This window comes from Streptomyces sp. NPDC102279, from assembly GCF_044766365.1.
In the GTDB taxonomy this organism is placed as follows: Bacteria; Actinomycetota; Actinomycetes; order Streptomycetales; family Streptomycetaceae; genus Streptomyces.
Genome location: NZ_JBIWLU010000025.1, coordinates 1 through 55,617, shown reverse-complemented (window position 1 = coordinate 55,617; position 55,617 = coordinate 1). Strand labels below are relative to the sequence as shown.

The following is a 55,617-nucleotide window of genomic DNA, read 5'->3' as shown; positions in this document are numbered from 1 at the left end:
CGACGACCTCGATGTCGTCCTGCACCTCCAGGAAGGTGCGCAGGCCCCGGCGGACGACCTGGTGGTCGTCGACGAGCAGCACCTTGATTGCGTCAGCCACCAGGGACCTCCATCTCGATCGTGGTGCCCTTTCCGGGCGCCGATTCCACGGTGAGTGTGCCGCCGACGCCGCTCGCCCGGTCCCGCATCGACACCAGGCCGAGGTGGCGGCCGGCGTTGCGTGTCGCGGTGGGGTCGAAGCCGCTGCCGTCGTCGACGACGCACAGGACGGCTCCGGGGCCGCGCTTCTCCACCGTGACGTCGACCCGGGCGGCCCCGGAATGGCGCAGCGCGTTGTGCAGGGCTTCCTGGGCGACGCGCAGCATCGCCTCCTCCTGGGAGGCGGGCAGCGCCCGGACGCCGCGGCCGACGAAGGTGACGCGCGCGGAGTGGGCGCGGTCGAGGACCTGTATGTGGGTGCGCAGGGTGGCGACGAGGCCGTCCTCGTCGAGTGCGGCGGGGCGCAATTCGACGACGGCGGCGCGCAGTTCGTCCGCGGCTTCGGCGGCGAGGGCCGCCACGTGCTGGAGTTCGCCCTTGGCGCGGGAGGGGTCCCGGTCGACGAGGGTGGCGGCGGCCTGGGCGGTGAGGCGCAGGGAGAACAGCTTCTGGCTGACGGCGTCGTGCAGTTCGTGCGCGAGGCGGGAGCGCTCCTCGGCGATGGTCAGCTCGCGGCTGCGTTCGTAGAGGCGGGCGTTGGTGAGGGCGATCGCGGCGTGCTGGGCGAGGATGGTGAGGAGTTCCTCGTCGTCCTCGGTGAAGCCGCAGGTGTCCGCGCCGGAACGCGTGGAGTCGTCTCCCGTGGGCCGCTTGTTCGCGAGGAAGAGCGCGCCGATCGTCTCGTCGCCGTCGCGGATGGGCAGGCCGAGGAAGTCGGACATGTCGGGGTGGGCGGAGGGCCAGCCCTCGAAGCGGGGGTCCTTGCGCACGTCGGCGAGGCGCTCGGGGCGGGCCTCGCTCAGCATCGCGGCGAGGATGCCGTGCTGGCGCGGGAGCGGGCCGATGGCCTTCCACTGGGCGTCGCTGACGCCGTCGACGACGAACTGGGCGAAGCCCCCGTGGTCGTCGGGCACGCCGAGGGCCGCGTACTGCGCGTCGAGCAGCTCGCGGGCCGAGGCGACGATCGTCTTGAGGACGTCGCGCACTTCGAGGTGCCGGCTCATGGCCAGCAGCGCGGTGCTCACCGCGTACAGGCCCGACCGGGGTCCTTGGCTCATGACCCCAACGTACCGGCGGGCGGTGACACCGCGTATCGGGCCGGTGTCGGCGCCGACCTGGGTCGTTGGGCCTAGGACCGGTCCGGTCCCGCGGCCGCGCGGACCTAGGACGAAGGGACCCGGATCATTGCGGCCCGCGTACGAGGCGGCCGGGCGGGTCCCGTTCCTAGCGTGAGGGCATCCGCCGGAGGGCGGGTCATGGACGAGGGGACGGACGTCATGCCGGTAGCGATCATCACGGGGGCCTCGAAGGGACTGGGGCGGGCGCTGGGGGCGGCCCTGGCGGAGCGCGGCTGGGATCTGGTGCTGGACGCCAGAACGGCCGAGGTGCTGGAGGAGACCGCGGTGGCCCTGTCCGCGCACGGGACGCGGGTGGAGGCGCTGCCCGGGGACGTGACGGACGCCGGTCACCGTGCCGCTCTCGTCGCGGCGGCGGGGAAGCTGGGCGGGGTCGACCTGCTGGTGAACAACGCGAGCGCACTGGGTGCCGAGCCGCTGGTGCGTCTGGAGGAGCTGGGTCTGGACGGGCTGCGGCGGGCGCTGGAGGTCAACGTGGTCGCCGCGCTGGGCCTGGTCCAGGAGGCGCTGCCCCTGCTGCGGGCGGCGGAGGCGGGTGCGGTCGTCGCGGTCAGTTCGGACGCCGCGGCGGAGGCGTACGAGACCTGGGGCGGCTACGGCGCCTCGAAGGCGGCTCTCGACCAGCTGTCGGCGGTGCTCGGTGAGGAGGAGCCCGGGCTGCGGGTCTGGGCCGTGGACCCCGGGGACATGGGAACGGACCTCTACCGGGCGGCCGTGCCCGGGGACGAGGGTCCCCGGCCGGCGCCGGACCGGGTGGTCCCGGCGTTCCTGCGGCTGCTCGACGAACGGCCGGCCAGTGGGCGCTACGCCGCTCCGGCCCTGCTGGAGGAGCGATGACGACGGCGATGGGGGTGCCTCCGGTCGGGCGCGGCCGGTCGTGGGGGAAGGTTCCGCAGGAGCTGTCGGCGCGGGTGCCGGCCGAGCAGCGGGGCGCGGGGAGCGACCGGGATTCCGTACGGCTGCTGGTGTCGCGTGGCTGTGAGGTGTCGCATCACGCGTTCGTGGAGCTGCCGCGGCAGCTCGTGGCCGGGGACCTGCTGATCGTCAACACGTCGGCCACCCTGGCGGCGGCCGTGGACGGGCGGGCCGGGCACGCGCGCGTGGTGGTGCACTTCTCGACGCGCGGCGACGACGGGCGGTGGGCCGTCGAGCTGCGGGATCCCGACGGGGCGGGCACCACGCGTACGCGTGCGGGCGGGCCCGCGGGGACAGTGGTGCGGCTGCCCGGGGACGTACGCCTTGTCCTGGAGGAGCCGCTGAGCGCGCGCGGGCCGCGGCTGTGGTGGGCGCGGGTGCCGGGTGGCGTGGACGTCCTGTGGCTGCTGCGGCGGCACGGGCGGCCCATCCGCTACTCCTATACGGATCGGGACCAGCCGCTGTCCGCGTACCAGACGGTGTTCGCGCTGCCGTCGGACGACGGGGCGGGCAGCGCGGAGATGCCGAGCGCCGCGCGTCCCTTCACCGCGCGGATGGTGGCGGAGCTGGTGAGCCGGGGTGTGCAGTTCGCTCCGGTCACGCTGCACACGGGGGTGGCGTCGGCGGAGGCGCACGAGCCGCCGTATCCGGAGCCGTACGCCGTGCCGGAGGCGTCGGCGCGGCTGATCAACGCGGCACGGGCCGGTGGGGGCCGGATCGTGGCGGTCGGTACGACGGCCGTGCGGGCCGTCGAGTCCGCGACCGGGCCGGACGGGCTGGTGCGGGCGGCGCGGGGCTGGACGGACCTGGTGGTGACCCCGGAGCGGGGGGTACGGGTCGTCGACGGGCTGCTGACCGGGCTGCACGAGCCGGAGGCCTCGCATCTCCTGATGCTGGAGGCGGTCGCCGGGAGGGCTGCCGTGGACCGCAGCTACGAGGCCGCGCTGGCCGGGCTCTACCTCTGGCACGAGTTCGGCGACGTGCACCTCATCCTCCCGGAGGAGGCCCCTCACGGAGAGCGTTGCGCACGCAACTCTTGGTGAGATCGCAACGCCCCCGATGTGAGCCCGCACATAGGGTGCACATCACGTACGAACGGACATAGGAGACAAGCGGACCCTAGATGAGCGGGGCAGACGTGCCAGTCTGCCCCGTTTTGCCCTTTCCGTGTCCACTACCTGGCTTCGTACGTCACACCTTTGCCACAGCATTTTGCGACCGCTAAGAATTGCCCTCGTCGCTCAGCGCCTCGGGTTCTGCCCCAGGGCGTTCGTCCGGAAACGCAATGAAGCAATGTCCCCTCGGACCGCGAGCGACCTCCGCGCTATTCGAAGAGGTCATCAGTCATGCCCAAGAACATCACCACTCCTGGACATAGTCCGAAGCTGACCAAGCTCCACAAGCTTTCGATCGCCGGCGTGGCCACCCTCGGTGCCGCCACCCTCGCGTTCTCCCTGGTGCCGGACAACTCCCACACCACCACGAACGACGCCGCCGTCTCCACCGCGAAGGTCGCCTACAGCGACAAGCAGATCAAGGACGTCAAGGCCAGCGTCACCGACCAGCTGGCCGGCGCGGACCTGAAGGCTCAGGCCGTCGCCGCGAAGAAGAAGGCGGCCGACGCCGCCGCGGCGAAGAAGAAGGCCGCCGAGGCAGCCGCCGCGAAGAAGAAGGCAGCCGCGAAGAAGGCCGCCCAGGCGCGCTCCAAGGCCGCCGCGAGCCGCTCCTCCGAGCGGATCAAGGTCCAGCCCGTCGCCGCCAAGACGTACGCGAACAACCTCGACGGCTGGATCCGCGAGTCCCTGGACATCATGAAGTCGAAGGGCATCCCGGGCTCCTACAACGGGCTGCACCGCAACATCCTGCGTGAGTCCTCGGGCAACCCGAAGGCCATCAACGACTGGGACATCAACGCGATCAACGGCATCCCGTCGAAGGGCCTGCTGCAGGTCATCCCGCCGACCTTCACCGCGTACCACGTGGCCGGCACGTCGTGGAACATCTACGACCCGGTCGCCAACATCACCGCCGCCGCCAACTACGCGGCCGACAAGTACGGCTCGATGGACAACGTCAACAGCGCGTACTGAGGGCCGAGCGCGGAGCTCCCGTCACAGACGCCGAAGGGCGGCACCCCGAACGGGGTGCCGCCCTCGCGCTGTCCTCGGACGCGGAACCTACTTGCGCATGACCTCGGGCTCGTGGCGGCGCAGGAAGCGGGCCACGAGGAACCCACAGGCGATGCCGAGCGCGATCAGCGCGACCATGTCCAAGGCCCAGGCGCCCGCCGTGTGGTTCCACAGCGGGTCCGTGTTCGACGGATCGTCCTGGTTCGGGAAGATGTTGTTGAAGTCCAGCGTCGTGCCGGACGCGGCGACCGCCCAGCGGGCCGGCATCAGGTACGAGAACTGGTTGACACCCGGAGTGCCGTTCAGGATGAACAGGCAGCCGGTGAAGACGACCTGGACGATCGCGAACATGACCAGCAGCGGCATCGTCTTCTCGGCGGTCTTCACCAGCGAGGAGATGACCAGGCCGAACATCATCGACGCGAAGCCCAGCGCCATGATCGGGATGGTGAGTTCGACCTTGGGCAGGCTCTTGAGGATCAGGCCCTCGTCCGGGACCGTACGGCTGCCGAAGCCGATCGCGCCGACCAGGGCACCCTGCAGCAGCGTGACCACGCCGAGGACGATCACCTTCGACATCAGGTACGCGGACCGTGACAGACCGGTCGCCCGTTCCCGCTCGTAGATCACCCGTTCCTTGATCAGCTCGCGGACGGAGTTGGCCGCACCCGCGAAGCACGCGCCGACCGCGAGGATCAGCAGCACCGTCGTCGCCGTGCCGTTCGCGACATGGGCGCCCGAGGGCAGCACCTTGTCGTTGACCAGCAGGGTCTTGCCGCTGTCGATGAGCAGGCTCACCGAGCCCAGCACCGCCGGCAGGATCACCGTCAGCGCCAGGAAGCCCTTGTCGGACGCGATCACCGAGGCGTAGCGCCGGATCAGCGTCGTCAGCTGGGAGCCCCAGCTCTGCGGCTTCGGCGGCTTCATCGCCTGCGCCGACGGCATCTGCGTCGACTGCGGGGCGACGGCGTCGATGTCCGCGGCGTACATCTGGTAGTGCTGCGAGCCCTTCCAGCGGCCCGCCCAGTCGTAGTCGCGGTAGCTCTCGAACGCCGAGAAGACGTCGGCCCAGGTCTCGTAGCCGAAGAAGTTCAGCGCCTCCTCCGGCGGGCCGAAGTAGGCCACGGAGCCGCCCGGCGCCATCACGAGGAGTTTGTCGCAGATCGCCAGCTCGGCCACCGAGTGCGTGACGACCAGGACCGTACGGCCGTCGTCGGCGAGACCGCGCAGCAGCTGCATGACGTCGCGGTCCATGCCCGGGTCGAGACCGGAGGTCGGCTCGTCCAGGAAGATCAGCGACGGCTTGGTCAGCAGCTCCAGCGCCACCGACACACGCTTGCGCTGACCGCCGGAGAGGGAGGTGACCTTCTTCTCCTTGTGGACGTCCAGCTTCAGCTCGCGCAGCACCTCGTCTATCCGGGCCTCGCGCTCCTGACCCGTGGTGTCCGCGGGGAAGCGCAGCTTGGCCGCGTACTTGAGGGCCTTCTTGACGGTCAGTTCCTTGTGCAGGATGTCGTCCTGCGGAACCAGACCGATGCGCTGCCGCAGCTCGGCGAACTGCTTGTACAGGTTGCGGTTGTCGTAGAGGACGTCGCCCTGGTTGGCGGGGCGGTAGCCCGTGAGCGCCTTCAGGAGCGTCGACTTGCCGGAGCCCGACGGGCCGATCACCGCGACGAGCGACTTCTCGGGAACGCCGAAGGAGACGTCCTTGAGGATCTGCTTGCCGCCGTCGACGGTGACCGTCAGATGGCGGGCCGAGAAGGACACCTCACCGGTGTCGACGAACTCCTCGAGACGGTCCCCCACCAGTCGGAAGGTGGAGTGGCCGACGCCGACGATGTCGTTCGGGCCGAGCAGCGTCGAGCCGCCCTTGGCGATCGGCATGCCGTTGACGTAGGTGCCGTTGTGCGAACCGAGGTCGCGGATCTCGAAGCGGCCGTCCGGCGTCGCGTGGAACTCGGCGTGGTGCCGGGAGACCTGGAGGTCCGAGACCACCAGCTCGTTCTCCAGCGCACGGCCGATGCGCATCACGCGTCCCAGCGAGAACTGGTGGAACGTCGTCGGGCTGCGGTCCCCGTAGACCGGCGGCGCCCCCGCGCCCCCGCCGGGTCCCTGCTGCTGCGGGATGCCCGCCGCCTGCCGCGGCGGCTGCTGCCCGCCCTGGCCCGGAGCCTGCTGCGGCGTCGGCGGCTGGGCCCAGCCGGGGCCCGCGCCCTGCGCCGCGTACGGCTGCTGCTGCTGCGACTGCGCGACGGAGGCCGCCGTGCCGGACGCGCTCAGCCGCGGACCGTCGGTCGCGTTGCCGAGATGCACGGCCGAACCCGGGCCGATCTCCGTCTGGTGGACGCGCTGCCCCTGTACGAACGTGCCGTTGGTGCTCCCGTGGTCGTCGATGACCCAACTGCGGCCGTTCCAGCTGATCGTGGCGTGACGCCAGGACACCCTGGCGTCGTCGAGCACGATGTCCCCCTGCGGATCGCGTCCGAGGGCGTAGGACCTGGACGCATCGAGCGTCCAGGTCCGTCCATTCAATTCCAGTACGAGTTCCGGCACTCCAGCCCCACTGTGTTGTCCCCCGAGTTACCCCCAACACAGGGAGTCTAGGGATGTCGAACATCGTGGGGAACTATTTCAGTAGGAGCCCCCTGACCGAAAGTCGGGCCATGTGAACGATGGGTACGGGCGGGTTGCCCGTTTCCGTTGACGGGGTTGAAACCGGACCGGAGAGTGGTAATCCCCCGCGAGGGGGACATTCGCGGGATCACCGCGGCGCGGATCGGGGGGTCTGGCGATGAGCAACGGGACCGAGTGGCACGGCGGAGACACCGGGGGTGTGCCGTGGGGGGATGTGCTGCTGTCGGCGATCGCCTCCGTGAGCTGGGCGCTGATCGGCATGGCGGGCACCGCGGCGCTCGGTCTGCATCTGCTCGGAGCGGACACCGCGGGGTCGCTCGGCCCGATGACGGCTGCCGTCGTGGCTCTCGGGGCGAACGGTTCGGTGACCCCGTCCGGTGACGTGTCCGCCTTCGGCCTCCAGGGCGCGCAGGCCCACACCGCCATCCAGATCACACCGCTCGGCGTCGGACTCGTCGGCGCCCTCCTCATGGCGTGGTTCTTCCTACGGTCCCTGCGCGCGGCCGGAGTTGTGATCGCGCCCTCCGAACTCCTCGCCCGGGCGGGCTCGGTGATCGTCCTCTTCGTCGCCACCCTGGGCGGGCTCGCCTGGGCCGGCCACGACGTCATCACCATCGACGGCGGCAAGCTCGGGCTCGACAAGGTCACCGGCGGAGACGGCGGGCTCGGTGACATCACCGACAAACTGCCGGGCGGGCTGGGGGATCTCGGGGGGCTGCTGCCCGACAAGGTCGGCGACCTCGTGAAGGCCAAGGCGGCCGTCGGATTCTCCGTCGACACCGCGCCGACCCTCCTCGGCGGAGCCGCGTGGGCCGCCGGCGTCCTGCTGGTCGCCCTGCTCGCCTCCCGGCGTACGCCCCTGCCGCCCGGCTGGGACGCCGTGCACCGCGTCGTACGGCCGGCCGTCGCCTCCCTCGTCGCCGTCCTGCTCGTCGCGGTCCTCGCCGGGCTCGCGGCGGCGGCGTACGCGGCGGTCGGCGACGACCATCCGAAGCGGATCGCGGGGGCCGCGCTGCTCGGCGCGCCCAACGGGGTGTGGCTCGCCGTCCCGCTCGGGCTCTTCGTCCCCTGGGACGGCCGGGCCACCGGCGAACTCGCCAAGCTCCTGCCGGACCCGCTCGACCGGCTGCTCAGCACCGGCACCGACCGGCCCGTCACCCTGAGCCGTCTCGCCGAACTCGACGGCCGCGTCTGGCTGTTGGCCGTAGCGACCGCGCTCATGATGCTGTACGCGGGCGTTCTGACGGCCGTACGTACGCCATTCGTACGGGCCGGGGGTGCAGCCGTTGCGGGGGCACCGGGTGACACCTCTGCACGAGGCGGGGGTGCGCTGCGGTTCGCCGGTCTCTGCGCACTTCGGCTCGGCGTCGTGACCGCGTTGGCACTGCCGCTGCTCGCGTGGCTGACGGACGTGTCGGTGGACGCGTCACTGTCGGTCCTCGGGTTCGACGCGTTCGGAGCGGGGATCCGGCTGCACGGGCAACTGGGGATGGCGTTGGTCCTCGGTGCGCTGTGGGGGGCGGGGGCCGGGGGCGTGGGGGCGTTGCTGGCCTGTGCGAGTGGGGTGGCGGGGCGGAGGGTTGCTGCGTTGGGCGTGCTGGGGGGCGCGGGGGTCCCGGGGGGTGCGGGGGTCCCGGCGGGGGCCGGCCGGGGTGCCGGTGTGGGTGAAAGTGCTGGGCCGTATCGGCCTCGGGGGTCGTATCGGGCGCCCAATCCGGACACGAATCCGTATCTGAGGGTGCCGGAGGAGTTGCTGGGGCCGGAGCCGGAGGATCGGCGGCCGGGGCCCGGGGCGGGGCCTGGGGCGGGGCCCGGGGATGTGTATGGGGCGCCGACGGTGATGCGGCCGATGGGGCCGCTGCCGAAGCGGCGGCCGGACGGGCCCGACGGGGGGCCTCCCCCGCCCCCACCGCCACCGCCGCCCGCACCTCCGTCGGGAAGGCCCCGGCGCTGAGGCAGGCGGGCACTGATGCCGGTGCGTGGGGCGGGGCGGCGCCGGCACATCCGCCCGTCGCCGCTGAACCGGCATCGATGCACGCCCGGCGCTGATACCGGTGGGTGAGTCGGGGCCGCGCCGGCACATCCGCCCGTCGCCGCTGAACCGGCATCGATGCACGCCCGGCGCCGATGCCGGTGGGCGAGTCGGGGCCGCGCCGGCACATCCGCCCGTCGCCGCTGAACCGGCATCGATGCACGCCCCGCGCCGATGCCGGTGGGTGAGTCGGGGCCGCGCCGGTACATCCGCCCGTCGCCGCTGAATCAGACGTGGGTGAAGAACCGGGAGCTGCTCGATCCGGACGTGAGCGACGGGCATCTGATGTACCGGCACGGCCCCTCCCGGCGGACGGCGGCTGCGGGCGGACGGGGGCCGAGCGTCCAGCCCTTCGGGCGCGAGGGTGCCGGCTTCCTTTCGGCGGGGAGAATTTCAGCCCCTCCGGCGTTTGAGGAGCGGGGGCCGGGGCGGAGCCCCAGGGGTGGGAAGGGCAGGGGCGGAGGGGGCGAGAGACGGTGGTTGCCGGCGGAGGCCGCTGGAAGGGGGTGGCGGCTGTGGGCAGGGCGTCGGTCCGTGGTTCGGGTGCGGGCCCGGCAGGGTGGTGGAGACGCGGGGCGAGGTGCGGGCCCGACAGGGGAGCGGTGAAGGCGGGGTGCCGCCCCGGCAGGGGTGGTGTAGGCGGGGTATGGGCCCGGCAGGGCGGTGGAGACGCGGGGCGGGGTGCGGGCCCGGCAGGGGTGGTGGAGGCGGGGTGTGGGCGTGACCGGGGGCAGGGGGTCATCCGGGGGATGCCCAGGTGTTGCCCAGTGTTCTGTGTCCGTCAGGCGGACCAGGCGGGCGGACGGCACGCAGTGCCGGATACGGTGGGATCACCATGAGCGCTTCGCAGACCTCTGATGTGCCCACTCTCCTCGTCAAGATCTTCGGCAAGGACCGCCCGGGCATAACCGCCGGACTCTTCGACACCCTTGCCGCCTACTCCGTCGACGTGGTCGACATCGAGCAGGTCGTCACCCGGGGCCGCATGGTGCTGTGCGCGCTCGTGACCGAGCCGACCCCCGGTATCGAAGGTGATCTGAGGGCCACCGTCCACAGCTGGGCGGAGTCGATGAAGATGCAGGCGGAGATCATCTCCGGCCTCGGTGACAACCGGCCGCGCGGCTCGGGGCGTTCGCTGGTGACGGTGCTCGGGCACCCCCTCACTGCGGAGTCGACCGCCGCCATCGCCGCCCGGATCACCAAGACCGGCGGCAACATCGACCGGATCTTCCGCCTCGCCAAGTACCCGGTGACAGCAGTCGAGTTCGCGGTGTCCGGCGCCGAGACCGAGAGGCTGCGGACCGCGCTGGTGACCGAGGCCGCCGCGCTCGGCGTCGACATCGCCGTCGTGGCCGCGGGCCTGCACCGACGCGCTCAGCGTCTCGTCGTGATGGACGTGGACTCGACACTCATCCAGGACGAGGTGATCGAGCTCTTCGCCGCGCACGCCGGATGCGAGGACGAGGTCGCCAAGGTCACCGAGGCCGCCATGCGCGGTGAACTGGACTTCGAGCAGTCGCTGCACGCACGCGTGGCGCTTCTCGCCGGGCTCGACGAGTCGGTCGTGCAGAAGGTGCGCGAGCAGGTACGGCTGACCCCCGGCGCGCGCACCCTGATCCGTACGCTGAAGCGGCTCGGCTACCAAGTCGGCGTCGTCTCAGGCGGGTTCACCCAGGTGACCGACGATCTGAAGGAGCGGCTCGGGCTCGACTTCGCCCACGCCAACACCCTGGAGATCGTCGACGGCAAGCTGACCGGCCGGGTGACCGGGGAGATCGTGGACAGGGCCGGCAAGGCCCGTCTGCTGCGCCGGTTCGCCGCCGAGGCCGGGGTGCCGCTGGCTCAGACCGTGGCGGTCGGCGACGGTGCGAACGACCTCGACATGCTGAACGCCGCCGGCCTCGGGGTCGCCTTCAACGCCAAGCCGGTGGTGCGCCAGGCCGCGCACACCGCGGTGAACTTCCCGTTCCTCGACACGGTGCTGTACCTGCTGGGCGTCACGCGTGAAGAGGTCGAGGCCGCCGACATGCACGAGGACGAGGACGCCACCGCGCACTGAGGCGGCGCGCGCACGGCGGACGGGGCCGGCACCTGGTGGTGCCGGCCCCGTCGGTGTCAGGGGTCGGTCTACTCCGTGGGCGCCCAGTACTCGGTCAGCGAGGCCGATCCGGGTTCCAGGGATTTCCAGGGGCCGTCGAAGGCGAGCACCGCGAAGGCGGCCGTGTGGAAGCCCTGGGCCTTCATCCGTTCACGGGTGTCGTCCTCGGCCTGACCCGCCAGGACGTCGGCGAGGCCGTGGACGCCCGGGTTGTGACCGATCAGGATCACACTCTGCGTGTCGTCCGGGGTCTCGTTGAGTACCGCGATCAGCTCGCCGGGCGAGGCTTCGTAGATCCGCTCCTCGTAGACCGTTTTCGGCCGGTGCGGGAGCTCCTGGACGGCGTGCTTCCACGTCTCACGGGTCCGGATCGCCGTGGAACAGATGGCCAGATCGAAGGGGATGCCGGTCTCGCCGAGCCTGCGCCCGGCGACGGCGGCGTCCATACGGCCCCGGTCGGCGAGCGGCCGCTCGTGGTCGGACATCTGCGGCCAGTCGGCTTTCGCATGCCGGAAGAGGACGATCCTGCGGGGTTCTGCGACGCTCATGCGTCCCAGCTTCGCACGAAACATGCCACGAGGCGCAGGGAGTTGACGTGCTCCCCCGGCACGGGTGACGCCCTCCCCCGTCAGGGGTGATGCCGTACCCGAGAGGGGCGAACCGGTCGCTCTGGGTGGCGTGCGGGTGTCGAGTGCGGGAGATCGCGCGGGATCGGCGCCGTCCTGCGTGCACGGGTGGCGTGAGGCGTCCCGGTGGCATGCGGTGTCGTGGTGGCGCGGAGTGTCAGCGTGGCTGGTCGTGGTGGGTGGGTGCCGGTGCCCGAGGGGGCGGATGAGGTGCCTGCGGCCGAGTCGGCTGCGGACGGCGGACGGCGGGGGCTGCGGGTCCCCCAGGTTCCGCGTGCCGCGCGGTCACGGTGCCGTGTGCAGCGCCGTCTGGATGCGCTCGAACACGTGCGTGAGGGCCGGGTCCCCGCCCGCGGCGTGCGCGTCCGACGGGTTCAGGATCATGAGCAGCAGCGTGATGAAGGCGAGCGTGGGGAGGGCGAGGGCCCACCAGGGAAGGCGGATGTCCACGCGGCCGGGCGTCGCCGGGTGGATCCGGGTGTGCGTACGGGCCGACATGCCGCCTCCGTGGGTCTTCGAGTGGTCGCGGGCCACTTCTCGCGGCCACGATTCGAAGGTACGGACTGCGCGGGCCCCGACCCATCCGGTGATCCACCCACTTGACCCTGACACTCGCCCCCTAGGGGACGGGGGGTTAGCCCTACCCCCGGGCGCGGAGCCGTCCCGGCGCGGAAGCGGCGGGGCATGGAGGGCGCTGGAGGGGGCCCTGGGGCTCAGTGCACGGCGTTCCGGCCGTGGAACCGGGCGCGGGTTCAGATCACCGGTCGAGGGGCTGAGTCGTTCACGGTGAGGCGATGGACGCGATGATGCCGATGATCACCGTGATGGCCAGCATCGCGCCGAGCACGAGCAGCAGCTTCTTCTGGCCGTTCTGGGGGTTCGGGTCGAGCACAGGCATGGCGTCAGTCTCGCACCCCGGGCTGCCCCGGCCGCCGCCGGGTCCCGGTTCACGGGGCGCCGGGTCCCGGTTCGCGCGGCGCCGGGTCCCGGTTCGCGCGGCGCCGGGTCCCGGTTCGCGGGGGCGCCGGGTCCCGGTTCGCGGGGGCGCCGACCGGCCGGGGTCAGCCGGCCAGCTCGTCCTCGACCGTCCGGTTGCGGCCCGCCCGGATGCCGACCGTGATCTGCGGGACCATCAGGCCGGCCATGAGCGCGAGCGGCAGGCCCCAGCCGCCGCTGTGCTGGTAGAGGACGCCGACGAGGAGCGGTCCGGGGATCGACAGCAGGTAGCCGGTGCTCTGGGCGAACGCCGACAGCTGGACGACACCGGCGCCGGTCCTGGCCCGCATGCCGACCATGGTGAGGGCCAGCGGGAAGGCGCAGTTGGAGATGCCGAGGAGCACGGCCCAGGCCCAGGCGCCGCCCGCCGGGGCCAGGTAGAGGCCCGCGTATCCGGCGAGTCCGCAGACGCCGAGGGCGACCACGATGGGGCCCTGGTGGGGCAGCCGGGTGGCGAGGCGCGGGATGACGAAGGCCAGCGGCACGCCCATCACCATGGTGACCGCGAGGAGCAGTCCCGCGGTGCCCGCGGCGACGCCCGCGTCGCGGAAGATCTGTGCCATCCAGCCCATCGTGATGTAGGCGGCGGTGGCCTGGAGGCCGAAGAAGACGGCGAGGGCCCAGGCCGTACGGCTACGGGTGATGCGCAGTCCGGCGGCCTCCTGGCGGGCGTCCCCGGGGGCCGGCGCCGGTTCGTCGGAGCCGGGAGCCGCGCCCCGCGCGCGGACGAGCGCGATCCACGGAAGGACGGCCGCCGCCGCGAGGCCCGCCCAGACCACGAGCCCGGACCTCCAGGAGCCGCCCAGCGCGTCGGTCATGGGCACGGTGACCGCGGCGGCGAGCGAGGTGCCGAGCGCGAGGGCCATCGAGTAGAGGCCCGTCATGGAGCCGACCCGGTCCGGGAACCAGCGCTTGACGATCACGGGCATCAGGACGTTGCTGACGGCGATGCCCATGAGCGCGAGCGCGCTGGCGGCCAGGAACCCGGCCGTCCCCCCGATGAAGGGGCGCAGCGCGAGGCCGGCCGTGATGGCGGCCATGCCCGCGCAGACGACCGCTGCGGGCCCGAAGCGGCGGGCGAGCCGCGGAGCCATCACACCGAAGACGGCGAAGCAGAGCGGCGGCACGGAGGTGAGCAGTCCGGCGACGCTGCCGCTCATGCCGAGCCCGTCGCGCACCTCTTCGAGGAGGGCGCCGAGGCTGGTGATGGCCGGACGCAGGTTCAGGGCGGTGAGGACGATGCCGACGACCACCAGTCGCGTCGTCCACGCGCGCGGGGCGGGCGGCCGGGGTGCCGTGCTCTCGGTGGGGCGGTGTGTCGGTGGGGACGTCATCGTCGTCCGGGTCTCCTCGCTTGCCATGCCGCCCATCATAGAATCATGGGATGATTGGCTGTCCAATCCCGCTGCGTTAATCTCCACAATCTCCGGCCCGCGCGACCGACCGCACCCGGGCCCGTACGAAGGACCGTCATGCCGTTGAGCCACCCCCGCCGTTCGGCACTGTCCGAGCAGGTCATCGCCGAGCTGCGGAACCAGATCACCTCGGGCGAGTGGCCGGTGGGCTCCCGCATCCCCACCGAGCCCGAGCTCGTCGACCAGCTCGGGGTCGCCCGCAACACGGTGCGCGAGGCCGTCCGGGCGCTCGCCCACAACGGTCTGTTGGACATCCGGCAGGGCTCGGGCACCTATGTCGTGGCGACCAGTGAGCTGGCGGGTGTGATGCAGCGCAGGTTCGCGGACGCCGATCCGCGGCACATCGCCGAGCTGCGGTCCACGCTGGAGTCGAGCGCCGCCGCGCTGGCCTCCGAGCGGCGCACCGAGCGCGATCTCAAGCAGCTGGACGCCCTCCTCGTACGCCGGGAGGAGGCCTGGGAGTCGGGTGACACGGAGGCCTTCGTGACCGCCGACGCGACCTTCCACCTGGCCGTGGTCGCCGCGTCCCACAACGACGTCATGACGGCGATGTACGCCGACCTGGGCGAGGTGCTGCGCGACTGGCTGCGCGAGGACGTGGGCGCGGAGCTGACGCCGGAGAGTCACATGGACCACGCCCGGCTCGTCGACGCGATCCGTTCGGGCGCCTCGGAGGCGGCCGCCGAGGAGGCGGGGAGCTACGCGTTCATGTGCCGTCCGGGGCGGCTGGACGCCCGGGGGCGGGCGCTGGGTGCCGGCCGCGGCTGACCGTCAGGTGCCGTGCGTGATCCAGACGGCGCGGATCTCCTTCCAGCACCGCCCGGTCAGCCGGACCGTCGTCGCGGGTCCGACGTCGACGGAGGCGCTGTCGGTGTCGATGTCCCACCAGCGGGCGCACTCGACGTGCAGCCGGACGCTGTCGGTGTCCACATAGGGGTTGTGGCAGTACGCCACCACGTGCGAGCCGGTGACGGTCGTCCGGCACTCTGCGCCGAAGGGCTGGGATCCGGAGGGGGGTGAGGGCCCCGCGCCGTCGTGGTCTGCCAGCGTCCGGGGTATCGCGTCGTACGGAACGGCCATCACCAGGGCGACAGCGGCGAACGCCGGGGCAATGCGGCGGGACAGGCGCACAAGGGGACCTCCTCGGCCGTACGGCTGCGGGGCGGTGCGTACTCCCAGAGTGCGTGGTGCGGTGCCCCCGGCGCCCGGCCGACTGGGCCGAACGGGGGACGCCCCGTCCCCCGCGAGCTGCGGGAAACGGGGCGTCCGGACCGGGCGTGGGTGTCACGCGCCGATGGCGTGCAGGCCACCGTCCACGTGGATGATCTCGCCGGTGGTCTTCGGGAACCAGTCGCTCAGCAGGGCGACGACGCCCTTGCCCGCGGGCTCGGGGTCCTTGATGTCCCACTCCAGGGGAGCGCGGGAGTCCCACACGGAGGCCAGCTCGCTGAATCCCGGGATGGACTTGGCGGCCATCGAGCCGATCGGGCCGGCCGAGATGAGGTTGGAGCGCACGTTCTGCTTGCCCAGGTCGCGGGCGAGGTAACGGTTGGTGGCCTCCAGGGCGGCCTTGGCCGGACCCATCCAGTCGTACTGCGGCCACGCGTACTGCGCGTCGAAGGTGAGGCCGACGACCGAGCCGCCGTTCTGCATCAGCGGCAGGCAGGCCATGGTCAGCGACTTCAGGGAGAACGCCGAGACGTGCATGGCCGTGGCGACCGACTCGAACGGCGTGTTGAGGAAGTTGCCGCCGAGGGCGTCCTGCGGCGCGAAGCCGATGGAGTGCACGACACCGTCGAGGCCGCCCAGCTCCTCGCTGACGAGCTCGGCGAGCCGCGCGAGGTGCTCGTCGTTGGTGACGTCGAGCTCGATGACCTTGGTGGGCTTCGGGAGCTTCCTGGCGATGCGCTCGGTCAGCGTGGGCCGCGGGAACGCGGTCAGGATGATCTCGGCGCCCTGCTCCTGGGCCAGCTTGGCGGTGTGGAAGGCGATGGAGGACTCCATCAGCACACCGGTGATCAGGACGCGCTTGCCCTCGAGAATTCCGCTCATGGTGATCAGTGACCCATTCCCAGTCCGCCGTCAACCGGGATGACGGCTCCAGTGATGTACGAGGCGTCGTCCGAGGCGAGGAACCGCACCGTCGCGGCGATCTCCTCGGGCTTCGCGTAACGGCCCAGCGGCACCTGCGACACGATGTTCGCGCGCTGCTCGTCGGTGAGCGCCTGCGTCATGTCGGTGTCGACGAAGCCGGGCGCGACGACGTTGAAGGTGAGGTTGCGGGAGCCGAGTTCCCGGGCGAGCGAGCGCGCGAAGCCGACCAGGGCGGCCTTGGAGGCGGCGTAGTTCGCCTGGCCCGCGGAGCCGAGCAGTCCGACCACCGACGAGATGAGGACGACGCGGCCCTTCTTGGCCCGCAGCATGCCGCGGTTGGCGCGCTTCACGACCCGGAAGGCGCCGGTCAGGTTGGTGTCGATGACCGAGGTGAAGTCCTCCTCGGACATGCGCATCAGGAGCTGGTCCTTGGTGATGCCGGCGTTGGCGACGAGGATCTCGACCGGGCCGTGCTGGGCCTCGATCTCCTTGTATGCCTGCTCCACCTGCTCGGTGTCGGTGATGTCGCACTTGACGGCGAGACACCCCAATTCCGTCAGGGCGGCCGGCGGCTCACCGGACCGGTATGTGATCGCGACCTTGTCGCCTGCGTCGGCGAACGCGCGGGCGATGGCGAGGCCGATGCCTCGGTTGCCTCCGGTGACGAGAACCGAGCGGCTCAACGGATCACCCTTTCGATAGCGGACTGAACCCCTGCGTGACAGGCGCCTACCTCGAAAACCTATCGGTCCGTCCGGCCTGTCAGAGAATCGGGCACCGACAGTGGGTTCGGGTGCCCTCTGTCGGGTCCCTACAGAAACCCGGGGAGGCCCGGCCGAAAAAGCGCCCGGTCGCACGAAAGGCGTGGCCCCGGAGCCCGCCCGCGCGACATGATCGGACCCGACAGGCCACGACAGCAGGGAGACCTCGGTGCCTCATTCCATCGACGAAGCGTTCACGGCGCTGCCGCTGCGCGCCCTCGCGGACGCCGCGCTCGCGCGGGCGCGGGCGCTCGGCGCGGAGCACGCGGACTTCCGGTTCGAGCGGGTGCGCAGCGCGACACTGCGGTTGCGCGACGCCAAGCCGGCCGGGTCGTCGGACACCACGGACCTGGGCTACGCGGTCCGCGTGGTGCACGGCGGGACCTGGGGGTTCGCGTCGGGCGTCGATCTGACGATGGACGCGGCGGCGAAGGTCGCCTCGCAGGCGGTGGCGATGGCGAAGCTGTCGGCCCAGGTGATCAAGGCGGCCGGTTCCGACGAGCGCGTCGAGCTGGCGGACGAGCCGGTGCACGCCGACCGGACGTGGATCTCCTCGTACGAGATCGATCCGTTCTCGGTGCCGGACGAGGAGAAGGCGGGGCTGCTCGCCGACTGGAGCGCGCGGCTGCTGGCGGCCGACGGCGTCAACCACGTCGACGCGTCGCTGATGTCGGTGCACGAGAACAAGTTCTACGCGGACACCGCGGGCACCGTGACGACGCAGCAGCGGGTGCGGCTGCATCCGCAGCTCACCGCCGTCGCCGTGGACGAGTCGAGCGGCGAGTTCGACTCGATGCGGACGATCGCGCCGCCGGTCGGACGCGGCTGGGAGTACCTGCGGGGCACCGGCTGGGACTGGGACGCCGAACTGGAGAGCATCCCCGTGCTGCTCGCCGAGAAGATGCGCGCGCCGAGCGTCGAGGCGGGGGTGTACGACCTGGTCGTCGACCCGTCCAACCTGTGGCTGACGATCCACGAGTCGATCGGGCACGCCACCGAGCTGGACCGCGCGCTCGGCTACGAAGCGGCGTACGCGGGTACCTCCTTCGCCACCTTCGACCAGCTCGGCAAGCTGCGGTACGGCTCGGAGCTGATGAACGTGACCGGTGACCGCACCGCCGAGCACGGCCTCGCGACCGTCGGGTACGACGACGAGGGGGTCGCCGGCCAGTCCTGGGACCTCGTCAAGGACGGCACGCTCGTCGGGTACCAGCTGGACCGGCGCATCGCGAAGCTGACCGGCTTCGACCGCTCCAACGGTTGCGCGTACGCCGACTCCCCCGGGCACGTGCCCGTGCAGCGCATGGCGAACGTGTCCCTCCAGCCGGACCCGGGCGGCCTGTCCACGGAGGACCTGATCGGGGGTGTCGACCGCGGCATCTACGTCGTGGGCGACCGTTCCTGGTCCATCGACATGCAGCGCTACAACTTCCAGTTCACCGGCCAGCGCTTCTTCCGGATCGAGAACGGCCGGATCGCGGGCCAGCTGCGGGATGTCGCGTACCAGGCCACGACCACCGACTTCTGGGGTTCGATGGCCGCGGTGGGCGGTCCGCAGACCTACGTCCTGGGTGGTGCCTTCAACTGCGGCAAGGCCCAGCCGGGCCAGGTCGCCGCGGTCTCGCACGGCTGTCCCTCCGCCCTCTTCAAGGGTGTCAACATCCTCAACACGACCCAGGAGGCCGGTCGATGAGCGCTCGCTCCAGCCAGCAGAACAAGCCGCACGAGATCGTCGAGCGCGCCCTCGCACTGTCCCGGGCCGACGGCTGCGTGGTGATCGCCGACGAGGAGTCCTCCGCCAACCTGCGCTGGGCGGGCAACGCGCTGACCACCAACGGGGTCACGCGCGGGCGCACCCTCACCGTGATCGCCACGGTCGACGGCCGGGAGGGCACCGCGTCCGGCGTGGTCTCGCGCTCGGCCGTGACCGCCGACGAGCTGGAGCCCCTGGTGCGGGCCGCCGAGGCGGCCGCCCGGGGTGCCGGTCCCGCCGAGGACGGCCGGCCGCTCGTCACGGGCGTGGCGGAGTCCCCCGACTTCACGGACGCGCCGGCCGAGACCTCGTCCGCGGTGTTCGCCGACTTCGCACCGGCGCTGGGCGAGTCGTTCGCCCGCGCGCGGGCGGGCGGCCGGGAGCTGTACGGCTTCGCCAACCACGAGCTCGTCACCAGTTACGTCGGTACCTCGACCGGGCTGCGGCTGCGGCACGACCAGCCGAACGGGACGCTGGAGCTGAACGCCAAGTCCCCGGACCGGACGCGGTCGGCGTGGGCGGGGCGCTCGACGCGGGACTTCAAGGACGTCGACCCGGCCGCGCTCGACGCGGAGTTGGCCGTACGGCTCGGCTGGGCGGAGCGGCGCGTGGAGCTGCCCGCCGGGCGCTACGAGACGCTGCTGCCGCCGACCGCCGTCGCGGACCTGATGATCTACCAGATGTGGTCGGCGGCCGCCCGGGACGCCGCCGAGGGCCGGACGGTCTTCAGCAAGCCGGGCGGCGGCACCCGGATCGGCGAGCGGCTCACCGAGCTGCCGCTGACGCTGCGCAGCGACCCGAACGAGCCGGGTCTGGAGTCCGCGCCGTTCGTGCTCGCGCATTCCTCGGGCGACGACGCCTCCGTGTTCGACAACGGACTGCCGTTGACGGCCACCGACTGGATCCGGGAGGGTGAGCTGCGGCACCTGTCCACCACCCGGCACAGCGCGGAGCTGACCGGGCTGCCGGTGACGCCGTCGATCGGGAACCTGGTCCTGGACGGCGGCGAGGACCGGTCTCTGGAGGAGATGGTCGCCGCCACCGAGCGCGGTCTGCTGCTCACCTGCCTCTGGTACATCCGCGAGGTCGACCCGGCGACGCTGCTGCTGACCGGGCTCACCCGGGACGGCGTCTACCTCGTCGAGAACGGCCAGGTCGTCGGCGCCGTGAACAACTTCCGCTTCAACGAGTCACCGGTGGGCCTGCTCGGGCGGGCCACCGAGGCGGGGCGCACGGAGAAGACGCTGCCGCGCGAGTGGAGCGACTGGTTCACCAGGGCAGCGATGCCCGCCCTGCGGGTGCCGGACTTCAATATGAGCTCTGTCAGCCAGGGCGTATAACCTCGTACCTGATCCACGAGACCACCCAAGGAGATACGAGAACCGTGACGGACATCGTCGACGAGCTGAAGTGGCGGGGGCTTTTCTCCCTGTCCACTGACGAAGATGCTTTGCGCAAGGCGCTCGCGGACGGCCCCGTCACGTTCTATTGCGGCTTCGACCCGACCGCGGCGAGCCTGCACGTCGGCCACCTGGTGCAGGTGCTCACGATGCGCCGGCTCCAGCAGGCGGGCCTCAGGCCCCTCGCGCTGGTCGGCGGGGCGACGGGTCAGATCGGCGACCCCCGCCCGACGGCGGAGCGCACGCTGAACGACCCGGAGACGGTCGCGAACTGGGTGACGCGCCTGCGCTCGCAGATCGAGCCGTTCCTGTCCTTCGAGGGCGACAACGCCGCGGTCATGGTGAACAACCTGGACTGGACGGCCGGTCTGTCGGCCATCGAGTTCCTGCGGGACATCGGCAAGCACTTCCGCGTGAACAAGATGCTCACCAAGGACTCGGTCGCCCGGCGGCTGGAGTCGGAGGAGGGCATCAGCTACACGGAGTTCAGCTACCAGCTGCTCCAGGGCATGGACTTTCTGGAGCTGTTCCGCCGGTACGGCTGCACGCTGCAGCAGGGCGGCAGCGACCAGTGGGGCAACCTGACCGCCGGTCTGGACCTGATCCACCGCCTGGAGCCGCAGGCCCACGTGCACGCGCTGGCGACGCCGCTGATGACGAAGGCGGACGGCACCAAGTTCGGCAAGACCGAGGGCGGCGCCATCTGGCTCGACCCCGAGATGACGACGCCGTACGCCTTCTACCAGTTCTGGCTGAACGTGGACGACCGGGACGTCTCGACGTACCTGCGGATCCTGTCCTTCCTGTCCCGTGAGGAGCTGGAGGAGCTGGAGCGGCAGACCGAGGAGCGGCCGCAGGCGCGCGCCGCGCAGCGCGCGCTGGCCGAGGAGCTGACGACGCTGGTGCACGGCGCCGACCAGACGGCCGCCGTGATCGCCGCGTCCAAGGCGCTCTTCGGGCAGGGCGAGCTGGCCGGGCTCGACGAGCGGACGCTGAGCGCGGCCCTCTCCGAGGTGCCGCACATCCAGGTCGCCGAGCCGGGTCTCGTCGTGGACCTCTTCGCCGAGGTCGGTCTGGTGGCCAGCAAGTCGGCCGCCCGGCGCACGGTGAAGGAGGGCGGGGCCTACGTGAACAACGTGAAGGTCGCCGCCGAGGACGCGGTCCCCGCCAAGGAGGACCTGCTGCACGGACGCTGGCTGGTGCTGCGCCGGGGCAAGAAGAGCCTGGCCGCGGTCGAGGTCACCGGCGCCTGAGGCGTCGCCCGCGCGGGGCGTGACGTACGACGAAGAAGGGGCGGCTCCCTGACCGGGGCCGCCCCTTCTTCGTTCACCGGGTGGGGGTCACCGGGTCGCGTGCACCTTGTTGCCCCGCACCGCCATGTAGAGCATGTCGCCGAGGAAGACGATGACGATCGCGGCGGCGAGCTGCAGCGCGTGCCGGCCCCAGTCGATGCCCCGGGTCTCGGCGATGCCGATGCCCCGTGCGATGGCGTTGCCGACGATCGCGCCGAGGATGCCGAAGATGGTGGTCAGCCAGAGCGGGCTGTGCTGCTTCCCCGGAATGATCGCCTTGGCGATCAGGCCCAGCACGAACCCGACGATGATGGCCCACAACCAGCCCATGTCTGCCTCCTAGTACGGCTCTCCGTGAGCAGTACCGCCAGTCTCGTGGCGGCGGTCATACGTCGCATGTCGGGCGGAGCCATACGCGGTACCGCGCACCCGATCCACCCGCCGGGGACGTGCCCCGGTCTCGAAGGCGGCGCAGCCGCGGCGTACCGTGGAGGCTGTCCGGGCCCGCCTCGACGGGTTCGTACCGGGTACGGGCCGGGCAACGTCCGAGACAGGCGGGTGGTGGAGTGTGATCAGGAAGCAGAGCGACGTCCAGGTCTTCCGGATCACCGGAGCACGGCAGGGACTGGACGAGGACGTCCGCGGCCGGCAGCGCCGGTACATCATCTCCATGGCCGTCCGTACGGTCGCGGTGATCCTCGGGGCGGTCCTGTGGAACGTCGAGCGGCACGTGGCCGTCGTCGCGCTGGTCCTCGGCATCCTCCTCCCCTACGTGGCCGTCGTCATCGCCAACGCGGGCCGTGAGAACGCGCCGGGGCTCCCGTCGACGTTCGTCGCCGCGCCCTCCCGGCCGATGATCGCGCCGCCGCGTCAGGATGCTCCCGCGGCACCGGCCCCGGAGGATGTCACCGCCGATCCCGGGATGCCGTTGCGGCCCGAGCCGCACGATCCGAGCTGACGCGAACGGGGTCCGCGAACGCGCCGAAACCGTCTCCGAAACGCCTCCGAAGAGGCTCCGTCACACGCTCGGAAACGGCCCCGGAGGAACCTCCGAAAACGGAATCCGGCCATGCGCCAAGCTCAAGAAAACCTCAGATCAATCATGTTGTTCAGGTGCCGGGCGGCGGGTCGCCCGTGACATACTTCGTACGCGCTCCGCATCCCCCGTCGGAGCGACGGACCGACGCCGGGCAGCTCCCCCCGTGGCTGCTCGGCGTCGCCTTTGCAGGGGTGCCGGAGGCCCGTCGGAGGGCTCTTCCGAGGACGCCGGCCGACCGCGCGGGACGCGTGAAGTGAGGCCTCGGCTAGGGTCGGCAGCGTGATTTTGAACGTGCCCGGCTCCGACCCCGCCTCCCCCGTCTGCTCGGCCAAGGCCTGCCGCGCGGATGCCGTGTGGGTGCTCGCGTGGAACAACCCGAAGCTGCACACGCCCGAGCGCAGGAAGACCTGGCTCGCGTGCGACGAACACCGCGAACACCTGTCGACGTTCCTCGGCATCCGCGGGTTCCTGAAGGACGTGGTCCGGCTGGAGGAGTGGGAGTCCCCGGAGGCCTGAGCAGGCGCCCCGGCCTAGCCGCCGATCGCCGACATCGGACGGTCGGGCTGCACGAACGACGGGTCGTCCAGGCCCGCTCCCGCCTTCTTGCCCCACATGGCGACCCGCCAGATCCGGGCGATCTCCTCGTCGGGGGCGTCCGAGCGCAGCGCAGCCCGCAGGTCGGTCTCCTCGGTGGCGAACAGGCAGGTGCGCACCTGGCCGTCGGCCGTGAGACGCGTACGGTCGCAGGCCGCGCAGAACGGGCGGGTCACGGAGGCGATGACACCGACCTGGTGCGGGCCGCCGTCGACGGTCCAGCGCTCGGCGGGTGCGGAACCCCGCTCGCCCGCGCCCTCCTCGACGAGCTCGAAGCGGGTGCGCAGTGAGGCGAGGATGTCGCCGGCGGTGACCATGCCGTCGCGCTTCCAGCCGTGCTGGGCGTCCAGCGGCATCTGTTCGATGAAGCGGAGTTCGTAGTCGTGGGCGACGGCCCAGGCGAGGAGGTCCGGGGCCTCGTCGGCGTTCAGGCCGGGCATCAGGACCGAGTTGATCTTCACGGGTGTCAGGCCCGCGGCGTGGGCGGCTTCGAGTCCCTCGATGACGTCCTTGTGCCGGTCGCGGCGGGTGAGGGTCTTGAAGACGTCGGGCCGGAGGGTGTCCAGCGACACGTTCACCCGGTCCAGGCCCGCGGCCTGGAGGGCGGCAGCGGTGCGCTTGAGGCCGATGCCGTTGGTCGTGAGCGACATCTGGGGGCGCGGGGCGAGTGCCGCGACCCGCTCGACGATGCCGACGAGGCCGGGGCGCAGCAGCGGCTCGCCGCCGGTGAAGCGGACCTCCTCGATGCCGAGGTGGGTGACCGCGATGTCGATCAGCCGGACGATTTCGTCGTCCGTGAGCAGATCGGGCTTGGCGAGCCACTGCAGGCCTTCTTCGGGCATGCAGTACGTACAGCGGAGGTTGCACCGGTCTGTCAGGGAAACCCGCAGGTCAGTGGCTACTCGGCCGAATTTGTCGATGAGCACGTGGGCCCCCTCCCTCGATGCCGATCACGTTTTCCGGACATGTGCGAGCCTACGTGACGCGGCCGACAAGGACACCGGCCCGATCCCACGAGACGCGGCGCGGGCCCGTCGTAGGGACCTACTAGTGGTGATCCACCAGCGGCCTACGACGGGCCCGCGCGATGCCGGTGCCTCAGTGCGCTCCGGTGCCCGTCAGGGAGCGAACCTCCAGCTCGGCGTACTTGCCGGCGTCGGGCTCCTCCTTCGACAGCAGGGTGCCGAGCCAGCCCAGCAGGAAGCCGACCGGGATCGAGATGAGGCCCGGGTTCTCCAGCGGGAACCAGTGGAAGTCGACGTCCGGGAACATCGACGTGGGCTTGCCCGAGACCACCGGGGAGAACAGCACCAGGCCGACCGCGGTGACCAGACCGCCGTAGATCGACCACAGTGCGCCCTGGGTGGTGAACTTCTTCCAGAACAGGCTGTAGAGGATCGTGGGCAGGTTCGCCGAGGCGGCGACCGCGAAGGCGAGCGCGACCAGTCCGGCGACGTTGAGGTCGCGGGCGAGGGCGCCGAGGAGGATCGACACGGCGCCGATGCCGATCGTCGCGTAGCGGGCGGCCCGCATCTCCTGTTTCTCGGTGGCCTGGCCCCTCTTGATGACGTTCGCGTAGATGTCGTGCGCGAACGACGAGGACGAGGCCAGGGTCAGTCCCGCGACGACCGCGAGGATGGTGGCGAAGGCGACGGCGGAGATGGTGGCGAGGAGGATCGCGCCCCAGCTGGAGTCGACGCCGCCGAGATGCAGGGCGAGCAGGGGTGCCGCCGTGTTGCCCGCCTTGTTGGAGGCGATGATCTCGTCCGGTTTGATCAGCGCGGCCGCGCCGAAGCCGAGGGCGAGGGTCATCAGGTAGAAGGCGCCGATGAGGCCGATGGCCCAGTTGACGGACTTCCGGGCGGTCTTGGCGGTGGGCACGGTGTAGAAGCGGATCAGGATGTGCGGCAGGCCCGCGGTGCCGAGGACCAGCGCCATGCCGAGCGAGATGAAGTCCAGCTTGGTGGTGGAGGTGGCGCCGTACTTGAGGCCGGGCTCCAGGAACGGGGATCCCTTGCCGCTGTTCTCGGCCGCCTTGCCGAGCAGGTCGGAGATGTTGAAGTCGAACTTCAGCAGCACCAGGAAGGTGAGCAGCAGGGCGCCGATGATCAGCAGGACGGCCTTGACCATCTGGACCCAGGTGGTGCCCTTCATGCCGCCGATGGTGACGTACACGATCATGAGGACGCCGACGAGCGCGACGATGCCGACCTTGCCGGCGCTGCTGGTGATGCCGAGGAGCAGCGAGACGAGGACGCCCGCGCCCGCCATCTGGGCCAGCAGGTAGAAGATCGACACGACGATGGTCGAGGTGCCCGCGGCGGTGCGGACCGGACGCTGGCGCATGCGGTACGCGAGGACGTCGCCCATCGTGTACCGGCCGGAGTTGCGCAGCGGCTCGGCGACCAGGAGCAGGGCGACCAGCCAGGCGACCAGGAACCCGATGGAGTACAGGAAGCCGTCGTAGCCGAAGAGGGCGATGGCGCCGGCGATGCCGAGGAAGGACGCGGCGGACATGTAGTCGCCGGAGACGGCGAGGCCGTTCTGGAAGCCGGTGAACTGGCGGCCGCCCGCGTAGAAGTCGGCGGCGTCCTTGGTCTGGCGGCCCGCCCAGACGGTGATGACGAGGGTCGCGGCGACGAACACCGCGAACAGGGTGATGATCAGCGGCCGGTGCTCACTGGCCTCGCCGGCGGCCAGCACCGTCGTGTGCACGCTGGTCTGTACGGAGCTCATGCGCCGCCCTCCATCCGGGACTTGATGGCGTCGGCCTTGGGGTCGAGCTGGGCGGCGGCGTGCCGCGAGTACCACCAGGCGATGAGGAACGTGGTGAGGAACTGGCCGAGGCCGAGCACCAGGGCGACGTTGATGTTGCCGAACAGCTTGGTGCCCATGAAGTCGCCCGCGTAGTTCGAGAGCAGGACGTACAGCAGGTACCAGAGGATGAAGCCGATGGTCAGCGGAAAGGCGAACGAGCGGTGGGATCGGCGCAGTTCACCGAACTCGGCGCTCTGCTGGACCTCGATGAACTCCTCGGTGGACGGCAGAGGGGCGCCGGTCCTCACGGGCGGAGGGGCGTCGTTCGCGGGTGGCGGTGCGTCGGTGGCCACGGTGTCTCCTCGCGTTGCGGGTGCGGTTGCGACGGTGGGCGGGGGCGAGCCGGTGCTCGCGGACGGGGACGGTTCGGGTACGGACATGCGGCTGACCTCACAGTGATGTGGATCACGTGACGGAATGCGAGACCGCGGCTCCGTTCCGTGATCCAACAGGGAGCTCGATCGTCCACGGGCTCCCTGCCCAAGGTCACGGCGCCACGCGTGGACCGGTTCAACTCCCCTGAGTTCTTTCGGGAAGTCGCCTTCCTCGGGAAGTCGTCGCCGGAAGTCATTGCTGGCCCGGGCGGCGGGAGGATAGCTTCAGCCTGCGCCATTTCCGTCATGTACCTGCCCGGGCACCACCTGTGTTCGGGCAGCTCCGTTTTCCGGATGATGTGGAGATCCCATGGCTCATCTGCGTTCCAGACGCCGTCTCGCCCTCGCCGTGCCGGTCGTTCTGTCGCTCACCGCTTCGCTGGGCTTCCTGCCGGGTGTCGCGTCCGCCGCTCCCGCCACCGCGCCCGCCGTGACGGCCGCGGACGGGCCGAACCTCTCCTACGTGGTCAACACGCGGGCGGACCACCGCACCATCGCGTCGGTGAAGCAGGCGATCACCGCGGCCGGCGGCAGCGTCGTCATCGCGTACGAGCAGATCGGTGTGATCGTCGTCCACTCCGCCAATCCGGACTTCGGACGGCAGATCCGGGCGGCGCGCGGAGTGCAGTCGGCCGGTGCCACGCGCACCTCGGCCCTGACACCCGCGGGAACGACGGACGAGGGCGCGGCGCAGGTGCTGTCGGCCGCGGAGGCCGCCAAGGTCGCGAAGACGGCCGCCCCGGGCGAAGAGCCCCTGGAGGCCGACCAGTGGGATCTGCGCGCGATAGGCGCCGACAAGGCGGCCGCGGTCAACCCGGGCAGCAAGAAGGTCACCGTCGCCGTGATCGACGTCGGCGTCGACGACACGCACCCGGACATCGCGCCGAACTTCTCCGCCTCCCAGTCCGCGAACTGTGTGGGCGGCAAGCCGGACACGACGTACGGCTCCTGGCGTCCGGTGGACGCCGACCACTACCACGGCACCCACGTCGCCGGTGAGATCGCGGCGGCCCGCAACGGCGTCGGCGTCGCCGGTGTCGCGCCCGGCGTGAAGGTCGCCGGCATCACCGTGGCCCAGCCGGACTCCACCCAGCTGTTCTACCCGGAGAGCGTCGTCTGCGCCTTCGTGTTCGCCGCCGACCACGGCGTCGAGATCACCAACAACAGCTACTACGTGGACCCGTGGCTGTACAACTGCGTCGACGACCCCGACCAGAAGGCGATCGTCGACGCGGTCAACCGGGCCCAGCTGTACGCGCAGCACAAGGGCACGCTGAACGTCGCCGCGGCGGGCAACTCCAACGACGACCTCGACTCGGACGCGCTGACCGACGCGTCCAGCCCCGACGACGCGACGCCGACGACGCGGACGGTCGACCCGCACAAGTGCTTCGACATACCGACCCAGTTGCCGGGTGTCGTCACGGTCGCCTCGACCGGCGTCAAGGGCGCCAAGTCGTACTTCTCCAGCTACGGCGAGGGCGTCATCGACGTCGCGGCGCCGGGCGGCGACCGGTACCAGATCCCGGACACGCCGTCGCAGAACGGCCGCATCCTCTCGACGCTGCCGAACAACACCTACGGCTACCTCCAGGGCACCTCGATGGCGACGCCGCACGTCGCCGGTGTGGCCGCGCTGCTCAAGTCCAAGTACCCCTGGGCGACGCCCGCCCAGCTCCAGATCCTGCTCAAGGCCCAGGCGGACAACCCGGGTTGCCCGGCCGAGCCGTACGACGGGAACGGTGACGGTGTCGTCGACGCGACCTGCGTGGGCGGCAAGCACGTGAACGGCTTCTACGGATTCGGGATCGTCAACGCCCTGCGGGCGGTCAAGTAGTCCCCGCCGACGCCTCCGTGGCCCCGGTCCTCGCCCATGGCGGCGGCCGGGGCCACGTCGCTTCGTGTCGCCCTCACCGATCGACCGTCGCCCTCCGGGGGCCCGACGCACATGTTGATCCGGTCCACGCTGCACAGTGACCGTATGACGCAATCACCGATGGCTGCCGTGTGGCGGGAGCTGGGCGGGGACTCCGCCCTGCTCGCCGGGGTCTCGACCGTGGTGCGGGCGGGCGCGCTGGAGGCCCGACTGCCCGTACGGGAGATGGCGCGGGCCTGCGTGGGCGGCTGCGCGCTGGCCGCCGCCGAGCTGGCGGCCCGGCGGACCGGACGCGCCGAGGTCCCGCGCGTGAAGGTGGACGACGGCGCCGTCGCCACCGCGTTCGTCAGCGAACGGCATCTGCTCGTCGACGGGCGGGCACCGGTCTCCTTCGCGCCGCTGTCGCGCTTCTGGCGGACGGCGGACGGCTGGGTGCGCACGCACGCGAACTATCCCCATCACCGGGCACGACTGCAGGCGGCGCTGGATCTGGCGGACGACGCGACGGTGCGGGACGTGGCCGCGGTGCTCGCGGAGCGGCCCGCGCGGGAGGTCGAGGAGACGGTGTACGCCGCCGGCGGCCTCGCCGTCGCTCTGCGCACGCCCGCGGAATGGGCCTCGCACGCACAGGGGCGCGCGGTGGCGGCCCGGCCGCTGATCGAGCGCGGCCTGCTGGACTGCGCACACGCGCGTGGCCTCGCCCCGCTCGACGGCGGCGGCCCGCTGCTCCCCGCCGCCGGGGTGCGGGTGTTGGACCTGACCCGGGTCATCGCGGGCCCGGTCGCCACCCGCACGCTGGCGCTCCTGGGCGCCGACGTGCTGCGCGTGGACGCGCCGCAACTGCCCGAGTCGGCCGACGCGCACGCCGACACCGGTTTCGGGAAGCGGTCGACGACGCTGGACCTGACCACCGACCGGCGTGAGTTCGAGGAGCTGCTGGCGACGGCCGACGTCGTCGTGACCGGGTACCGGCCGGGCGCGCTCGACCGGTTCGGGCTCAGCCCCGAAGCGCTGGCCGAGCGCGGGCCGGGCCTGGTCGTGGCCCAGTTGTCGGCGTGGGGCGCGTACGGGCCCTGGGGCGGCCGGCGGGGCTTCGACAGCCTGGTGCAGGCGGCGACCGGGATCGCCGTCACGGAGGGGGCGGCCGAGGGCCCGGGTGCGCTGCCCGCACAGGCCCTCGACCACGGCACCGGGTACCTGCTGGCGGCGGCCGTCCTCCGGGCCCTGACCGAGCGGTCCGAGGACGGCCGGGGCCGCTTCGTACGCCTGGCGCTGGCGCGGACGGCGGCGTGGCTGACGGAAGGCATCGCCCGGGACACCGGCGGCCCCGCGGAACCCGGCAGCGAGAACCAGGTGACGGGCCTGCCCTACGGCAGCCCGGACAGCCGGCTCTCCGACCGCGACGGCCCGATCGGCCGTCTCCGGTACGCCCTCCCCCCGCTCGCCTTCACCGACGGCCCCACCGACTGGTCCCGCCCGCCGGGTCCCTGGGGGACGGACGCACCGGGCTGGCTGTGACCGGGCGCGACGGAGACGACGCGGGCACCCGCACGGACATGGAGGGGCCCGTAACGCCGGGGCACCGCAACGGAGTGTGCGATGCGCGCGGCGTGGCAGCGGGTGATCTCTCGGCCTCCCGCGACCTCACGGACAGCGGAGGCCGGCCCCCGTTCGCCGGTTTTCTCGGTGTCCGGATCTCCAACGCCGGACGGGCTAACGTGAGTTGCCGGGTACGCGGCGGCTGGTGAGCATCGTGAGGTGACGTTGACACGACCGACGGCCGACGCGGCGGACGCGGGGGCGGCGGCCCGGCGGGGTGCCACCCGCAGAGCCCTCGCCCTGCTCGCGCTGGTGGCCGTCGCGGCGCTGATCCCGCTGCTCGGCCCGCGCTCCGCGCTGACGGGTACGGGAGAGGCCGCCGCACCCGGGGTCGCGGGCATCGCCCTGCTGCGCGCGGTGCTGTTCGCGGCGCTCTGTGTCCCCGCGGGTGAACTGTTCGCGGGGACGCTGGCCCGACGGGTGCCCGGTGCGCCACAGGTGGAAGCGCCGCGCAGCTGGGCGGCGTACGCGGCGGTCGCCGGGTTCGCCGCGGCGCTGGGGCTCGCCTCCCTTGTCGCGACCGGCAATCTGCTGCCGCGTCGTTTCGTCGACCTGGACCTGGGCGGCCTCTACGCGAGCCGCGACGGCAGGCTGGCGCTCTGGGAGGTCAACGCGTTCGCGGTGGCCTGGTTCTGCGCCCGGTCGCGCCGGCCGGGCGCACAGGTGTGGCCGCTGGCCGCGGTGGCGCTGGCGGAGGCGCTGCGCGCACATCCGGCGGCCGAGCGCGCGGCGCTGACCGGCTCCGGTCTGACGCTCGTCCATGTGACCTGCGCCGCGCTGTGGGCGGGCGGTCTGCTGCACGTCCTGCGGCTGCTGCGCGCCTGGCGTGCGGCGGAGGCCGGCGGCACCGCAGGGCCGGGGGCGGCCGGGGCGGGAGCCGCCGGGGCGGGGGCTGCCGGGGCGGGGGCTGCCGGGGCGGGGGCTGCCGGGGGTTCGGCGGCCGGTGCCACGCTGCTCGGCCGCTACGCGCGCGTGGCGGCCGTCCTGTTCGCGGTGATCACCGCCACCGGCGTCTGGAGTTCGCTGCGCAGGATGCCGGCCGGCACGATCATGGACCAGCTGACGACGACGGCGTACGGGCGCACTCTGCTCGCGAAGGTGCTCCTCGTGACCGCCGTCGCCGTCCTGGCGCTCTGCGCGCGGCTGCGGCTGCGGCGCGAGCGGGACCCGTTCGACGCCCGCTCCCCCGCGCGTGCGGAGGTCGTCGTGCTGGGCGCGGTCGTCGCGGTGTCCGGTCTACTGACGGCACTGCCGCTGCCCATCCGCTGGTGAGCCGCGACGGCCCGGTAGCGGGCCTCAGCCCGTGACGAGGACCTTCAGCGCGGTCCGCTCGTCCATCGCCTTGTAGCCCTCGGGCACACCCTCCAGGCCGACGGTCATGTCGAAGACCGGCGACGGGTCGATGGTGCCGTCGAGGACGTCGGGCAGCAGCTCGGGTATGTACGAGCGCACCGGGGCGACCCCGCCGCGCAGGGCGACGTTCCGGTCGAACAGGACACCGAGGTCGAGGCCCGTTCCGCTGCCGTGCGGCACACCGACGAAGCCGATGGCGCCGCCGTCGCGGGTGATGTTCACGGCCGTACGCATGGACTGCTCGGTGCCGACGGCCTCGACGACGCAGTGGGCGCCCTGGCCGCGGGTCAGCTCGCGCACGGCCTCGACGGCCGCGTCACCGCGTTCGGCGACGACGTCCGTGGCGCCGAAGCGGCGCGCGATGTCCGTCCGCGCCTCGTGGCGGCCGAGGGCGATGATCCGGTCGGCGCCGAGGCGCTTGGCGGCCAGTACCGCGCACAGACCGACGGCGCCGTCGCCGACGACGGCGACGGTGGAGCCCTTGCGGACGCCGGCGCCGAGGGCCGCGTGGTGGCCGGTGCCGAGGACGTCGGAGAGCGTCAGCAGCGCGGAGAGCAGGTGGTCGTCCGAGGCGGCTTCCTTGGGGAGCTGCACGAGCGTGCCGTCGGCGAAGGGGACGCGGACGGCCTCGCCCTGGCCGCCGTCGTAGCCGACGGCGCCCCAGAAGCCGCCGTGCTCGCACGAGGTGGTGAGTCCCTCGCGGCAGTAGTCGCACACGCCGTCGGACCACATGAAGGGGGCCACGACCAGGTCGCCACGCCGGACGCCGGTCACCTCGGAGCCGGTCTCCTCGACGATGCCGAGGAACTCGTGCCCGATCCGCTGGCCGGCCTGCCGGGCCGCCTCGCCGCGGTACGCCCACAGGTCGCTGCCGCAGATGCAGGAGCGCAGCACGCGGACGACGGCGTCGGTGGGCAGCTGCACCATGGGCTCGGGCACGTCCTCCACACGCATGTCGAACGGGGCGTGGATGGTGGTGGCGCGCATGGCGAGGGTCCCTCTCGTGCGGTGTGTGGGGTCGGCTCAGGGGGTGGTTGAGCGCATACCACCGTACGCCGCCGCGGACGTGGCTGAGGCGCCGAGGGGTCCGAGCACGCCGCGGACCAGCAGGAACTGGGCCGCCGCGTACGTGAGCATGATCCAGAAGGCCGGGTTCGGGGGCTGCGGCCGGTCGGCGACACCGGTGGCGATGAGGGTGTCGGAGAGCATGAAGAGGGCGCCGCCGAGCCCGGCGACGGGCCCGAGACGGGTGGCTCCGTAGGCCATCGCGGTCAGCAGCAGGCTGTAGCCGGTGACGGGCACACGGAGCCCCGCGGGCAGCCCGGGCCACAGCAGGACGACGAGGACGGCGAGGACGACGGCGTACGCGCCGGGCAGCCACGGGCCGCGGGCCCGGGCCGTCCGCTGGAAGAGCACGAGGTAGCAGACGTGTCCCGCCGCGAACGAGGCCATGCCGGCGAGGAAGGCGGCGTCGGCGTCGGAGAGGAGGGCCAGGTCGCCGGCCCAGCCGAGGAGCAGCGCGGCGACCAGCAGCCGGGGTCCGCCGCGGACGGCGGCGTGCGCGGCGAGCAGGGGCATCAGGAGCGGCTTGGCGATCAGGTGCCCCGGCTCGAACCCGACGGCGAGGGAGAGGACGTCCACGGCCGTCGCCAGGGCGAAGGAGCCGAGCAGGAGCGGGGCGGCGCGCGGGGTCACGCGGCGGGCTCGGTGAGGGGGGCCGGGACGGTGGCGGGGGCCGAGGCGGTGGCGGTGGCGCACGGGGCGGTGGCAGGCTGCGCGGGCTGCCAGCCGGGACCGCGCACGACGCGTCCGGCGCGCTCGCGCCAGGTCGTCGCCGCCTTCACGTCCCGGGCGATGGCGGCGTACTCGTGGGTGGCCACGCGCAGCGGGTTGTGGGTGGTGATGTTCTTGGTGAGCCCGTAGACGGGCCGGTCGGTCTCGGCGACCCACGATCCGAACAGCCGGTCCCAGACGATGAGGATGCCGCCGAAGTTGCGGTCCAGGTAGCCGCCCTGGGACGCGTGGTGGACGCGGTGGTGGGAGGGCGTGTTGAGGAGGAACTCGAACCAGCGGGGCATCCGGTCGATGCGCTCGGTGTGGATCCAGAACTGGTAGACGAGGCTCACGGACGAGCAGAACGCGAGGGCGGCGGGGTGCACGCCGAGCGCGATCACGGGGAGGTAGAAGGGCCAGGACGTCCAGCCGGTCCAGGGCTGGCGCAGTGCGGTGGTGAGGTTGAACTTCCGGCTGGAGTGGTGGACGACGTGGCAGGCCCACAGGACGCGGACGACGTGGTGGCCGCGGTGGGCCCAGTAGTAGAAGAAGTCCTGCGCGAGCAGCATCAGCGGGACCGTCCACCACATGAGCGGTACGCGCAGCGGCGTCAGCTCGTGGACCGCCGCGTAGACCGCGACGATCGGGATCTTCCAGAGGAAATCGAAGAAGAGGCTGCCGAGGCCCATACCGAGGCTCGTGGCGGCGTCCTTCCGCTCGTAGCCCGCCGCGTCGTCGTCCGGATGGATCCGGACGCTCACCATCTCGATCACGGCGAGCAGCACGAAGGCGGGTATCGACCACAGCACGACGTCGGGCAGGTTCGGCATGGATGCACCGTAGAGGCGCCGGTCGCCTGCCGCCAGGGGTTGTTACCGACAAGTATGACCGGCGGTACGCGCAGGCCTCCCGGTGGTCTCCGCCAGGGGGCGCACGAGTTCGCCGCGCGGCGCTGCGCTCCCGGCCCGGGCGCTCACGCCCCTTCGGTGCCGGCCCGGGCAGTCACACGCCCGCCGCCCCGAGCAGTGCTCCGGCCGCGTACGTCACGGCCATGGCGAGCGCTCCCCCGGCCATGTTGCGCAGCACCGCGCGCCACGGGTCCGCCGCGCCGAGGCGGGCGCTGCTCCAGCCGGTGAGGGCGAGCGCGGCCAGCACGCAGACCACGGTGACACCGAGCCGCCAGGCCGGCGGGGGCAGGACGATCGCGAGCAGCGGCAGCAGCGCGCCGACGGTGAACGCGAGGAAGCTCGCCCAGGCCGCGTGCCACGGGTTGGTGAGGTCGTCGGGGTCGATGCCGAGTTCGACGGACGCGTGGGCCTTCAAGGCGTCGCGTTCGGTGAGCTGTTCGGCCGCCTCGCGGGCCACCTGCCGTGACAGGCCCCGCTGTTCGAGGAGTTCGGTCAGCTCTTCCAGTTCGGCCTCGGGCTCGTCCCTGAGTTCGCGTCGCTCCATGGCCAGCGCGGCCAGTTCCGAGTCGCGCTGGGTGGAGACGGACACGTACTCGCCCGCCGCCATCGACATCGAGCCGGCGAGCAGTCCCGCGAGGCCCGCTGTGAGCAGGGCGGCGCGGTCGTCGGTGGCGCCGGCCACGCCGACGACGAGGCCGGCGGTGGACACGATGCCGTCGTTGGCGCCCAGGACGGCGGCCCGGAGCCAGTTGAGCCGCGAGCCGAGTGTGCCGCCGTGGGCCTCGTCGTGCGTCGGTTCCGTCACACGGGGAGGATCGCACCCCGGAGGCGGGGCGCGCCGTACCGACCCCCGTACGGCGCCGGGGAGCCGCCGGGGAGCCGCGGCGGCCCTCACCAGACGCGGACCGAGCCTCCCCTCGCGAACGCCGGGCTCGTCGCGTCGGCGGGCGGGGTGACGAGCGGCTCGGCGATCTCGGCCACCGTGGGGCCGACCTTCGCGGCGATCTCGTCGAGGTGGGCGAGATCGAACCCGTAGACGCGGGCCGCGTTGCCGCCGACCATGGCCGCGACCTCCTCGCGGGGCAGTCCCGCGTAGGCGATGCGCAGACCCTCGCGGGTGTAGGGGTGGGTGCCCTCGTCGTGCGGGTAGTCGCTGCCCCACATGATCTTGTCGAGGCCGATGCGGTCGCGCAGCGGGACCTCGTGGGGTCGCATGAAGCTGGCGCCGACGAAGCAGTGGTCCCGCCACACCTGGGAGGGTCCCTTGCCCATCGCCTCGCCGAGCCCGGCGCCGAACCTGGACTCGGCCGTCGCCGCCCGGCCGGCCGCCGCGACCAGCCGGCGGTGGTAGTAGTCCAGCATGTCGAGCACCCCGGGGATCCAGCCCGAGCCCTGTTCGGTGAGCACCAGGCGCAGGCCGGGATGGCGACGGAACGCTCCGCCGAACACCAGGTGCCACAGGGCCCGGTGGGAGAACCAGGTCGTCTCCACCATGAAGACCGCGCGGGCCGCCGGTTCGTCGCCCAGGGGCGGTGAGGCCGAGCCTCCGTGGTGGTTGACCGGGACGCCCCGTTCGGCGCAGGCCGCCCAGATCGGGTCGTACCCCGCCGAGTACAGCTCGGGCAGGCCGGAGCCCGGGGGTGTGCCGGGCAGCAGCAGGCCGCCCGTCAGACCGGCGTCCGCGGCCCGGTGGATCTCCTCGACCGCCCGGCCTACGTCGTTCAGGAGGATCTGGAAGACGCCCGCGCGCCGGCCGGGTGCCGCCGCGCAGAAATCCGCGAGCCAGCGGTTGTGGGCGCGCAGGCCCGCCCAGCGCTGTTCGAACTCGGCGGCCGTCGGGGCCGGTGCCATCAGGGACGCCGAGGGGAAGAAGGGCGGGATGGTGTTCGGGAAGACCACCTCCGCGACGATGCCGTCCTCCTCCAGTTCCGCGAGGCGCCGCCCGGAGTTCCAGTTCCGGTCGGCGGTGTCGGCCAACAGGTCCTCGTAGGGGTTGACGTAGCCGGCCGCCCAGGCGTCGAAGTCGTCGTGGTGCGCCCGCTCCAGGTAGGGCTTGTAGTCGAGGAGATCGGCGCCCGCGTGGCAGTCGGCGGAGATGACGGTGTAGCGGTCGTCGGCGGTCACGGGGTCACCCCCAGGTCGGGGAAGTCGTGGTCGGTCAGCCAGTGGCGGCCGACCTCGCTCGAGCGCGCCCAGGACGCCTCGACCGCCGACTGGTCCTCCGCCTGGCCCAGTTCGGCGGGCACGGGCCCGATCCGCCGGGCGAGCGGGGCGAGTTCGGTGACGTCGAAGCCGAAGACCTCGGCCGCGGCGAGTCCGAGCATGCGGCGGGTCTCCGCCACCGGGATGTCGTGGAAGGTCCTCGCCAGCCAGGCGCGGGTGTCGGGCCAGGTGCCCTCGGGGTGCGGGAAATCGCTGCCCCAGAGGATGTTGTCGACGCCGATCTCGTAGCGCTGGGCGAGTTCGCGGCGCTTGGTGTTGGTCGCGCAGATGAACACCTGCCGGTCCAGGTACTCGTGCGGGGGCCTTTTCAGCTCGGCGAAGGGCGAGAGCTTCTTGCCGCCGTGCGCGCCGAGGTAGAGCCGGTCCATGAACCACAGCAGGTTGGGCAGCCACCAGCAGCCGGACTCCGCGACGCCGAAGCGGAGACCGGGGTGGCGTTCGAAGACTCCCGACCAGAGCAGGAACCAGAGGGGTCGTGCCGGCCACCAGGTGACCTCGGAGACGTAGATGCCGAGGTGGTCGCCGTACTCGTGGCGGGGGGCGGCTCCGGAGTGGGTGACCACGGGCATGCCGCACTCGGCGGCCGCCGCCCACACGGGGTCGTAACGCCGGTCGTGGTAAGGCTCCTTGTCGACCCACATGGACGGGATCATCAGGGCGCCGAGGCCCGACTCCTTGGCCCGGTACACCTCGGCGACGACCCGGCCGGTCCCGCCCGTGATCGGCAGCAGCGCCACCCCGCAGTGCCGTTCGGGGTGTTCGGAGACGAACTCGGCGAGCCAGCGGTTGTGGGCCTGCGCGCCCGCCATGCCGAGGTCCGGGTCCTGGTCGCCGGAGAGGCCGAGGCCGACCCCGAAGGGCGCGGCCGTACGGCTGTCGACGGCGTCCGCGTCGGGGAAGACGACCTCGGCGGCCACTCCGTCGCCGTCGAGTTCCTTGAGGCGCTGCGCGGAGTCCCAACCGCCGCGCAGACCTTCTTCGTTGTCCTCGAACCACTTGTCGGCGAACGTCTCGTTGCGGATGCCGAGGCGGGTCATCTCCTCGCGGCGCCGGCCCTGGCCCGCGAGGAACTCGTCGAAGTCCCGGTGGAACCGGGCGTCCAGATAGGGCCGGTACTCCTCGGTGGGGAGCCCGGCATGGCAGTCGGAGGAGATGATCAGATACGGGTCCTGTGCGGTCACCGCGCCCCCTCAGTCGAGGATGAAGCTTTCCAGGTAGGACGGATCGGCCCGGTCGAGCATCGACTGCGACCGGGCACGGATCTGCCGGTCGCTGTGCTCGCTCTCGGGCAGCAGCCAGAAGCGGTCCCGGCGGATCCCCTCGGCGACGAGGTCGGCGACCTGTTCGACGGGCGTGAACCGGACGTCGTGGCCCGACTCCTTCATCGCGGCCTCCCACTGGTCGATGCTGCGGTACGGGGTCTTGCGGGGCCGCGCCTTCGCATAGCGCTCGGGACGGTTGCGGTGCGACTCCCACAGGCCGGTGCGGAGCATGTGGGGTCCGGGGAACAGCACGGAGGCGCCCACGCGCGCGTGCTCCGCCTTCAGATGGGCGTACAGCGACTCGGTCATCGTCACCACGGCCGCCTTGGTGACGGCGTAGACGGAGGCGGTGGGCAGCGGGGCGATCCCGCCGTCGCCGGACGAGGTGTTGACGACGTGGCCCGGTTCGCCCGCGGCGATCATCCGGGGGACGAACGCCTGGATGCCGTGGAAGACGCCCCACACGTTGACGGCGAAGGCCCACTTCCAGTCGTTCGGGTCGTGCTCCCACATACGGCCCTCGGCGCCGGAGCCGACGCCCGCGTTGTTGCACAGGACGTGCACCGCGCCGTACGTGGTGTAGGCGTCCTCGGCGAGCGCGACGACCTCGGAGCGCTCCCCGACGTCCACCACCCGCGCGTGCACGTCGGCGCCGTCCTCGCGCAGTTCCGCGGCGGCCTTGTCCAGGGCGCCCTCCTCGACGTCGGCGAGGACCACCTTCAGGCCGTCGGCCGCGAACCGTCGTGCCATCGCCAGCCCGATGCCGCCCGCCGCTCCGGTGACGACGGCGACCTGTCCCGCGCGCAGTTCCATCACAGGCTCCCTTCGGGCGGCCCGTCGAGGATCTGCCGCGGGTCGTCGTAACGCTGGTGGATGTACGGCAACAGGGCCTGCCCGCTGACGCGTTCGACCACCCTGCCCTGCTGGTCGGTGGTCTTCTCGCCGATGGTGATCTCCACGAGCCGGCGGACGGGGAGGTCGGCGACCGGGTCGTACATCGACTCGCGCAGGACGACGTCGCCGGTGAGGCGCTCCAGCCTGCGGACCTTCTCGTTGCGCACGCAGTGCACGAGGACGGGATCGAGGTCGAATCCCGAACCGTCCACCGCGGGAAGGAACTTGAAGTAGAAGTCCGTCTTCCGCGTGGGTTCCGGCAGCGGCAGGTCGCCGCTCACCGCGCCGCGCACCTCGACGAAGGCGATTCCGTGCCGGGCGAGGACGGCACGCACCACGAGCCCGTCGCGTTCGACCGTCACCTCTCCCAGTTTCTTGGGCTCCCCGAAGACCTCGCGCCCGCCGGTGAGGGCCCGTTCGTGGGTCATCGGCATGACCAGCGGGTACCAGCCGTCGATGCCGTCGTGCGCGGCGGCGACGGCGAACGAGCCGGCGCCCAGCGGGTATCCGGGCAGATCGACCTTGCTGATGTTCACGCGGACCAGGGGCCGCGCGGTGGGCTTCAGCGGGGGCGGCAGGACCGCCGCGACCGCGTCCGGATCGCTCTCCCAGACGGCCACCACGCCGGTGGACCAGATGTCGGGGAGCCGGGAGTTCGCGGTGCGCGCGGCGGCGATCTCCGCCTCGGTGCGTGCCCCGTACCTCACTCGTGCCATGTCGTACCGCCCTTCGCGGGGAAGCAGCAGCTTTCTGATGGCCCGTCACTGGCGCCTGTAACACAGTTACAGCAGACTGCTCGAAGGGTGAATACACGTGCAGGCACGGAGTTGGGGAGCGCCATGGGAAGACCCGCACTCACCCGCGAGGAGGTCCTGGAGACCGCCGCAGGTCTGGTGAAGCGGCACGGTCCGGACGCCCTGACGATGCGGGGGCTCGCCGCCGCGCTGGGCACCGCCGTCACCTCGATCTACTGGCACGTGGGCAACCGTGAGTCGCTCCTCGACGCCCTCGTCGAACGCACCGTGGCCGACCTCGGCGAGATCCGTCCCGCCGGGCGCACACCGGCCGCCCGCGTCGTCTCGGTCGCCCGGACCCTGCGCCGGCAGCTGCGCGAGCACCCCCACCTCGTCGCGATGGTCCACGAACGCGGCCTCACCGAGCGGATGTTCCTGCCCGCGCGGCAGGCCCTGGTACGCGAGGTGCACGCGGCGGGGCTGCGCGGGTCGCGGGCCGCCGAGGTCGTCCGCGCGGTGCTCTTCCAGGTCGTCGGTTTCGTCCTCGTCGAGCGCAACCGGGAGCGCGCGCCCGTGCAGCGGCCCGCCGAGGAGGAGCTCTGGGACGCGCGGACCGCACAGGGCGACCCGGCCCTGGCCCGCGCGCTGAGCCGCCCGGTCGACCCGGAGAGGCTGTTCATCACGTCCGTACGGGCGCTGGTGGAGGCACTGCTGGCCGGCTGACCCGGCACGGGGAGGGGGAGGGAGAGGGCGGCCGGGTCCGTGTACGGCCGCCGCCCGGCCCGGTCGACCGTCGCGGGCCCGAACTGCCGACGCGGGGGACCTCGTCGCGGCGCCCGGGGCGGCCGCTCCCGCGCCGGGCGCCGCCGCGGGCGGGCGGCGGCGTCAACTCGGGGGCGTGCGGCGCCCTTGCGAGGGGTCACGCGCGCGTGCCACGTCCGGGGCCCGGGGAGTCCCGTGTTCCGGGAAGGCGGCAGCGGAGCTGTCAGTCACGGCCCGTATCCTCAGTGACCATGCTCGAAGACCTCACGACCGCAGCGTCCCCAGCCTCCTGGCCGGCCGCGTATCCGCAGGGATACGCGGTCGTTGACGTGGAGACCACAGGACTGGCCCGCGACGACCGGATAATCTCCGCCGCCGTCTACCGGCTGGACGCGCGCGGCGAGGTCGAGGACCACTGGTACACGATGGTCAATCCCGAGCGCGATCCGGGCCCGGTGTGGATCCACGGGCTCACCGGCGACATGCTCGAAGGGGCGCCGCTCTTTCCTGAGATCGCCGAGGAATTCGCCGCTCGGCTCGACGGCCGCGTACTCGTCGCGCACAACGCGGTCTTCGACTGGTCGATGATCGCCCGCGAGTACGCGCGCGCTGAGCGCGAGGCCCCGGTGCGTCAGCGGCTGTGCACCATCGCCCTCTCCAAGGAGCTGGGTCTGCCGCTGCCCAACCACAAGCTGGAGTCCCTGGCCGCGCACTTCGGGGTCGTCCAGCAGCGCGCGCACCACGCGCTGGACGACGCCCGCGTGCTGGCCGAGGCGTTCCGGCCGAGCCTGCGGGCCGCGGCGCGCGACGGGGTGCGACTGCCGCTGCTCGAATGCCTGCCGCTCAAGGAGTGGTCCGGCAGCACGTCGGCACCCCGGATCGGACGCCAGGCCGGGGGGTACGCGTCCGGCGGCTATCCCTCCGGGAGTTGGCGCCCCTCCCGCAAGCGTCCCGCATGCCCCTATCCCAACCCAGGGCGTTACGACTCGGGCAGACCGCTCAAGCAGGGCATGCGCGTCGCGTTCTCCGGGGACACCTCCGTCGACCGCGAACTGCTGGAGGACCGCGCCGTCGAGGCCGGACTGCACGTCGCGACGAGCCTGTCCCGGCTCACCAGCCTGCTCGTGACGAACGACCCGGACGCCGCCACGTCGAAGGTCGTCAAGGCCCGGCAGTTCGGCACACCGGTGATCGACGAAGCCGCCTTCGGACAGTTGCTGCGCGACGTCGAACCCGCGTCGCGGGGGTGACGGACGTACGGGTGACCGAACGGGCACGGGAGGGTGACGGGCGTACGGGTGATTGACGCGCGACTCGCCCGGCCCCCGCTCGCCCGCGCCGCGACGGCACCCCACCCTGTGGCGCATGGCGAGATGCGAAGTATGCGGCAATGACTACGGAATGACCTTCGAGGTGCACGCGCAGGGCGCGGTGCACGTCTTCGACTGCTTCTCCTGCGCGATCCACCGGATGGCCCCGATCTGCGAGCACTGTCGCGTGCAGGTCATCGGCCAGGGCGTCGAGGTCGAGGGCCACTGGTACTGCGGCGGGCACTGCGCCCGCGCGGAGGGGAGGACGGGGATCGTCGACAAGGTCTGAGCCCCGGACCACCTCGGGCGCGGGTGGCGACCGGCCCTCGGCGGGACCCTCCCGTCGGGGGCCGAAACCGTGCCGAGTACCGTCAATGGGGTGTACCGCTTCCTGTTGTCCCGGCAGTGGGTGATCCTCACCCTCGTGGCCCTCGCGCTCATCCCCACGATGATCAAGCTGGGCTTCTGGCAGCTGCACCGGCATGAGCACAAGGTCGCCCTGAACACGGTGATCTCCGACTCGCTGGCGACGAAGCCGGTACCCGCCGAGACGCTCACCGCGCCGGGACAGCACATCCGGCACGACGACCTCTACCGCCGGGTCAGCGCCAAGGGCCACTTCGACACCGCGCACGAAGAGGTCGTCCGCCGCCGCACCAACTCCGACGGCGAGGTCGGCTACCACGTCCTGACGCCGTTCGTGCTGACCGACGGCCGCGTCCTCATGGTCAACCGGGGCTGGGTCCCGGCGGACGGCGCGCAGACCGCCTTCCCGAAGATCCCCGCCCCCGAGCGCGGCGAGGTCACCGTCACCGGCCGGCTGATGGCCGACCAGACGACCGCCGACAGCGGCATCAAGAACGTCCGCGGCCTGCCCGACCGTCAGGTCATGCTGATCAACAGCGAGCAGCAGGCGCAGCGGCTCGGCAAGCAGGTCCTCGGCGGCTATGTCGAGCAGACGGCGCCGCGCCCCAAGGGCGACTCCCCCGAACTGATCCCGGACCCCGAACACAGCGACATCGGTCCCCACATGGCGTACGCGATCCAGTGGTGGCTGTTCTCCGCGGGCATCCCCTTCGGCTGGGTGGTCCTGGTCCGCCGTGAGCGCCGCGACCGCACGGAGGCGGCGGCCGCGGAGACGGCATCGGAAGAGGAAGCGGAGCCGGCGAGCGTCTAGAAGCGCCCGCCCCAGGTCACCCTGACCGCTCCTGCCACTCCGGCGGCCCGATTGACGCTCGCCCGGGTCGGGAACCCGTCCTGCGTGCACCGACGCATCGAGGACTACGCGCTCATCGGGGACGAACAGACCGCCGCTCTGGTGGGCCGCGACGGGTCCGTCGACTGGCTGTGCCTTCCCCGCTTCGACTCCGCCGCCTGTTTCGCGGCCCTGCTGGGCGACGAGGACAACGGCCAATGGCGGATCGCGCCCGAGGGTGCGGACGTGTGCACCCGGCGCGCCTACCGCCCGGACACCCTGGTGCTCGACACCGAGTGGGACACCGCCGAGGGATCCGTCCGGGTGACCGACCTGATGCCGCAGCGCGAGCACGCCCCCGATCTCGTACGCGTCGTCGAAGGGCTCAGCGGCCGGGTGAAGATGGGCAGCCGGCTCCAGCTGCGCTTCGACTACGGGTCGGTCGTGCCCTGGATGCGCCGGTCGGGCGGTCACCGGGTGGCGATCGCGGGCCCGGACTCGGTGTGGCTGCGCACCGAGCCGCCCGTCCGCACCTGGGGCAAGGACTTCCGCACCTACTCCGAGTTCACCGTCGAGGCGGGCGAGAAGGTCGCCTTCGTACTGACCTGGCATCCCTCGCACCGGCCGCGCCCGCCGCTCAGCGACCCCTTCGAGTCACTGGAGACGAGCGTCAAGGACTGGCGGGCATGGGCGGCGCGCTGCCGTTACGACGGACCGCACCGGGACGTCGTCGTGCGCTCCCTGCTCACGCTGAAGGCCCTCACCTACGCGCCGACCGGCGGCATCGTGGCCGCCCCGACCACCTCGCTCCCCGAGGAACTGGGCGGTGTCCGCAACTGGGACTACCGCTACTGCTGGCTGCGCGACTCCACCCTCACCCTGGGGGCGCTCCTCGCGGCCGGATATCTGGAGGAGGCCGAGGCCTGGCGCGACTGGCTGCTGCGCGCGGTCGCGGGCGACCCGGCGGACCTACAGATCATGTACGGCCTGTCGGGCGAACGCCGGCTGTCGGAGTACGAGATCCCGTGGCTGCCCGGATACGCGGGCTCCTCGCCGGTCCGGGTCGGCAACAGCGCCGTGGAGCAGCTGCAGCTCGACGTGTACGGGGAGGTCATCGACTCGCTGTGGCTCGCGCGGCGTTCGGGCCTGCCGTCGAGGCCGCACATGTGGCGGGTGCAGTGCGCCATGATGGACTTCCTGCGCGTCGCGTGGCGGCAGCCGGACGAGGGGATCTGGGAGATCCGCGGCCCGCGCCGGCACTTCGTCCACTCCAAGGTGATGGCCTGGGTGGCCGCCGACCGCGCCGTGCGCACCCTGGAGGAGGACCCGTCGCTCGAAGGCGACCTGGAGGGCTGGCGGGCGATGCGCGACGAGGTGCACCGCGAGGTGTGCGAGCGCGGCTTCGACGCCGAGCGGAACACGTTCACCCAGTCCTACGGCTCCACCGAACTCGACGCCGCCCTGCTGCTCATCCCCCGCGTCGGTTTCCTGCCCGCCGACGATCCGAAGGTGGTCGGCACGGTCGACGCGGTCCGTGCCGAACTCGCCCCCGACGGCCTGCTGGTGCGCCGCTACAGCGCCGCGACGAACGATGTCGACGGGCTCCCCGGCGACGAGGGCGCCTTCATCGTCTGCTCGTTCTGGCTCGCGGACGCGCTGCATCTGACGGGCCGCACGCAGGAGGCCCGCGAGCTGTTCGAGCGCTTGGTCGGTCTCACCAACGACGTGGGTCTGCTGTCCGAGGAGTACGACCCCGTCGCGGAGCGCCAGCTCGGCAACTTCCCGCAGGCGTTCAGCCACATCGGCCTCGTGGTGACCGCCCTCAGCCTCTACGGGGTACGGCCCGCGAAGCCGCCGGAGGACGGGGAGAAGCCGGCGGATCCTGAGGCGTCGTAGCGCGGCACGCCTCCCCCCGGTCGGCCCGCCACCGCCCTGGAGGCGCGTGACGGCATGGGGGAGGATGGGTGCCATGGATCTTGGACTGAAGGATCGTGTGTACGTCGTCACGGGCGCCACTCGTGGCCTGGGCAACGCCGCCGCGCGGGAACTCGTCGCCGACGGCGCGAAGGTGGTCCTGAGCGGGCGCGACGCGAAGAGCGCGGCCGACGCCGCCTCCGCGCTCGGCCCGAACGCGGTCGGGGTGGCTGCGGACAACGCCGACCCCGGGGCCCCGGCCCGCTTGATCGCGGCCGCCCGGGAGCACTTCGGCGCCTTCGACGGCATCCTCATCAGCGTCGGCGGCCCGCCGCCCGGCTTCGCCGCGGACAACACCGACGAGCAGTGGACGGCCGCGTTCGAGTCGGTCTTCCTGGGCGCGGTGCGGCTGGCCCGCGCGGCCACCGCGGAACTCGGCGAGGGCGGCGCCATCGGCTTCGTGCTCTCCGGCTCGGTGTACGAGCCGATCGGCGGGCTCACCATCTCCAACGGTCTGCGCCCGGGCCTCGCCGGCTTCGCCAAGTCGCTCGCGGACGAGCTGGGTCCGCGCGGCATCCGTGTCGTCGGGCTGCTGCCCTCGCGGATCGACACGGACCGGGTCCGCGAGCTGGACGGTCTGTCGGCCGACCCGGAGGCCACCCGCGCGGCCAACGAGTCGCGCATCCCGCTGCGCCGCTACGGCACGCCGGAGGAGTTCGGCCGGACGGCCGCGTTCCTGCTCTCCCCCGCCGCCTCGTACCTGACCGGCATCATGGTCCCGGTCGACGGCGGGATGCGCAGCGGGTTCTGACCGGCCCTCTCAGGTCACGCGCTCCGCGCGGTGCTTGACGGCGCGCAGCCGGACCTCCGCCGGGAGCGCGGCCAGGCCCGCCGAGTTCCGCGCGTGCGCCAGGGCCTCGACGGTCAGCTGGTGAAGTGCCTGCCCGGGGTCGACGTGTGGTTCCAGCAGGAGCCGTACATGCGCCTCGGGCAGGGTGCGGCGGCCGGTCAGGTGGACCCGTGCCGTGTCGACGCCGCCCAACCGGTCGGCCTCGGCGGCCAGTACGCTCTCCAGCGCCCGCCCGCGCAGCAGAGCGCCCTCTCCGTCGCCGGTGTCGACGAGCACCTCGGCGAGGCGGCGGCGCCGGAGGTCGGCGAACAGCCACCACAGGGCGAGCAGGACGAGGATCGCGAGGGCGGCGATGACGACGGGCCACCACCAGCCCTGGTCGCGCCACTTGGTGCGTTCGGCGGTGCTGAGGAGCACGTCGTGACGTCCGTCGTGGATCCACCAGGAGGGCGGCTTGACGCCGAGCCCGATGGCGAGGACGGAGCCGCCGAGGGCCAGCAGCACGAGCCCGGCGAGCCCGATCAGTACGCGGTTGACGGTCCGGCGCACGGACCTCACCCCTTCCGTCCGGGACGGGCGACCCGCACCGACAGACGCGGTGAGCGGGACAGCCCCAGTCCCTGAATGCCGTCGGTGAGCGTGGCGTCCAGGTCCGCACGGACGTCGTCGAGTTCACGGAAGTGCGACACCGCGCGGACGTCGACCTTGCGGCGTTTCACGCGGACCCGGACCGACTGGACGCCGGCGACCTCCATGGCCCGGTCGCGCAGGGCCATCGCGGCGGCTTTCCGGTGCAGACCGGCCCGCACGTCGCGGTGGGTGCGCCGCATGGGCAGCACGTCACGCAGTCCGGGGGTGGCGGCGAGGAGGACCAGCCAGAGCCCGAGCGCGGCGGCGATGCCGGCGCCCACGAGGACGGCGGTGTCGTCTAGGGGCCGCTCGGCGAGCTGCCGGGCGAACCACTTGCGCAACTCGAGGGCGGAGTGACCGGCGCGGACCGCCGCGACGTCGTAGAGGAAGAAGCCGGCGATCACGAGGAGCAGGATCGCGAGGATGCAGGCCGGAACACGGCGCGCGGACCAGAAGCGGCCCTGGCGGCCGTCCTCGTCGTCCAGGGTCTCCAGCGGTTCGTAGGCGGCTGCCGAGGCGGACTGACCGAGCGCGCCCGGGTCGTCCGGCTTCTCCAGCACCGGCAACTTCCGGGTGTTCTCGGAGCCCTGGGGCTCGCTCATTGCGTCCTCCCCTGTACCGAGTCCGGCCCGTGCGCCAGGTGCAGCCGCTCCACCTGGACGGCCACCTCCGGAACGTCCATTCCCGCCAACGCCTCTACCCGCTCCGCGACATGACGACGCACCGCGTTGCACTGGCCACCGATGTCGGAGGGGTATCCGAGTTCGAGACTGACGCGTACCTGGGCGCTGTGCGTCGCGCGGTCGCCCGCTCCCCCGGCGCCGGACGACTGCCGCCGGACGACGACGGTCGCGTGCGGGGGCACCGCGTCGGGCGGCAGCGGCGGCAGCGCCTCGCGCGCCGCCTGCGACGCGATCTTCGCGACGACCCGGTCGGCGATCCGGGTGGCGCCCCGTTCGGGCGCCACCACGGTCGTCACGCCTGGCCGGGTCTCACCGAGCCGGTCGACCTGACCTGGCACGGGTCACCGCCGCCGGTCGTCACGGGCGCGGAAGAGGTCGCCCACGTCCAGGTCCCCCTCGAGGAACCGTCCGACGAAGAACCCGACGGCGCCCAGAGCGGCCACCAGGAGAAAGGCGCCGAATCCACCGAAGTACCCGGCGAAGGCCAGCGCCATACCGGCGATCATGCCGACAACGGCCAAGCTCATGGTGCGCTCCTCAGCGGTTCGGCGACCGCGTGATCACGTGTGACGCGGTGGCCGGGTGGTGGTCCGGGACGTACCGATGTCCCCGAGGTCACTGGAGACGTGACTCCGGTTCCTCGTCTTCTTCCTCGGGAAGCTTCACATCACTCACCGCGATGTTGACTTCGACCACTTCGAGGCCGGTCATGCGCTCGACGGCCGCGATGACGTTCTCGCGCACGTCGCGCGCCACGTCGGCGATCGAGACGCCGTAGTCGACGACGATCTCCAGATCGAGGGCGGTCTGCACCTCGCCGACCTCGGCCTTCACACCACGGCTCACGGACTTGCTGCTGCTGGTGCCCGGCACCCGGTCGCGCACCGCACCGAAGGTCCGGCTCATCCCGCTGCCCATGGCGTGGACGCCGACGACGTCACGCGCGGCGAGCCCGGCGATCTTCTCCACGACTCCGTCGGCGATGGTGGTCCGTCCGCGCGTCGCGGGGTCCCCGCCGCCCCGCTTGGTGGGCTTGCGGCCGGCCTCCTTCTCGGAGTCGGGGCTGTCCGTCCGGTTCCGCTCGGTCATATCGCTCATTGCCGTACGTCCCTTTCGGTCGTCCTCCTGAGCCCACAGTAGGTCGGGTCGCGCGGTCGCGCGCCCGCTGATGGGGCAGGCTGGAGCAATGACGGCGGACCGGTGGGCGCAGGTGGTACGGCATCAGCTCGGACTCGGCAGGCTGCTGCCGCTGGGCCTGTCGCGCGACGGCGCGTGGATCACGGAGAGCGCCGCGGACGCCGTGCTGCGGCGGGCGGCGACGGCCGTGGACGGCGTGCGCCTCGGCGCGCTGCGGATCGCGCTCGCCGATCCGGACGGGCCGTACGCCTCCGCCGTACCGGCCCCGCCCAGTGCCCTCGCGCCCGGTCCGCTGCGCGTGACAGCGGAGTTCGGGGCGGCGGCGGATCCCACGGCCCCGGGCACCGACCCGTTGCCGACGACCGCGGAGCGGCTGCGGCTCGCCCTGTCGGCCGCCGCGACCCAGCGGCTCGGCCTCGACGTGAGCGAGGTGGACCTCCAGGTCACGGACCTGCTGACGGATCCGCCGGAGAAGCCGGAGAACAACAAGGAGGAGAGCGTACGGGAGGCTGCCGCGCCGAAGGCGCCGAAGGTCCCGAACGATCCGGAGGAGGCGCGGATCGCCGCCGTCGTCCGGGCCGTCGCGGGAGTCACCCGTCTGACGGACGCCCTGGGCCGATCGGTGGACATCACGGCTCCCGCCGCCTCGGAGCCGGCCGTGCCCCGCCGTCACGTCCGTGTCGAACTCGCGGTCTCCGCGGACTTCCGGGCGGTGGAGGTGGCACGCGCGGTCAGGACGGCGGTCGCGGAGGCCGCTCGGGACACCCCGTCCGTGGCGGTCCTGGTGACCGCCGTCGGCTGACGCGGTACGCGCGGGAGCGCCGGGTCGTCGAGACCGCCGGCTACCCGGCGTTCGCTCCGTCGCCCCGGGGTCGCGTCCACGGCCCGCAAGACAAGGCCGTACGGACGCGCCCCGCTCGTCGTGGTCAGTCGCCGACGCCGGCGAGGTCCCGGAGCCGACGGGCCTGCGAGGCGCGTTCGGCGGTGCGCTGCTCCTCGTAGGGACGCTCCTGCGCGCCGCGCAGCAAGGCCTTCGTCTCGATCACGGCGTCGCGCGGGGCGGCCAGCAGAGCCGCGGTGAGGTCGCGGACCGCGTCGTCGAGCTGGGCCGCGGGCACCGCGAGGTTGGCGAGTCCGGTGCGCTCGGCCTCCTCGGCGAGCACGAAACGGCCGGTCGCACAGATCTCCAGGGCGCGGGCGTACCCGACGAGGCTCACCAGGGGGTGCGTGCCCGTCAGGTCGGGCACGAGGCCCAGGCTGGTCTCGCGCATGGCGAACTGCACGTCATCGGCGACGACGCGCAGGTCACAGGCGAGCGCGAGCTGGAATCCGGCGCCGATGGCATGCCCCTGCACGGCGGCCACGGACACGATGTCGCTGCGCCGCCACCAGGTGAACGCCTCCTGGTACTCGGCGATGGTCGCGTCGAGTTCGGCGTCGGAGCCGCGCGCGAGGTCGATGAACGACGGTTCGCCGTCGAAGCCCTCGGGCGTGAACGCCTGCCGGTCGAGCCCCGCGGAGAAGGACTGGCCCTCGGCACGCACGACGACGACCCGGACGGAGCCCGGCAGTGACCGGCCGGCTTGCGTCAACGCCCGCCACAGAGCAGGACTCTGGGCGTTGCGCTTGGCCGGGTTGGTCAGTGTCACCGTGGCGATCGCGTCGTCGACGGTGAGCCGTACGCCGTCCTTGTCGAGAACCGGTTCGAGATCCTTGTCGGGCGAAGCCATGGGGTGCCTCCGATGGGTGCGGTCGGATCAGGTGTGCACCCCGTGAAGCACGAGCGCACACCTAAGTGACTGCACAGTAACCACCCGGTCGGTCACCCGACCGACCGGGTGGTCACCACCGAAGCCGATGGGGACGCCCGGCCTCAGGCCGTAGCGGCCTTCTTGCCCCGCGTCGCTCCGCCACGCCCTCGGAGCGTGACACCCGACTCGCTGAGCATCCGGTGCACGAAGCCATACGAACGGCCGGTCTCTTCGGCCAGCGCTCGGATGCTCGCACCGGAGTCGTACTTCTTCTTCAGGTCTGCCGCGAGCTTGTCGCGCGCGGCGCCGGTTACCCGGCTGCCCTTCTTCAGAGTCTCGGCCACCCGTGCCTCCTCATGGGAAGTGCGCTCTGGACTCTCATGATCACCCCTTCCGGGCGTCATGGCCACCCATTCGGCAAGGTCCGTAAGACAAGGTTTTGACGACAGGAGCCCGTCCCCACGAGTGGAATCTGTGGTTCCGGCTGGTGCGTTCCATACCGCCGAACGGGTTCTTCCACGAAGTACCTGGTCAGCGACGCAAGACGGCCGAGCCCTGGGTTCTCCAGGGCTCGGCCGGAAAATCGGTGTAGGACACACCTCGGTACGAGGAGATCTCACACAGATGGTGGATCACGGATCGGCCGAATGATCCATACGCGGTGGATCAGTCATTCGATCTCGGTGTGCGGACCCCTCGCGGGGCCTCAGGCGAGGGCGACCAGGTCGGCGTAGTCGGAACCCCACAGGTCCTCGACGCCGTCCGGCAGCAGGATGATCCGCTCCGGCTGGAGCGCCTGGACGGCACCCTCGTCGTGGGTGACGAGGACGACGGCGCCCTTGTAGGTGCGCAGCGCGCCGAGGATCTCCTCGCGGCTGGCCGGGTCGAGGTTGTTCGTCGGCTCGTCGAGCAGGAGGACGTTCGCCGAGGAGACGACGAGGGTCGCGAGCGCGAGCCGCGTCTTCTCACCGCCGGAGAGCACACCGGCCGGCTTGTCGACGTCGTCGCCGGAGAAGAGGAACGAGCCGAGCGTCTTGCGGACCTCGACCAGGTCCAGGTCGGGGGCGGCGGACCGCATGTTCTCCAGGACCGTGCGCTCGGGGTCGAGGGTCTCGTGCTCCTGCGCGTAGTAGCCGAGCTTGAGGCCGTGGCCCTCGATGACCTCGCCGGTGTCCGGCTTCTCGGCGCCGCCGAGGAGCCGCAGGAGGGTCGTCTTGCCGGCGCCGTTCAGGCCGAGGATGACGACACGGGAGCCCTTGTCGATGGCCAGGTCGACGTCGGTGAAGATCTCCAGGGAGCCGTACGACTTGGACAGGCCCTCCGCCATGAGCGGGGTCTTGCCGCAGGCCGCGGGCTCGGGGAAGCGCAGCTTGGCGACCTTGTCGGAGACGCGGACCGCCTCCAGGCCGGCGAGCAGCTTGTCGGCGCGCTTGGCCATGTTCTGCGCGGCCACCGTCTTGGTGGCCTTGGCCCGCATCTTGTCCGCCTGCGAGTTCAGCGCGGCGGCCTTCTTCTCGGCGTTCTGCCGCTCGCGCTTGCGGCGCTTCTCGTCGGCCTCGCGCTGCTGCTGGTAGAGCTTCCAGCCCATGTTGTAGACATCGATCTGAGCGCGGTTGGCGTCCAGATAGAAGACCTTGTTGACGACCGTCTCGACGAGGTCCACGTCGTGGGAGATCACGATGAAGCCGCCGCGGTACGTCTTCAGGTAGTCGCGCAGCCAGACGATCGAGTCGGCGTCCAGGTGGTTCGTCGGCTCGTCGAGCAGCAGGGTGTCGGCGTCCGAGAAGAGGATGCGCGCCAGCTCGATACGGCGGCGCTGACCGCCGGAGAGCGTGTGCAGGGGCTGGCCGAGCACCCGGTCGGGCAGGTTGAGCGCGGCGGCGATGGTGGCTGCCTCGGCCTCGGCGGAGTAGCCGCCCTTGGTGAGGAACTCCGTCTCCTGGCGCTCGTACTGCCGCATGGCCTTCTCACGGGTGGCGCCCGCGCCGTTGGCGATGCGCTGTTCGTTCTCGCGCATCTTGCGGATCAGGACGTCCAGGCCGCGGGCGGACAGGACGCGGTCACGGGCCAGGACGTCGAGGTCGCCGGTGCGCGGGTCCTGGGGCAGATAGCCGACCTCGCCGGAGCGGGTGACGGTGCCCGCGGCGGGCTGGCCCTGGCCGGCGAGGACCTTGGTGAGGGTCGTCTTGCCCGCGCCGTTGCGGCCGACGAGGCCGATGCGGTCGCCCTTCGCGATGCGGAAGGTGGCGGACTCGATGAGGATGCGGGCGCCGGCGCGCAGCTCGATACCGGAGGCGGAGATCACGGACAGACTCCAGGGCTGGGGTCCCCCCCTGCTCGAGCGGAGTCGAGAGCTCGGGGGAGGTTGGCGGATGGACGGCTGAGGACGTTCCCGCCGTCTAGTGCGCGAGGAGAATGGCCATGGGCCAAGTCTAACGGGACCGTGCAACCACTTTTCCGGTGTGCGGGCCTCCGGCACTGTGACACTCGCCCCGCCGCGCTCCTCGGACCGGACGCGGGAGTGCGGGGCGTCCGGCCGGGAAACCCGCCACGGAGGCCGCCGGGCGCGGGCGTAGCCCGTTCGGCCCCCGGGCCGGGGCCACGGGGCCGGGAGCGTACGAGGATGGCGCCACGGAGGGCGACCGACGTACGGCAGAGGGTGGTGTGTCCATGCAGTTCGACGACGACGCCGACCTGGACACGTCCGAGGTCCAGGATGTGCGCGGCAGTCGGATCCCCGGCGGCAGGGCGACCCTCGGCGGCGGTCTCGCCGGTCTCATCGCCCTGATCCTCGGACTGTTCTTCGGGGTCGGTCCCGACCAGCTCGGCCTGTCCTCCGGTAGCGACCAGCCCGCGCCGGCCTCCTCCTCCCTGGCACAGCTGCAGCAGACCTGCCGGACCGGGCGGGACGCGAACGCGGAGGAGGACTGCCGCGTCGTCGCGGTGGTCAACAGCATCCAGACGTACTGGACGAAGGAGTTCACGCGCCGGGGCGGCACCTACACCCGCTCTCCCACCGTGTTCTTCAGCCGCCAGGTCGGTACCGCCTGCGGCACCGCCTCGTCGGCCGTGGGCCCCTTCTACTGTCCCGGGGACCGCAAGGTCTATCTGGACCTGGGCTTCTTCGACGAGCTGCGCACCAAGTTCGGCTCCAGCGGCGGACCGTTCGCACAGGCCTACGTGGTGGCGCACGAGTACGGGCATCACGTGCAGGACCTGATGGGCACGCTGGCCAGGTCACAGGACGGGGTGACCGGCGCGAACAGCAACGCGGTGAGGGTGGAGCTCCAGGCGGACTGCTACGCGGGCGTCTGGGCACGGCATGCGACGACCACCCCGTCCACGTCGTCGGGCAAGCCGCTGCTGACCTCGCTGACGGACGCCGACATCCGCGACGGCCTGGACGCGGCGGCGGCGGTCGGGGACGACCGGATCCAGCAGCGGTACCAGGGCCGGGTCACGCCGGAGACGTGGACGCACGGGTCGGCCCAGCAGCGGCAGCAGTGGTTCTACCAGGGCTTCAGCAGCGGCGACATGGCGCAGTGCGACACGTTCCGGTGAGCGGGGCTCCCCCGGGGGCCGCCCGGTCCGCGGACGAGCCGCGGGCGGCGGGCCTTGGCCGGCGGGGCGTTGTCAGTGGCCGGTGCCAGACTGGGCAGCGGATCGGATTCCGGCGATGTGACGAGACGGAGTGATCGGCATGGCTGGTACGAACGGCGGACGCCCGAGCATCTATCCCTCGCTGTTGTACACCGACGCGAAGGCGGCGATCAGGCAGCTCACGGAGGCCTTCGGCTTCACCGAGCTGTCGGTCTACGAGGGCGAGGACGGCTCGGTGATGCACGCCGAGCTGGTGCAGGGGAACGGCGCTGTGATGCTCGGCTCCAAGGGCCGCGGCGGCCGTTTCGACGAGGCGATGAAGAGCGCCGGCCCGTGCGGGGTGTACATCGTCGTGGACGATGTCGACGCCCACCATCAGCGGGCCGTGGACCACGGCGCGGAGATCCTGATGGCCCCCGCCGACCAGGACTACGGCTCGCGGGACTACATGGCCCTGGACATCGAGGGCAACATCTGGAGCTTCGGCACGTACGCCCCGGAGATAGGCGCGTAGGAGCCGCGCTCCCCCGCCGCCGCTGCCCGGCCGTCGGGCGGGCAGCGGGGCCTCTTCGCGGGGCCGCGGCTTGTGCCGCTTGTGTGGAGATCCCGTCGGGCGCCGCCCGGGGGCGCTGTCCGACGGGCGCGTGCCTCTGCCCCCGTTCCCGACGGCTCCCGGGGTCAGCTCCCGCCGGTGTGCACCTGGAAGGCCGCCCGGCGCACGGCCTTGGCGAGGGCCGGGTCCGGGTGGGCGGCGGCGAGGGCGACGAGGACCTGCACCGTGCGCGGGTGACCGACGGCGCGCACCTCGTCGAGGAGTGCGGGCACGGTCGGCTGCACCGCGGACTCCAGATGACGGACGAGGAGCGGGGCGTCGCCGTGGTCGGCGACGGCTGCGGCCGTGTCGACCCACAGCCAGGTGGACTCGGCTCGGGTGAGGAGCTCGTGCGCGTCCTCGGGGTCGTGGCCGTCGTGCTCGGCGAGCCACAGCAGGGCGTAAGGGCGCAGCCACGACTCGTCGGCCACGGCGCGTACGTCGGGCTCGGCGGGGGCACCGACCACGCGCAGCGCCTCGAAGGCGAGGCCGCGGGTGAGGGCGTCCTCGCCGCGGGCTGCGGCGAGGAGCTCGGTGACGGCGCTGCCGACGGGGCGGGCGGCGAGCCAGGCGCGGTACTCGGCGCGGGCCGCGTTGGGGCGGAGCTGGGCGCAGCCGCGGAGCATGTCCTCGGCGGACTGCTCGATGTTCCCGGCGGGGCTCTGCGCGGCGACGCAGATCTGCTCCAGCTTGACCCAGACCGCCCAGCTGCCGAGCGGGGTGAGGGTGGCCTGTGCGTCGCCGTAGGTCAGCGCGCCGACGGAGGCGAGGGCGCGCAGCGCCCATTCGAGGAGGGGTGCGAGCGGGGCGTCCGTGATCTCGACGGGTTCCGGGGCGGGCTCGGGCCGGGGACCGTAGGCGACCTCGCAGCGCTCGGTGCGCAGTTCCGTGACGCGCTGTTCGAGGAGGTCGAGGAGCTGCTCCACGGGGACGGGCCCGGCGGAGAGCTGGAGGAAGGAGAGCACCTGGGGCATCGCGGAGACGACCTCGGCGACGGTGGCCGCCTCCCGGTCCGTGGGTTCGGGGTGGGCGAGGGACCAGGCGTCGAAGAGGGCGACCCAGCCGCGCAGGACGGCGCTGTCGTCGCGGCTCCAGGCGCGCAGCCGCCAGCCGGGGCGGGCGCTGTCGCCGTGCACCTCGATGAGGCCGGCCAGCCGGGCGGTGTCCCAGTCCGCGCGGACCTGAGCCGGGGTCAGTCCGAGTTCGGTGGCGGCCCGTTCGGCGGTCGCTTCTGAGAGCGCGCCCTTGCCGTCGGGGGTCGCGTCGTCGCGCCCCGGGCGCAGCGCGGCGTCGGCCCAGCGGGCGACGCGGGCCGCGTCGGACAGGCCGGTGCGTGCCATGCGGGCGAGTTCCGCGGGCGGCGGTGTGCCCTCCGGCGGTCGCGGTGCGGGGCGGGGTGTGCGGCGCTGGGTCACCGCTCGGGGAGCGGCCGCGAGGGGCCGCGGGCTGACGAGTCGGAGCCTGGAGTCGCGCGGGTTACGGGACGTCACGGGTGCAGTCTTCCGGTTGACGGTCCGAAAACCCAAACGGAATGCCCTCGCGGGTGCCGGTGGCGCTCGGGGAGGAGGCTCGCCAGGGCGCTCGCCGCACCGGAAAGTGCGCCGTGGGGAGTTGTCCGGGACGGAACCGGAAGGGCGCCGGAAGCGCACGTCCGCGGCGGCCGGGGAGCCCGGACCCGTGCGTCGGAGGCTGCTGCGGATCGCCGCCGGGGTCACATGAGTGGGGTGAGGAAGCGGCGGAGCGCCTCCTCGTAGCCGGTCGGGTCGGCGTTCCACATGGCGGCGTGCGGGGCGTCCGGGACGGTGTGGAGGGTGACCAGGTCCGGGCGGCTCGCCGCGAGGCGGCGGGACGGGCCCCAGGGGGCGATGGTGTCGTCCGGGCCGTGCACCAGCAGGGTCGGCACGGTGAGCCGGTCGGGGGGGGGGGGGGGGGGGGGGGGGGGGCGGGGCGCCCCCCGCCCCCCCCCCGGGGGGGCGGGGGGGGGGGGGGCGGGGGCGGGGGGGGGGGGGGGGGGGGGGGGGGGGGGCGGGGGGGGGGGGGGGGGGGGGGGCGGGCGCGGGGGGGGGGGGGGGGGGGGGGGGGGGGGGGGGGGGGGGGGGGGGGGGGGGGGGGGGGGGGGGGGGGGGGGGGGGGGGGGGGGGGGGGGGGGGGGGGGGGGGGGGGGGGGGGGGGGGGGCGGGGGGGGGGGGGGGGGGCCCCGGGGGGGGCCGGCCGGGGTGCCGGTGTGGGTGAAAGTGCTGGGCCGTATCGGCCTCGGGGGTCGTATCG

At 72.3% G+C, this 55,617-nt stretch carries 54 protein-coding genes and 1 pseudogene (1 of these 55 only partly in view); 23 read left to right on the top strand and 32 right to left on the bottom strand.

The window, feature by feature from the left end:
- Positions 1-100: the start of a response regulator transcription factor gene (locus ACIRQH_RS40160; RefSeq protein WP_358820909.1), read on the bottom strand. It extends 542 nt beyond the left edge of the window; only the first 100 of its 642 coding nucleotides appear in the window; the start codon lies at positions 98-100; its stop codon lies beyond the left edge, outside the window.
- Positions 93-1,256: a GAF domain-containing sensor histidine kinase gene (locus ACIRQH_RS40155; protein WP_388877741.1), complete on the bottom strand. Its 1,164-nt coding sequence runs from the start codon at positions 1,254-1,256 to the stop codon at positions 93-95. The genes ACIRQH_RS40160 and ACIRQH_RS40155 overlap by 8 nt, the downstream gene beginning before the upstream one ends.
- A gap of 219 nt (positions 1,257-1,475) precedes the next feature.
- On the opposite strand from ACIRQH_RS40155, the gene ACIRQH_RS40150 reads away from it, so the two are divergent.
- The 3 genes from ACIRQH_RS40150 (at position 1,476) to ACIRQH_RS40140 (ending at position 4,339) form a co-directional block, all read left to right on the top strand.
- A complete protein-coding gene (locus tag ACIRQH_RS40150) occupies positions 1,476-2,171 on the top strand; it encodes an SDR family NAD(P)-dependent oxidoreductase (protein WP_404230461.1) in 696 nt (231 codons plus the stop codon).
- A complete protein-coding gene (locus tag ACIRQH_RS40145) occupies positions 2,168-3,292 on the top strand; it encodes an S-adenosylmethionine:tRNA ribosyltransferase-isomerase (RefSeq protein ID WP_404230449.1) in 1,125 nt (374 codons plus the stop codon). Before ACIRQH_RS40150 ends, ACIRQH_RS40145 begins: the two co-directional genes overlap by 4 nt.
- Before the next feature lie 303 nt (positions 3,293-3,595).
- On the top strand, positions 3,596-4,339 hold the full coding sequence (locus ACIRQH_RS40140) for a transglycosylase SLT domain-containing protein (RefSeq protein ID WP_358820912.1): 744 nt from the start codon (positions 3,596-3,598) through the stop codon (positions 4,337-4,339).
- A gap of 87 nt (positions 4,340-4,426) precedes the next feature.
- On the opposite strand, the gene ACIRQH_RS40135 is transcribed toward ACIRQH_RS40140, so the two are convergent.
- Complete coding sequence (locus ACIRQH_RS40135) at positions 4,427-6,931, bottom strand: FHA domain-containing protein (RefSeq protein ID WP_388877734.1); 2,505 nt, start codon at positions 6,929-6,931, stop codon at positions 4,427-4,429.
- 238 nt (positions 6,932-7,169) lie between these two features.
- On the opposite strand from ACIRQH_RS40135, the gene ACIRQH_RS40130 reads away from it, so the two are divergent.
- Both ACIRQH_RS40130 and serB read left to right on the top strand, forming a co-directional pair.
- Positions 7,170-8,966, top strand: a complete 1,797-nt coding sequence (locus ACIRQH_RS40130) for a streptophobe family protein (protein WP_404230444.1) — start codon at positions 7,170-7,172, stop codon at positions 8,964-8,966.
- A gap of 913 nt (positions 8,967-9,879) precedes the next feature.
- On the top strand, positions 9,880-11,103 hold the full coding sequence (serB, locus tag ACIRQH_RS40125; protein ID WP_404230441.1) for a phosphoserine phosphatase SerB: 1,224 nt from the start codon (positions 9,880-9,882) through the stop codon (positions 11,101-11,103).
- Between the two features lie 68 nt (positions 11,104-11,171).
- Here the strand turns inward: serB and ACIRQH_RS40120 are convergent, their stop codons facing one another.
- The 4 genes from ACIRQH_RS40120 to ACIRQH_RS40105 form a co-directional block, all read right to left on the bottom strand.
- Positions 11,172-11,690, bottom strand: a complete 519-nt coding sequence (locus tag ACIRQH_RS40120; protein ID WP_388877725.1) for a SixA phosphatase family protein — start codon at positions 11,688-11,690, stop codon at positions 11,172-11,174.
- 363 nt (positions 11,691-12,053) lie between these two features.
- Positions 12,054-12,266, bottom strand: a complete 213-nt coding sequence (locus ACIRQH_RS40115) for a hypothetical protein (RefSeq protein ID WP_388877722.1) — start codon at positions 12,264-12,266, stop codon at positions 12,054-12,056.
- Between the two features lie 283 nt (positions 12,267-12,549).
- Positions 12,550-12,666: an SGM_5486 family transporter-associated protein gene (locus ACIRQH_RS40110; protein WP_263974370.1), complete on the bottom strand. Its 117-nt coding sequence runs from the start codon at positions 12,664-12,666 to the stop codon at positions 12,550-12,552.
- A 163-nt stretch (positions 12,667-12,829) separates the two neighbouring features.
- Positions 12,830-14,125, bottom strand: a complete 1,296-nt coding sequence (locus ACIRQH_RS40105; RefSeq protein WP_404230438.1) for a CynX/NimT family MFS transporter — start codon at positions 14,123-14,125, stop codon at positions 12,830-12,832.
- Positions 14,126-14,236: 111 nt separating this feature from the next.
- On the opposite strand from ACIRQH_RS40105, the gene ACIRQH_RS40100 reads away from it, so the two are divergent.
- Positions 14,237-14,947: a FadR/GntR family transcriptional regulator gene (locus ACIRQH_RS40100; protein ID WP_388877717.1), complete on the top strand. Its 711-nt coding sequence runs from the start codon at positions 14,237-14,239 to the stop codon at positions 14,945-14,947.
- A gap of 3 nt (positions 14,948-14,950) precedes the next feature.
- Here ACIRQH_RS40100 and ACIRQH_RS40095 read toward each other — a convergent pair whose 3' ends face one another.
- The 3 genes from ACIRQH_RS40095 to fabG form a co-directional block, all read right to left on the bottom strand.
- Positions 14,951-15,310 carry a hypothetical protein gene (locus ACIRQH_RS40095; RefSeq protein ID WP_404230435.1) on the bottom strand — a complete coding sequence of 120 codons (360 nt, stop codon included), beginning with the start codon at positions 15,308-15,310 and terminating at the stop codon, positions 14,951-14,953.
- Positions 15,311-15,463: 153 nt separating this feature from the next.
- Positions 15,464-16,231, bottom strand: a complete 768-nt coding sequence (gene fabI / locus ACIRQH_RS40090; RefSeq protein ID WP_355876716.1) for an enoyl-ACP reductase FabI — start codon at positions 16,229-16,231, stop codon at positions 15,464-15,466.
- Positions 16,232-16,236: 5 nt separating this feature from the next.
- Positions 16,237-16,956, bottom strand: a complete 720-nt coding sequence (gene fabG / locus ACIRQH_RS40085; RefSeq protein WP_358820921.1) for a 3-oxoacyl-[acyl-carrier-protein] reductase — start codon at positions 16,954-16,956, stop codon at positions 16,237-16,239.
- A gap of 247 nt (positions 16,957-17,203) precedes the next feature.
- On the opposite strand from fabG, the gene ACIRQH_RS40080 reads away from it, so the two are divergent.
- Genes ACIRQH_RS40080 through tyrS form a run of 3 tightly spaced genes read left to right on the top strand, consistent with a single transcriptional unit; the run spans position 17,204 to position 21,440 of the window.
- Positions 17,204-18,727: a TldD/PmbA family protein gene (locus ACIRQH_RS40080; RefSeq protein WP_358820922.1), complete on the top strand. Its 1,524-nt coding sequence runs from the start codon at positions 17,204-17,206 to the stop codon at positions 18,725-18,727.
- Positions 18,724-20,127, top strand: a complete 1,404-nt coding sequence (locus tag ACIRQH_RS40075) for a metallopeptidase TldD-related protein (protein WP_388934187.1) — start codon at positions 18,724-18,726, stop codon at positions 20,125-20,127. Before ACIRQH_RS40080 ends, ACIRQH_RS40075 begins: the two co-directional genes overlap by 4 nt.
- 44 nt (positions 20,128-20,171) lie before the next feature.
- Positions 20,172-21,440 (top strand): tyrosine--tRNA ligase, encoded by a 1,269-nt coding sequence (gene tyrS / locus ACIRQH_RS40070; protein ID WP_358820924.1) that lies wholly within the window; start codon positions 20,172-20,174, stop codon positions 21,438-21,440.
- 87 nt (positions 21,441-21,527) lie between these two features.
- On the opposite strand, the gene ACIRQH_RS40065 is transcribed toward tyrS, so the two are convergent.
- On the bottom strand, positions 21,528-21,809 hold the full coding sequence (locus tag ACIRQH_RS40065) for a GlsB/YeaQ/YmgE family stress response membrane protein (protein ID WP_358820925.1): 282 nt from the start codon (positions 21,807-21,809) through the stop codon (positions 21,528-21,530).
- Positions 21,810-22,050: 241 nt separating this feature from the next.
- On the opposite strand from ACIRQH_RS40065, the gene ACIRQH_RS40060 reads away from it, so the two are divergent.
- Together ACIRQH_RS40060 and ACIRQH_RS40055 are read left to right on the top strand one after the other, a co-directional pair.
- On the top strand, positions 22,051-22,437 hold the full coding sequence (locus ACIRQH_RS40060; protein WP_404230458.1) for a DUF3099 domain-containing protein: 387 nt from the start codon (positions 22,051-22,053) through the stop codon (positions 22,435-22,437).
- Positions 22,438-22,797: 360 nt separating this feature from the next.
- Positions 22,798-23,034 (top strand): hypothetical protein, encoded by a 237-nt coding sequence (locus ACIRQH_RS40055; RefSeq protein ID WP_355876699.1) that lies wholly within the window; start codon positions 22,798-22,800, stop codon positions 23,032-23,034.
- Between the two features lie 14 nt (positions 23,035-23,048).
- On the opposite strand, the gene moaA is transcribed toward ACIRQH_RS40055, so the two are convergent.
- The 3 genes from moaA to ACIRQH_RS40040 form a co-directional block, all read right to left on the bottom strand.
- Positions 23,049-24,038: a GTP 3',8-cyclase MoaA gene (moaA, locus tag ACIRQH_RS40050; protein WP_388934190.1), complete on the bottom strand. Its 990-nt coding sequence runs from the start codon at positions 24,036-24,038 to the stop codon at positions 23,049-23,051.
- 172 nt (positions 24,039-24,210) lie between these two features.
- The gene (locus ACIRQH_RS40045; protein ID WP_358820927.1) at positions 24,211-25,848 is read right to left on the bottom strand and encodes a cation acetate symporter; all 1,638 of its coding nucleotides are present in this window, start codon (positions 25,846-25,848) and stop codon (positions 24,211-24,213) included.
- Positions 25,845-26,222, bottom strand: coding sequence for a DUF485 domain-containing protein (locus ACIRQH_RS40040; protein WP_358820928.1), 378 nt, complete (start codon positions 26,220-26,222; stop codon positions 25,845-25,847). Before ACIRQH_RS40040 ends, ACIRQH_RS40045 begins: the two co-directional genes overlap by 4 nt.
- 391 nt (positions 26,223-26,613) lie before the next feature.
- Between ACIRQH_RS40040 and ACIRQH_RS40035 the strand changes: the two genes are divergently transcribed.
- The 3 genes from ACIRQH_RS40035 to ACIRQH_RS40025 all read left to right on the top strand — a co-directional run bounded on the left by ACIRQH_RS40035 (position 26,614) and on the right by ACIRQH_RS40025 (position 31,050).
- Positions 26,614-28,140 carry a S8 family serine peptidase gene (locus tag ACIRQH_RS40035; RefSeq protein WP_388877701.1) on the top strand — a complete coding sequence of 509 codons (1,527 nt, stop codon included), beginning with the start codon at positions 26,614-26,616 and terminating at the stop codon, positions 28,138-28,140.
- A gap of 144 nt (positions 28,141-28,284) precedes the next feature.
- On the top strand, positions 28,285-29,697 hold the full coding sequence (locus ACIRQH_RS40030) for a CoA transferase (RefSeq protein WP_404230427.1): 1,413 nt from the start codon (positions 28,285-28,287) through the stop codon (positions 29,695-29,697).
- Between the two features lie 240 nt (positions 29,698-29,937).
- Positions 29,938-31,050, top strand: a complete 1,113-nt coding sequence (locus ACIRQH_RS40025; RefSeq protein WP_404230425.1) for a CopD family protein — start codon at positions 29,938-29,940, stop codon at positions 31,048-31,050.
- Positions 31,051-31,074: 24 nt separating this feature from the next.
- Here ACIRQH_RS40025 and ACIRQH_RS40020 read toward each other — a convergent pair whose 3' ends face one another.
- The 8 genes from ACIRQH_RS40020 to ACIRQH_RS39985 all read right to left on the bottom strand — a co-directional run bounded on the left by ACIRQH_RS40020 (position 31,075) and on the right by ACIRQH_RS39985 (position 38,907).
- Positions 31,075-32,118 carry a zinc-dependent alcohol dehydrogenase family protein gene (locus ACIRQH_RS40020; RefSeq protein ID WP_358820932.1) on the bottom strand — a complete coding sequence of 348 codons (1,044 nt, stop codon included), beginning with the start codon at positions 32,116-32,118 and terminating at the stop codon, positions 31,075-31,077.
- A gap of 36 nt (positions 32,119-32,154) precedes the next feature.
- Positions 32,155-32,826 (bottom strand): lysoplasmalogenase, encoded by a 672-nt coding sequence (locus ACIRQH_RS40015; protein ID WP_404230422.1) that lies wholly within the window; start codon positions 32,824-32,826, stop codon positions 32,155-32,157.
- The gene (locus ACIRQH_RS40010; protein WP_404230419.1) at positions 32,823-33,734 is read right to left on the bottom strand and encodes a sterol desaturase family protein; all 912 of its coding nucleotides are present in this window, start codon (positions 33,732-33,734) and stop codon (positions 32,823-32,825) included. The genes ACIRQH_RS40015 and ACIRQH_RS40010 overlap by 4 nt, the downstream gene beginning before the upstream one ends.
- Before the next feature lie 172 nt (positions 33,735-33,906).
- The gene (locus ACIRQH_RS40005) at positions 33,907-34,617 is read right to left on the bottom strand and encodes a VIT family protein (RefSeq protein ID WP_358820934.1); all 711 of its coding nucleotides are present in this window, start codon (positions 34,615-34,617) and stop codon (positions 33,907-33,909) included.
- An 86-nt stretch (positions 34,618-34,703) separates the two neighbouring features.
- The gene (locus tag ACIRQH_RS40000; protein ID WP_404230416.1) at positions 34,704-35,936 is read right to left on the bottom strand and encodes an amidohydrolase family protein; all 1,233 of its coding nucleotides are present in this window, start codon (positions 35,934-35,936) and stop codon (positions 34,704-34,706) included.
- Complete coding sequence (locus ACIRQH_RS39995) at positions 35,933-37,216, bottom strand: amidohydrolase family protein (protein ID WP_404230413.1); 1,284 nt, start codon at positions 37,214-37,216, stop codon at positions 35,933-35,935. Before ACIRQH_RS39995 ends, ACIRQH_RS40000 begins: the two co-directional genes overlap by 4 nt.
- Positions 37,217-37,225: 9 nt before the next feature.
- Positions 37,226-38,110: an SDR family NAD(P)-dependent oxidoreductase gene (locus ACIRQH_RS39990; RefSeq protein WP_404230411.1), complete on the bottom strand. Its 885-nt coding sequence runs from the start codon at positions 38,108-38,110 to the stop codon at positions 37,226-37,228.
- Complete coding sequence (locus ACIRQH_RS39985; protein WP_388877683.1) at positions 38,110-38,907, bottom strand: acetoacetate decarboxylase family protein; 798 nt, start codon at positions 38,905-38,907, stop codon at positions 38,110-38,112. Before ACIRQH_RS39985 ends, ACIRQH_RS39990 begins: the two co-directional genes overlap by 1 nt.
- 123 nt (positions 38,908-39,030) lie before the next feature.
- Between ACIRQH_RS39985 and ACIRQH_RS39980 the strand changes: the two genes are divergently transcribed.
- The 6 genes from ACIRQH_RS39980 (at position 39,031) to ACIRQH_RS39955 (ending at position 44,917) form a co-directional block, all read left to right on the top strand.
- Complete coding sequence (locus tag ACIRQH_RS39980; RefSeq protein WP_404230408.1) at positions 39,031-39,648, top strand: TetR/AcrR family transcriptional regulator; 618 nt, start codon at positions 39,031-39,033, stop codon at positions 39,646-39,648.
- A gap of 290 nt (positions 39,649-39,938) precedes the next feature.
- Positions 39,939-40,937, top strand: a complete 999-nt coding sequence (locus tag ACIRQH_RS39975; protein WP_358820940.1) for a DEDDh family exonuclease — start codon at positions 39,939-39,941, stop codon at positions 40,935-40,937.
- A gap of 115 nt (positions 40,938-41,052) precedes the next feature.
- A complete protein-coding gene (locus ACIRQH_RS39970; RefSeq protein WP_358820941.1) occupies positions 41,053-41,286 on the top strand; it encodes a hypothetical protein in 234 nt (77 codons plus the stop codon).
- 90 nt (positions 41,287-41,376) lie between these two features.
- Complete coding sequence (locus ACIRQH_RS39965) at positions 41,377-42,174, top strand: SURF1 family protein (protein ID WP_388877677.1); 798 nt, start codon at positions 41,377-41,379, stop codon at positions 42,172-42,174.
- 84 nt (positions 42,175-42,258) lie between these two features.
- Positions 42,259-44,088: a glycoside hydrolase family 15 protein gene (locus ACIRQH_RS39960; RefSeq protein WP_388877674.1), complete on the top strand. Its 1,830-nt coding sequence runs from the start codon at positions 42,259-42,261 to the stop codon at positions 44,086-44,088.
- A gap of 73 nt (positions 44,089-44,161) precedes the next feature.
- Positions 44,162-44,917 (top strand): SDR family oxidoreductase, encoded by a 756-nt coding sequence (locus tag ACIRQH_RS39955; protein WP_358820944.1) that lies wholly within the window; start codon positions 44,162-44,164, stop codon positions 44,915-44,917.
- 9 nt (positions 44,918-44,926) lie between these two features.
- Here ACIRQH_RS39955 and amaP read toward each other — a convergent pair whose 3' ends face one another.
- The 5 genes from amaP to ACIRQH_RS39930 all read right to left on the bottom strand — a co-directional run bounded on the left by amaP (position 44,927) and on the right by ACIRQH_RS39930 (position 47,367).
- Positions 44,927-45,514: an alkaline shock response membrane anchor protein AmaP gene (gene amaP, locus ACIRQH_RS39950; RefSeq protein ID WP_358820945.1), complete on the bottom strand. Its 588-nt coding sequence runs from the start codon at positions 45,512-45,514 to the stop codon at positions 44,927-44,929.
- Positions 45,511-46,188, bottom strand: a complete 678-nt coding sequence (locus ACIRQH_RS39945) for a DUF6286 domain-containing protein (protein ID WP_388877668.1) — start codon at positions 46,186-46,188, stop codon at positions 45,511-45,513. The genes amaP and ACIRQH_RS39945 overlap by 4 nt, the downstream gene beginning before the upstream one ends.
- Positions 46,185-46,607 carry an Asp23/Gls24 family envelope stress response protein gene (locus ACIRQH_RS39940; RefSeq protein ID WP_404230401.1) on the bottom strand — a complete coding sequence of 141 codons (423 nt, stop codon included), beginning with the start codon at positions 46,605-46,607 and terminating at the stop codon, positions 46,185-46,187. The genes ACIRQH_RS39945 and ACIRQH_RS39940 overlap by 4 nt, the downstream gene beginning before the upstream one ends.
- Before the next feature lie 3 nt (positions 46,608-46,610).
- The gene (locus ACIRQH_RS39935; RefSeq protein ID WP_081223687.1) at positions 46,611-46,796 is read right to left on the bottom strand and encodes a hypothetical protein; all 186 of its coding nucleotides are present in this window, start codon (positions 46,794-46,796) and stop codon (positions 46,611-46,613) included.
- 88 nt (positions 46,797-46,884) lie between these two features.
- The gene (locus ACIRQH_RS39930) at positions 46,885-47,367 is read right to left on the bottom strand and encodes an Asp23/Gls24 family envelope stress response protein (RefSeq protein WP_388934211.1); all 483 of its coding nucleotides are present in this window, start codon (positions 47,365-47,367) and stop codon (positions 46,885-46,887) included.
- Between the two features lie 88 nt (positions 47,368-47,455).
- Here ACIRQH_RS39930 and ACIRQH_RS39925 point away from each other — a divergent pair, with 88 nt between their 5' ends.
- Complete coding sequence (locus ACIRQH_RS39925) at positions 47,456-48,208, top strand: nucleopolyhedrovirus P10 family protein (protein ID WP_404230399.1); 753 nt, start codon at positions 47,456-47,458, stop codon at positions 48,206-48,208.
- 124 nt (positions 48,209-48,332) lie between these two features.
- Here ACIRQH_RS39925 and ACIRQH_RS39920 read toward each other — a convergent pair whose 3' ends face one another.
- From ACIRQH_RS39920 to ACIRQH_RS39910, 3 genes are all read right to left on the bottom strand, one after another.
- Positions 48,333-49,136, bottom strand: coding sequence for an enoyl-CoA hydratase/isomerase family protein (locus ACIRQH_RS39920; RefSeq protein WP_404230397.1), 804 nt, complete (start codon positions 49,134-49,136; stop codon positions 48,333-48,335).
- Positions 49,137-49,279: 143 nt separating this feature from the next.
- Positions 49,280-49,501 carry a helix-turn-helix domain-containing protein gene (locus ACIRQH_RS39915; RefSeq protein WP_018518904.1) on the bottom strand — a complete coding sequence of 74 codons (222 nt, stop codon included), beginning with the start codon at positions 49,499-49,501 and terminating at the stop codon, positions 49,280-49,282.
- A gap of 362 nt (positions 49,502-49,863) precedes the next feature.
- Positions 49,864-51,462, bottom strand: coding sequence for an ABC-F family ATP-binding cassette domain-containing protein (locus ACIRQH_RS39910; RefSeq protein WP_388877659.1), 1,599 nt, complete (start codon positions 51,460-51,462; stop codon positions 49,864-49,866).
- 365 nt (positions 51,463-51,827) lie between these two features.
- On the opposite strand from ACIRQH_RS39910, the gene ACIRQH_RS39905 reads away from it, so the two are divergent.
- Positions 51,828-52,718: a neutral zinc metallopeptidase gene (locus ACIRQH_RS39905; RefSeq protein WP_388934216.1), complete on the top strand. Its 891-nt coding sequence runs from the start codon at positions 51,828-51,830 to the stop codon at positions 52,716-52,718.
- A 139-nt stretch (positions 52,719-52,857) separates the two neighbouring features.
- The gene (locus ACIRQH_RS39900) at positions 52,858-53,271 is read left to right on the top strand and encodes a VOC family protein (protein WP_358820952.1); all 414 of its coding nucleotides are present in this window, start codon (positions 52,858-52,860) and stop codon (positions 53,269-53,271) included.
- 164 nt (positions 53,272-53,435) lie between these two features.
- On the opposite strand, the gene ACIRQH_RS39895 is transcribed toward ACIRQH_RS39900, so the two are convergent.
- Both ACIRQH_RS39895 and ACIRQH_RS39890 read right to left on the bottom strand, forming a co-directional pair.
- Positions 53,436-54,839 (bottom strand): hypothetical protein, encoded by a 1,404-nt coding sequence (locus ACIRQH_RS39895; protein WP_358820953.1) that lies wholly within the window; start codon positions 54,837-54,839, stop codon positions 53,436-53,438.
- A 221-nt stretch (positions 54,840-55,060) separates the two neighbouring features.
- Positions 55,061-55,264 (bottom strand): annotated as a pseudogene (locus ACIRQH_RS39890) (hypothetical protein); the annotation flags it as partial.
- Between the last annotated feature and the right edge of the window lie 353 nt (positions 55,265-55,617).

Excerpts from the sequence above, each read along its gene's own strand:
- ACIRQH_RS40140 (WP_358820912.1), top strand. The coding sequence starts at position 3,596 with ATGCCCAAGAACATCACCACTCCTGGACATAGTCCGAAGCTGACCAAG.
- ACIRQH_RS40130 (WP_404230444.1), top strand. The coding sequence starts at position 7,170 with ATGAGCAACGGGACCGAGTGGCACGGCGGAGACACCGGGGGTGTGCCG.
- ACIRQH_RS40100 (WP_388877717.1), top strand. The coding sequence starts at position 14,237 with ATGCCGTTGAGCCACCCCCGCCGTTCGGCACTGTCCGAGCAGGTCATC.
- ACIRQH_RS39980 (WP_404230408.1), top strand. The coding sequence starts at position 39,031 with ATGGGAAGACCCGCACTCACCCGCGAGGAGGTCCTGGAGACCGCCGCA.
- ACIRQH_RS40155 (WP_388877741.1), bottom strand. The coding sequence starts at position 1,256 with ATGAGCCAAGGACCCCGGTCGGGCCTGTACGCGGTGAGCACCGCGCTG.
- ACIRQH_RS40150 (WP_404230461.1), top strand. The coding sequence starts at position 1,476 with ATGCCGGTAGCGATCATCACGGGGGCCTCGAAGGGACTGGGGCGGGCG.
- ACIRQH_RS40035 (WP_388877701.1), top strand. The coding sequence starts at position 26,614 with ATGGCTCATCTGCGTTCCAGACGCCGTCTCGCCCTCGCCGTGCCGGTC.
- ACIRQH_RS39930 (WP_388934211.1), bottom strand. The coding sequence starts at position 47,367 with ATGAGCGATATGACCGAGCGGAACCGGACGGACAGCCCCGACTCCGAG.
- ACIRQH_RS40030 (WP_404230427.1), top strand. The coding sequence starts at position 28,285 with ATGACGCAATCACCGATGGCTGCCGTGTGGCGGGAGCTGGGCGGGGAC.
- ACIRQH_RS40045 (WP_358820927.1), bottom strand. The coding sequence starts at position 25,848 with ATGAGCTCCGTACAGACCAGCGTGCACACGACGGTGCTGGCCGCCGGC.
- fabI (WP_355876716.1), bottom strand. The coding sequence starts at position 16,231 with ATGAGCGGAATTCTCGAGGGCAAGCGCGTCCTGATCACCGGTGTGCTG.
- ACIRQH_RS39945 (WP_388877668.1), bottom strand. The coding sequence starts at position 46,188 with ATGAGCGAGCCCCAGGGCTCCGAGAACACCCGGAAGTTGCCGGTGCTG.
- ACIRQH_RS39900 (WP_358820952.1), top strand. The coding sequence starts at position 52,858 with ATGGCTGGTACGAACGGCGGACGCCCGAGCATCTATCCCTCGCTGTTG.
- ACIRQH_RS40075 (WP_388934187.1), top strand. The coding sequence starts at position 18,724 with ATGAGCGCTCGCTCCAGCCAGCAGAACAAGCCGCACGAGATCGTCGAG.
- ACIRQH_RS40065 (WP_358820925.1), bottom strand. The coding sequence starts at position 21,809 with ATGGGCTGGTTGTGGGCCATCATCGTCGGGTTCGTGCTGGGCCTGATC.
- serB (WP_404230441.1), top strand. The coding sequence starts at position 9,880 with ATGAGCGCTTCGCAGACCTCTGATGTGCCCACTCTCCTCGTCAAGATC.
- ACIRQH_RS39920 (WP_404230397.1), bottom strand. The coding sequence starts at position 49,136 with ATGGCTTCGCCCGACAAGGATCTCGAACCGGTTCTCGACAAGGACGGC.
- ACIRQH_RS40120 (WP_388877725.1), bottom strand. The coding sequence starts at position 11,690 with ATGAGCGTCGCAGAACCCCGCAGGATCGTCCTCTTCCGGCATGCGAAA.
- ACIRQH_RS39935 (WP_081223687.1), bottom strand. The coding sequence starts at position 46,796 with ATGAGCTTGGCCGTTGTCGGCATGATCGCCGGTATGGCGCTGGCCTTC.
- ACIRQH_RS39970 (WP_358820941.1), top strand. The coding sequence starts at position 41,053 with ATGGCGAGATGCGAAGTATGCGGCAATGACTACGGAATGACCTTCGAG.
- ACIRQH_RS40105 (WP_404230438.1), bottom strand. The coding sequence starts at position 14,125 with ATGGCAAGCGAGGAGACCCGGACGACGATGACGTCCCCACCGACACAC.
- ACIRQH_RS40020 (WP_358820932.1), bottom strand. The coding sequence starts at position 32,118 with ATGCGCGCCACCACCATCCACGCCCCGTTCGACATGCGTGTGGAGGAC.
- ACIRQH_RS40115 (WP_388877722.1), bottom strand. The coding sequence starts at position 12,266 with ATGTCGGCCCGTACGCACACCCGGATCCACCCGGCGACGCCCGGCCGC.
- ACIRQH_RS40145 (WP_404230449.1), top strand. The coding sequence starts at position 2,168 with ATGACGACGGCGATGGGGGTGCCTCCGGTCGGGCGCGGCCGGTCGTGG.
- ACIRQH_RS40010 (WP_404230419.1), bottom strand. The coding sequence starts at position 33,734 with ATGCCGAACCTGCCCGACGTCGTGCTGTGGTCGATACCCGCCTTCGTG.
- ACIRQH_RS39925 (WP_404230399.1), top strand. The coding sequence starts at position 47,456 with ATGACGGCGGACCGGTGGGCGCAGGTGGTACGGCATCAGCTCGGACTC.
- ACIRQH_RS40110 (WP_263974370.1), bottom strand. The coding sequence starts at position 12,666 with ATGCCTGTGCTCGACCCGAACCCCCAGAACGGCCAGAAGAAGCTGCTG.
- ACIRQH_RS39985 (WP_388877683.1), bottom strand. The coding sequence starts at position 38,907 with ATGGCACGAGTGAGGTACGGGGCACGCACCGAGGCGGAGATCGCCGCC.
- ACIRQH_RS39955 (WP_358820944.1), top strand. The coding sequence starts at position 44,162 with ATGGATCTTGGACTGAAGGATCGTGTGTACGTCGTCACGGGCGCCACT.
- ACIRQH_RS39975 (WP_358820940.1), top strand. The coding sequence starts at position 39,939 with ATGCTCGAAGACCTCACGACCGCAGCGTCCCCAGCCTCCTGGCCGGCC.
- ACIRQH_RS39990 (WP_404230411.1), bottom strand. The coding sequence starts at position 38,110 with ATGGAACTGCGCGCGGGACAGGTCGCCGTCGTCACCGGAGCGGCGGGC.
- ACIRQH_RS39905 (WP_388934216.1), top strand. The coding sequence starts at position 51,828 with ATGCAGTTCGACGACGACGCCGACCTGGACACGTCCGAGGTCCAGGAT.